This is a genomic window from Micromonospora violae, assembly GCF_004217135.1.
GTDB classification, from domain to species: Bacteria; Actinomycetota; Actinomycetes; order Mycobacteriales; family Micromonosporaceae; genus Micromonospora; species Micromonospora violae.
Genome location: NZ_SHKK01000001.1, coordinates 6576243 through 6633913, shown reverse-complemented (window position 1 = coordinate 6633913; position 57671 = coordinate 6576243). Strand labels below are relative to the sequence as shown.

Here is a 57671-nt window from a genome sequence, read left to right as displayed (position 1 = left end):
GTTCGACGAGGCGCAGTCCTGGCCCGCCGACGAGCGGTACGCCCTCGGGCTGGCCCCGCTCGCCGCCCCACTTCGGCAGGTGCCACCCGGGTTCGCCGACTTCGTCGTCGAGGTACGCGGCCACGGTGACCACTTCACCCCGCAACCCGGCCCGGGCCCGACCGATGCACACCTGCTGAGCCGCGCCGAGGCCCGCGCCACCGAGTTGGGCATCGAGCCCGGCGCACGGGTGCTGGTGGACGCCGCCCGCTACCCGGACCCGGTCGACTGGCTCCTGGCCCCCCTGACCCGAGCCGCCACCGTGGTCCTCTGCGCCAATCTCGACTCAACGAAGGCGGCCAGCCGCCAAGCCACCGAAAAGGTCACCCAAACCCTCCAGTAACCCCACCGCCCGCCCCCGCCCTCCCGCACCCCGCCCCGCCCCGCCCTCCCGCGCCGATCATGGAGTTGTGGTGGGCAACTGATGCGCCTATGCCCCTTTTGCGAGGCACCACAAGTCCTTGATCGACGCGGGAGGGCGGGCGGGGAGGGCAGGGCGGGAGGGCAGGGCGGGAGGGCGGCGCGGGTGGGCGGGCGGGAGCGCGGGGTGGGGTGGGTTAGGCGGGGGTTTTGGTTGGGGGGCGGCGTTGGGCCAGGGCGGCGAAGGCGGTCAGGGACTCGGGGTTGGCCAGGGCCCCCTTCGCCGCGGCCTGGTCGACCGGAGTGCCGGTGAGGATTTTCTTGACCGGCACCTCCAGCTTCTTCGCCGAGAGGGTTCGCGGCACCGACCGCACCTGATGGATCTCGTCGGGCACGTGCCGGGGTGAGAGCGCCGTCCGCAGCTCACGGCAGATCTTCGTGCGCATCGGGTCGTCCAACTCCAGACCGTCGGCCAGCACCACGAAGAGCAGCAGCTCACCGGCGCCGCCCTCGTCGTCCTCCAGGTGGACGACGACCGAGTCGAGCACCTCGTCGAGCCCCTCGACCACGGAGTAGAACTCGGCGGTGCCGAGCCGTACCCCACCGCGGTTGAGCGTGGCGTCGGAGCGCCCGGTGATCACGCAGCCACCCCGCTCGTTGATGGTGATCCAGTCGCCGTGCCGCCAGACGCCCGGGTAGACGCCGAAGTACGCCTCGGAGTAGCGGATGCCGTCCGGGTCGTTCCAGAAGCCCACCGGCATGCTCGGCATCGGTTCGGTGATCACCAGTTCGCCGAGTTCACCGATGACCGGTGTGCCGTCGGCGGAACGGGCCTCCACCTTGGCGCCCAACGCCCGGCAGGCGATCTCACCGGCGTACACCGGTAGCAACGGCACCCCGCCGACGAAACCGGTGCACACGTCGGTGCCACCGGAGAGCGACTGGAGTTGAAGGTGGTCGCCGACGGTCTCGTACACCCAGCGGAACCCCTCGGCGGGCAGCGGCGCGCCGGTGGAACCCACGCCGCGCAGCGCGGACAGGTCGGCGACGTCCCGGGGGACCAACCCGGCCTTGCGGCAGGCCAACAGGTACGGCGCGGAGGTGCCGAAGTACGTGGTGCCGGTCTGCGCCGCCAGCCGCCACAGCCCGCCGAGGTCGGGCTCCGCCGGCCGGCCGGGCTCCGCCCGGACCCCGGGGTTGCCGTCGAAGAGCACGATGGCCGCGCCCACCGCCGGGCCGGAGACCAGGAAGTTCCACATCATCCAACCGGTGGTGGTGAACCAGAAGAACCGGTCGGTCGGGCCCAGGTCGTGGTGCAGGGCGAGCATCTTCAGGTGCTCCAGCAGGATGCCGCCGTGGCCGTGCACGATCGGCTTCGGCAGCCCGGTGGTGCCCGAGGAGTAGAGCACGTAGAGCGGGTGGTCGAACGGCACCGGCGTGAACGTCAACGGCTCGTCGGTGGGCGCGGCCAGTTCGGCCCAGCTCAGCGCACCCTCGGGCGCGGGGCCGGTCGGGTCGAGGTAGCCGATGCTGACGGTGTGGCGCAGCGACGGCAGGGCGGCCCGGATCGCGGCGACCTCGGCCCGCCGATCCACCAGCTTGTCGCCGTACCGGTAGCCGTCCACGGCGACCAGCACCGTCGGCTCGATCTGCTGCCAACGGTCGGTGACGCTGCGGGTGCCGAACTCGGGCGCGCAGGACGAGAAGATCGCGCCCAGGCTGGCGGTGGCCAGGAGCAGGACGTACGTCTCCGCGATGTTCGGGGCGTACGCCGCCACCCGGTCACCGGCGGTGACGCCGAGCCGGCGCAGCCCGGCCGACACCCGGCGGACCTGCTCGCGCAACTCCGCAGCGGTCAGCGTGACCGGGGCACGCGTCTGCCCGTGGGCGATCACCACCGGGTCGTCGTCGGCCCGCCCCGGCATCCGCAGCACGTTCTCGGCGTAGTTGAGCGTGGCGCCGGGGAACCACCGGGCACCGGGCATTGCCCGCTCGGCCAGGGTGGCGGTCGGCGGGGTGTGCGCGATCACCTCGAAGTGATCCCAGATCGAGCGCCAGAACCCGTCCAGGTCGGTGGTGGACCAGCGCCACAGCGCGTCGTAGTCGACGAAGTCCAACCCGCGGTGCTCCCGCAGCCAGCGCAGGTAGGCGCCGATCCGGGACCGCTCCCGTACGTCCGCCGGCGGCGCCCACAGCATGTCACCCACTGCTCCACCCTCCCCCTGGCCCGACACGACACTGTGACTGGGCCGTGGCGCCATCTTGCCCTACCTCGAAGCGCCATTCTGCGCACCGGGTAGGCCAACCGACGCGTGCCCGTCCCACACTCCACCCCGCCATCTCATGTGGGTCAACCAGCGCGGTGGGCCTGGATGGCGCGGCGGCGGGCGAGGCGGTGCGCACGGCGGATCTCCGCCTCCTTGTACCGGCGCTCGTCCTCCGCCGTCTCCGGCAGCACCGGGCGGACCGCCCGCGGCGCCCCGCCCACGTCCACGCCGACGAACACCAGGTACGCGGTGGCCACCCGGACCGGCGCGTCCTCGGCCGAGTCCCACCGCTCGGCGACCACCCGCACGCCCACCTCCATCGAGGTCTGGCCGGTCCAGTTCACCTGGGCGTGCGCGTGCACCAGGTCACCGACCCGGACCGCCTCGGAGAAGACGATCTCGTCGATCGCCGCGGTCACCGCGGTTCCGCCGCTGTGTCGGGCGGCAGCGGCCCCGGCCACGTCGTCGACGAACTTCATCAGAACTCCGCCGTGCACGGTGCCGTAGAGGTTCACGTCCACCGCGGTCATGATCTTGCTGAGAGTGACGCGCGAATACGACGTCGGCTTGCCGGTCGGAGCGGCGGAGAGGTGCTCAGTCATGACGAAAACGGTACGGTGCGCGGATGCGACATCTCTGGAGCTTCCTCGCCGGGCTGGTGGTGGCGCCCATCACCTGGGTGCTGGTCACACTGGGGCAGGACGGGTCGAGCCGGACGGTCGGCCGCTGGGTGGAGATCGGCACGTTCAACACCGCCAACCTGATCGAGCCGGCCGTGTACCTCGGTGTCGGCGGTGTCCTGCTGGGCCTGCTCGGCACGCTGCGCTTCTCGCCGCTGGGCCCGTTGGTGGCCGGGGCGCTGCTGGTCATCCCGTACATCGGCATGTTCGTGGCGCCTTTCTCGGTGCGCGACGCCATCCCGCACGAGTGGAAGGTGTTCGGCGACCCGCTGCCGCTGCGGCTGCCCGTGGAGAACGGCACGCTCTTCCTGATCGGCCTGCTGCTGCTGATGGCCACTTTCAGCCAACAGCGTTGGCGGCAGTGGCCGAGCCCGGCGACCGGTCCGGTCGCCGCACCCACCCCCGCGGCGGACGGAGGCCCCCGCACCGACGACGTCACGATGACCGACTGGCCGCCCCCCGCGCCGGCCGAGCGCGACACCGCGCCCCTCACTCTGGGTTACCCGACCGAATCGACGCCGACCGAGCCGCTGCCCCGTCGGGTGGGTGGCGAGTCACCGTGGTCCGCTCCGCCGCGCGGTCAGCCGCGCCCGGAGGACACCACCGAGATCCGCTGATTGTCGGGGCGGGCCGGTCCACCGGCCCGCCCCTCTGTCTCGGCGGCTAGTGCAGGGCGACCGCCAGGTCCGGGTCGACGGTGCCGAGGCTGGCGCGGGGAACGACACAGAGCATGACGATCAGCGCGGCGGCCATGCCGCCCGCGATGACGATCGCCATCGGCACGCTCCCGGTGCCGAACAGGCCGGCCAGTGGCGCCGACACCGCGCCGATGCCGAACTGCACCGCGCCGAGCAGCGCCGCGGCGGTGCCAGCGGCCTCGCTGTGCCGGGTCATGGCCAGCGCCGGCGCGTTCGGCAGGGCGAGACCCGCGGCGGCCAGGACCAGCCACAGTGACGCCAGCAGGGTGCCCAGGCCACCGATGCCGGTCGCGGCGAACATGACCAGCAGCAGGCCCGCCGCCGATCCGGCGATCAGCGCGCTGACCAGGATCTGCTGCGGGGTGTAGCGGCGCAGCAGCCGCACGTTGAACTGGGTGCCCCCGATCAGGCCCACCGCGCCGGCACCGAAGGCGATGCCGAACTGCTGCTCGTCGAGGCCGTACTCCTGCTGGAGCACGAACGACGAACCCGAGACGTACGCGAACAGGGCCGCCATCGCCAGGCCGGCGACCAGCACCAGGCCGACGAACGCCCGGTCGTTGAGCAAACCCCGATAGTCGCGCAGGGTGGCGCTCACCCCGCCGTGCCGCCGACGCGCCACCGGGAGGGTCTCCGGGAGCCGGAGCGCGGCCACGACGATCAGCAGCGCGCCCAGCACCGCCAGCGCCGCGAAGACGCCCCGCCAGTCGGTCCAGCTCAGCAGGGCGCTGCCCAGCGTCGGCGCGAGGATGGGCGCCAGGCCCATGACGAGCATCAGCCGGGAGAAGATCCGGGCGAAGGCGGCGCCGCTGAACAGGTCGCGGACCACGGCCGTCGCGACCACGGTGGCGGCCGCGACGCCGAGCCCCTGGAGTACGCGCAGTCCACCGAGCACTGCGATGTTGGGCGCGAAGACGCACAGCACGGATGCCACGATGTGCGCGGCCAGACCGGCCAGCAGCGGCACCCGCCGCCCGACCACGTCGGAGAGCGGCCCGATCAGCAACTGACCCAGCGCGAGGCCGACCAGCGTGCCGGTCAGCGTCAACTGCACCGCCGTCTCGGTGGTCTGCAGACCGGACGTGATGGCGGGCAGCGCGGGCAGGTACATGTCGATCGTCAACGGCCCGATCGCGATCAACGCGCCCAGCACGAGGACGAGCTGCACCCGCTGTCGGGTGGTCATCAGGTCGCCGGGCAGGACCTCGTCGATCGCGGTGTCGGGGGAGGCCTTGTCCACAGGTTGCTTCATCATCTCGATCTCTGTGCGGGTGCGGACGCGCCGTCAACGAGAGAGTGACGAGGCGGTGCGGGCAGGGATGATCCTCTCGTCCTGCAACGTCGGCGGGGCCGAGCAGGATTCCCCGGGTGTGCGGGGAGTCACCACGGTCGCCGACGTCATCGGCACGGAGCGATCGCAATTCACGCGCCGCGCAATTCCCATTCAGGGGCGTACACCATCAGCCGCAGGTCAATTACGGAGCGCGATATTCGCGTTTTTACCACGACCTGACCGAACGAACGATCTATTGTGGCCGAACAGTGGAAAGGGGGCAGCTCACAGCCGGTCCGATGATCATGAATGCAGATTTGACCATCATCGCCACCTACATTCGGGCCCTCCACAGAGAGTCATATACGGAAAGGTCACTACGGATGCGTGAGGCGAGGATGAACGATCATTTGCAAGGGCTTCTTCCCGACAGCTCGACCGCAATGGTGTTGGGGCTGGCGGCCGGGGTGGTGCTCGGGCTGGTCCGTGCCTACCTCCGGCACCGCGCCCGGATCCACGCGGAGCGGGAACTGTCCACACGGACCGCAGCCCGCACCGCCGGCCTGATCACCCTGGTCAGCGGTCGCCACGAGAACATCAAGGTCGACGAACGGGACCGTGACGGGCACCGCCTCGTGGAGCTGCGGGGGCCGCAGCGGACCAGCGACGAGGAGGCGGCGTGATCCGGAACAGCTCCGCCGTAGCCCGCGCCGCGACCCACTCGCCCGAGCCGACGCCGGCCGAGCTCGAAGCGACCTTCGCCGCCTTCTGCGACGAGAACTTCCTGCGGGTCGAGCGGCACCTGCGCGCCCGCTGCGCCGACCGGAATCTCGTGGACGAGGCCGTCCAGGAGACGTTCATCACCGCCCGGGCAAAGTGGGCGCAGATCCGCGGCTTCGACCAGCCACTGGCCTGGGTGCTCAAGACGGCGCGGTACAAGCTCCAGGGGCAGCAGAGCCGGCGAAACCGGACCAACACCACAATGACGGACCTGGACACGGTGCCACCCGAGTTCATCACCCAACCGACCGATCCCCGGGAGGCGGACGAGTTGCTCGTCGCGTGGCTCCAGCAACTGCCGCCCCGGCAGGCAGAGGTCTTCGTCCTCTTCCTCGACGGCTGGCGCGACCTCGACATCGCCAAGATGCTGGGTCTCGCCCACACCACCGTCCGCGCCTACAAACAGCAGGCGCGTCAGCATCTGCAACGCCTCGCGGAGCAGGCCGGATTCAACAAGCCGACGACGGGGAGGTCATCGTGAACCTCGACGAGGTCTTGGCACTCGCGGCCGAACGTGATTACACCCCCCTCGAACGTGCCCGCGCCCGGCGCGCACGCCGGCAGATCCAGCAGGCCTACGCCCACGCCGTGACGGCCGGGCGGGATCTCGTCGTGGACGTCGACCCGCATGACCCGCTGAACACCGACGCCGACGAGGCCGCCCGGATCGCCCGCGCGGCCCAGCTGGCGAAGTTGGGCACCATCACCTGGATCTCCGCCACCGGAGAAATCTCCTGGTCCGACGAGATGTCGCTCATCCTCGGATGCGCCCCCGGCACGATCCGACCCTCCACCGACCTGCTCTTCGATCTGGTCCACCCCGAGGACGCGCCCGGCGTCCGCCGGACCATCCACTCTGCGTGGCGGGAGCAGACGGTCAAGGAGACGACGTACCGGGTGGTCCGACCGGACGGCACCACCAGGTACGTGCACTGCTACATCGAAGTTCTGATCGACCGGTTCGACCAGCCGCACGGCATCATCGGCACCGGCCAGGACGTCACCGACCTGGAGCTGGCCCGCCAGGAACGCGACCGCCTCGCCCGCCGGTGCGAGACCGCGCGGACCGAACTGATCAGCCGTGACCCGGCCACCGGCCTGCTGACCCGCCCCCGTTTCGCCGACGAGGTCGGCCGAACCCAACGCGGCGGGTCGGGAGCCCTGCTCGTGGTGGCCGCCGAGCCGCTGAACCTACCGACCTCGGGGCTCGACCACGCGGCCCAGGATCGGCTCGCCGCCGCGATAGCCGGTGTGGTGAAGAACGTGGCCCGCCGGACCGCCGTGTGCGGGCTCGTCGGCCCCGGCGAATTCGGCGTACTCCTACAGAACACCACGATGGCGTCGGCCACGACCATCGCGGAGAGCATCATCGACAGCCTGCGCGGTCACTCGTTCGTCATCGGACAGGACCGCGAGCGGGTACGCCTCGACGCCTGGGGTGGCCTCGTCCGGTACCACGACGGCGACGACACCAGCAGCTTCGACCTGCTCGTGGACGCCGAGAGCGCATGGCGACAGGCCAAACGACAGCGCGTGGCGCTGACCGTGCTGCGGCAGCCGGCCCGTCCGGAGGACCGGCAGGAAACCTGCCGCAGTCGCATTCAGGCCGCGATCGCGGGCAACAGTTTCACGCTCTACGCCCAGCCGATTCTCGACCTGAGCCTCAACCAGATCACCCGCCAGGAGATCCTGCTCCGCGTACTCGACGGCACCGGCCAGCCGGTCCCGCCGTCGGCGTTCCTGGACGTCGCCGAACGGGTCGACGAGATCTGGCCGATAGACCGCTGGGTCATCGACCACACCATGGAGCTGATCGCCCACGGACCGCGGACGTCGCACTACCAGGTGAACGTCTCAGGCCGTTCGCTCGGCGATCCGCACCTGCTGGAACATGTACACGATGTGGTGAAGCGGCACACCATCGACCCGTCCCAGGTCACCTTCGAGATCACCGAAACGGCGCTGATCGGCAACCTGACCCAGGCGATGGACTTCGCCTGCGGGATCCGGGACATCGGTTGCCGGCTGGCCCTGGACGACTTCGGCTCCGGATACGGCACGTTCACCTACCTGAAGTACTTCCCGATCGACCTGGTGAAGATCGACGGCGACTTCATCAACAAGATCGAGGAGTCCCGTCCCGATCAGGTGATCGTCCGGTCGTTCGTCGACATGTGCCGGGGGTTGGGCATCCAGACCGCTGCCGAGTTCGTGGAGAGCGAGGCCACCCTCCGCCTCCTGCGTGACTACGGCGTGGACTTTGCGCAGGGCTACGCCGTCGGCAAGCCGACCCCGGTGGGCAACCCACACCGTGCCCTGCTGGGTTCCGCCGAGATCGAGACGGCCGGACTGGGCGGCACCCTGCGTACGGCGATCGGATGACCAACCGCACGGGCGACCGCTCTTGGTTAAGGCTTACTGACCGTTCGGAAGCTCCACCATCCTGACCTCGACGACGGTGCAGTGTCACGGAATCCTGTCCGAGCCGGCAGCCATATCTCCTGATGAGCCTGATGCCTGTGAGTCATCACGATGACCCACAGGCATCAGGCTCACGAACGACATGGCCTGTCTTGGGGAGGGCCGACGCAGGCCGACGCCGGGCCAAGCCAAGCCGACCCTCCGGCGGGCCGGCCAGGCTCTGGACAGCAGCCAACTCCGGGAACTTCGCGTCGAACGGTCTTGTACGACTTCCAGAAGAATTTCATACCGGTCGGCGAACCTCCGCGACCTCCATCAGTCCTTCAGCAACTGCCGCGCCATGACGATGCGCTGCACCTGGTTGGTGCCCTCGTAGATCTGCGTGATCTTGGCGTCCCGCATCATCCGCTCGACCGGGTAGTCCCGCGTGTAGCCGTAGCCGCCGAGCAGCTGCACCGCGTCCGTGGTGATCTCCATGGCGGCGTCGGAGGCGAAGCACTTCGCGGCCGCGCCGAAGTAGGTGAGATCCGCGTCGCCCCGCTCCGACTTGCCGGCGGCCGCGTACGTGAGCTGCCGGGCCGCCTCCAGCTTCATGCCCATGTCGGCGAGCATGAACTGGATCCCCTGGAACTCGGCGATCGCCTTGCCGAACTGACGACGCTCGGCAACGTACCCCTTGGCGTAGTCGAGCGCGCCCTGCGCGATCCCGACGGCCTGCGCGGCGATGGTGACCCGGGTGTGGTCCAGGGTCTTCATCGCGGTCGCGAAGCCGGTGCCCTCCGCGCCGATCATCCGGTCGGCCGGGATCCGCACGTTGTCGAGGTAGACCTCCCGGGTGGGCGAGCCCTTGATACCGAGCTTCTTCTCCGGCGCGCCGAAGCTCACCCCCACGTCGGACTTCTCGACCACGAAGGCCGAGATGCCCCGGGACCGGGCGGACGGGTCGGTGACGGCGAAGACGGTGTAGAACTCGGACACGCCGGCGTTCGTGATCCACCGCTTCACACCGTTGAGCACCCAGTGATCCCCGTCACGTACCGCCCGGGTGGTCATCGACGCCGCGTCGCTGCCCGCCTCCGGCTCGGAGAGGCAGTACGAGAACATCGCGTCACCGGCCGCGACCGGCGTCAGGTAACGGCGCTTGAGGTCGGCGGAACCGGACAACAACAGCGGCATGGTGCCGAGCTTGTTCACCGCCGGGATCAGCGAGGACGACGCGCAGGCCCGGGCCACCTCCTCGATCACGATGGCGGTGGCCAGCGCGTCCGCGCCCGCGCCGCCGTACTCCTCGGGGATGTGCGGGGCATGGAAGTCGGCCGCCCGCAGCGCGTCGTAGGACGCCTTGGGGAACTCCCCGGTCTCGTCGGCCTCCGCGGCGTGCGGAGCCACCTTCGCGGTACAGACCTCACGCACCGCTTCCCGGATCGCCTGGTGCTCCTCGGGCAACCGGTAGACGTCGAACGACTCCCCTGCGGCCATCTCGGCCCTCCCCTTCACCACTATCATGCGCAGTCTGTGACGACTCCTGACCGCCGACCGCGCAGACTGAAGACTAGCGACTGCAGTTCAGGTGATGTTACCGGCGCGTAGGTATGGGCAAGATGGTGCACCTAACGCGCTGGGCGATGATGGAGTGCGAGACAGTGAGCCACCCCTCCGGTGCCCCGCCCAGGCGCCGCAGCAGAATGCGACGCGACGACGCGACGCCAGTGCGAGCGGAGAAGACAGGCGTGACGATCCCCTACCCCACCATCCAGCCGACCCCCGCCATCGCCGCGGTGACACCGCCCTCAGGCGCACCCCGACCGCGGGTGACGTTCCTGGGGACTGGTTACCTCGGTGCGACGTACGCCATCTGCTACGCGGAGCTGGGGTACGAGGTACTCGGGTTCGACGTCGACGCCGACAAGATCGCGATGCTGAACGCCGGTCAGGTGCCGATCCACGAGCCCGGCCTGGACGAGCTGCTCCGGCGCAACCTCGCCGCCGGCCGCCTCCGGTTCAGCACCGACATCGCCGAGACCGCCGACTTCGGTGACGTGCACTTCATCTGCGTCGGCACCCCCCAGCGGGCCGACGGCATGGGCGCCGACCTGTCGTACGTCGAGGCGTCGGTCACCAGCCTCGCGCAGCACCTGACCCGCAAGGCGTTGATCGTCGGCAAGTCCACCGTCCCGGTCGGCACCGCCGAGTGGGTGGAGCAACTCGTCGGCAAGCACACCCCCGACGGCCTGGACGTCGAGGTGGCGTGGAGCCCTGAGTTCCTCCAGGAGGGCTTCGCCGTCGACGACGTCCTGCGGCCCAACCGGATCGTGGTCGGCGTCAAGAGCGAGTGGGCCAACGGCATGCTCTACGCCGCGCACAAGGGCGTGTTCGACCTGGCCGCCACCGAGGACCGCGAGGTGCCCCTGGTGGTCACCGACTTCTCCACCGCCGAGCTGGTCAAGGTCGCCGCGAACGCATTCCTCGCCACCAAGATCTCTTTCATCAACGCGATGGCCGAGGTGTGCGAGGCCTCCGGTGGCGACGTCACCCAGCTGGCCCGCGCTATCGGCTACGACCCGCGGATCGGCAACCGGTTCCTCCAGGCCGGCCTCGGCTTCGGCGGCGCCTGCCTGCCCAAGGACATCCGGGCCTTCCAGGCCCGCGCCCAGGAGCTGGGCGCCGGCGAGGCGCTGCGCTTCCTGCACGAGGTCGACCTGATCAACCTGCGCCGCCGTACCCGGGTTCTCCAGCTCGCCGCAGACCTGCTCGGCCGCCGCTCCGGCCCGGCCGGCCCGGACTTCTCCGGGACCCGGATCGCCGTGCTCGGCGCCACCTTCAAGCCCAACACCGACGACGTCCGCGACGCCCCGGCGCTCGCCGTCGCCGCGTTGCTGCAGAAGGCCGGCGCCGACGTGCACGTGTACGACCCGCAGGGCACCGAGAACGCCCGCCGCGCGGTCCCCGAGCTGACCTACGAGAGCAGCATCAACGAGGCGGTCAGCGACGCCGACCTGGTCTGCGTCCTCACCGAGTGGGCCGATTTCCGCAACGCCGATCCGGTTGCCCTCGGCGAGTTGGTCAGCGGCCGCAAGGTCGTCGACGGCCGCAACTGCCTCGACCCGGCACTGTGGACCCAGGCTGGCTGGGAGTACCGGGGCATGGGTCGCCCCTGACGAAAACGACGCCCACCGGCCGGTCATCGAACACCTCGATGGCCGGCCGGTGTCGTTGTTTGCCCCGGACCCGCCGACAAGAGTCGAAATCCGCGCCAGCTTTGGGCATGCTGCGACAGTGGGAGTCCACAGTGCGGGTGGAGGGGTGTCGTGGCGACCTTTCAATGCTCCTCGTGCGGCCGGGAGATCAAGCCGGCCGTTCGCTGCCCGCACTGTGGGGCAGATCAACCACAGTGGGTCGAGCACCTGGCCGACATTGAGCGTTCGATCGCGGAGATGAAGGCGCGCGACGCCGCCATCGCGCGCGAGCAGCGGCAGATCGCCGCCAAGATGCAGGCGGCGCTCTTCCAGCGGGACATCCTCGCCCACGCCGGCGAGGAGCGGCTCAAGCAGGCCACCCGGCCACGCCGGGTGCTCCGCCGCCGTCCCGGCCGGCGTCCACCGACAGCCACCACCGGAGCGCCGCCCCGGGTGCCCCGCCAGGGCACTCCACCCTCCCCGGACGATCCGCCGCCGCCCCCGCCCCGGGCCACCTGGCTGGACGTGGACGACCCGGAGCACCCGCCGGAGGCGTCCTCCCGCGAGGTGCAGAACATCCCTCTCGGGCTGGGCGCGCTGCTGCTCGCAGTGGCCGCGGTGGTCTTCGCCGCGGTGGCCACCAGTTCGATGGACGCGCTCGCCCGGCTCGGCATCCTGCTCCTGGCCACCGTCCTGATGCTGCTCGCCCCACCGGCGCTGGCCCGGCGCGGGCTCACCTCGACCGCCGAGACCATCGCCGCGGTCGGCCTGCTGCTGGTGCCGCTCGCCGGCAACGCCCTCTGGGCGGTGGACCGCATCGGCACCGACGGCGCCTCCGCCACCGTCTTCGCCGGGGTGATCTTCGCGGTCACCGCCGCCGTCTCGATCGGGTACGCCGGTTGGACGGATCTGCGCGCGCCCCGCTTCGCCACCGTGCTCGCCGCCCAGCCGGTGCTGCCGCTGCTGGCGTACGACCAGATCACCGGCCCGGGTGGCTGGGCGCTGGTGCTGGCCCTGGTCGCCCTCGTCAACCTCGGCCTGGCCCGCTCCGGCGTGACCGTGGAACGCCCCGTCCGGCAGGACCTGCCCGTGCCGCGCACGCCGTCGGCACCCCGCCAACGCGACGCCGAGAGCCGGCCGGAGGGTGACCCGGAGGAGGCCGCCGAGCTGGTCGACGCCACTGTGGGCTCGGCCGACCCGCGGCCGACCCGCCCGGTGCCCGGCCTGGGTGAGCTGACCTGGTTGCTGCACGCGCTGGCGGTCGCCGTCGCACTGGCGTACGCGGTCACCGCCCTGCTGCGGGCCCAGACCGTGCCGAACGCGACCGGCGCCGGGGTGGTGCTCCTGCTGGCCGCCATGATCGGGCTGGGCGGCGCGCTGGTGCTGCGTCGCCCGCCGCTGCCCGACGTGGCGGCCGGCATCGTCACCCTGGCCGTGATCGGCGCGCTCAGCCGAATCGCGTCGGTGGCGTTCCCCGGCCGGGCGCTGCTGCTGATCGCGGCGGTCATCACGCTGACCGGGCTGGCGGTGCGCGCGGTTCCGGAGGCGGCCCGACGTGGCCCACAGATCGCCTCCGCGGTGGCGCTGACCGTCAGCGGTCTGCTGGTCGCCGGCGGCGCGCTGCGCGCCGGGGTGGCAGCCGTCCGTGCGGCCCTGCCCGCCTGGAACCCCGACCTCAGCCGGTACCCGGGCGAGTTGGCCGCCGCGGTCGGGCCGACCACCTGGCAGCTCGCGGCTGCCGCGTTCCTGCTCACCATCGCGGCGGTGCTGGCCCTGCCCACCGAGATCCGCCGGGAGTTCGCGGTCGCCGGCGCGGCGCTGACCGCGCTCGCCGTGCCCGCCTCGTTCGGTCTCGGCTGGGCGATGGCACCCTGGCCGATGGTGGCCACCGCGATCGGCATCGGGGTCATCGGGCTCTCCGCCCGCACCGACCGGGCCGCGGTGGCGCACTCCATCGGGGCGGCCGTGGTCGGCCTGTTCGGCGCGGGTGCCAGCCTGTCCAGCCCCACCCTCACGGCCGCGGTCCTGATCACCCTGTTCGTGGCCGGCACGATGGTCGCGCTGGCGTCCCGGGTCCGGATCGCCTCGGCGGCCTCCGACACGGTGACCGCCTGGGCCGCCGGTGGTGCCGCGTTCGCGCTGCCCGGGGCGGTGGCCGCGTTCGTGGCCGCGACCATGCCGAGCGACCCGACCCCCACCCCGGCGAGCCTCCGAGAGGCGGCCGTCCCGGTCCTGGCGGCCAGCTTCCTGGCCGTCTGCGTGACCCTCGGCTACGCCGCCGTCGTGCAGGTCTCCCAGCGGCACATCCCCGCTCCGCTGTCGGTCGGCACCGGACTGGGCGCGCTGATGGTCACCGCCGCCGCGTTCGGCGCGCCCGGCGCGACCGTCGCCGACGCCTGGGTCGGCGCGCTCCTGCTGGTCGCGGCCGTGCTGCTCTTCCTGGCGCCGTCCATCGACGCGGGCCGCCGAGCCGACCTCACCCTCGACGGCTCGGACCTGGCCGCCGCGGCGGTCACCACCGCGCTGATCGCCACGCTGGTACGGATCGGGGCGGTCCTCGCCCCGGGTGGGCAGCTGGCGGTCGCGTCCGCGCTGCTCCTGGTGGTCGCGGTGGGTGCCCGCAGCATGCCGGAGGAGTGGCGACGCGGGCCGGTCCTCGGTCTCGCCGTCGGTGGTGCCCTGATCGGCGTACTCGCCGGCTGGTCGGCGGTGCGCGGTGGAGTCGGCGTGCTGGCCACCCCCGGTCCGATCTGGGGCGGCGACCTGAGCGGCTGGCCGGCGGCCCCCGTCGGCGGTGCCACCTGGCAGGCCCCGGTCGCGTTGGCGCTGCTGGCCCTCGCCGCCGGCATCCTGCTCCCGCCGCCCTGGCGCTGGGACGTGTCCGGTGTGGCGGTGGTGCTCGCCACGATCGGCGCGCCGGCCGCCTTCGATCTGGCCTGGTGGTCGCCGGTCCTGGTCGGCGGAATGGTCGCCACCGTGTTCGGCATGGCCGCGGTGGCCACCGAAGAGGCGCGCGCCGGGCTGTCCCGGGCCACCGTGGCCGGGGTGGTGGCGCTGCACGCCGCCGGAGCCGGGCTGGTACGCCCGTGGACCACCGCCCTGGCGCTGGGCAGCATCGCCCTGATCGGCGTAGTGGTCGCCACGCTGGCCCGCGTCCTCGCCGGCCCACAGGTCACCGACATCGACACCGAGGGGATGCCGCCGCACCTGGCGCAGATCGGTGGCGCGGCGATCGGTGCGGCCCTGCTGGCCCTCCCCGGTGCGGTGGCGGCACTGGCCGCCGAGTTCGAACACTCGGCGCAGGTGGTGCTGACCGCCGCGCTGGCCGCGACCAGCCTCGGCCTGGCCGCCGTGGCCGCGGTCCGCCGGCAGGTGCCGCAATACCTGCCCTGGGTCAGCGTGGCGGTGGTCGGCGGGGCCACCATCAGCGCCCTCGCCGCCATCCCCACCGGCCTCGCCGCAGGCGTCTACGCGGCCGCCGCCGCCCTGCTCGGCGTGCTGGCCGAGCTGATCCGCGCGGCCACCGTGCCGCCCACCGGGGCCGCCCAACCGGTCCGGCGCTGGGCGGTACGACTCGACGGCGCGCTACGGCGACTGCCGGACGACCCGGAGCGACGGCGGTGGCGAGTCAGCCCGGCCGCGGGCGCGCTGGCCGCTGCGGCGCTGCCGACCGCGCTGGCCCTCGCCTCGATCGCGCCCGCGCTGGTCACCGCCCTGGTCGAGCCGCACCGCACCCTGACCCGGATCTGGCAGGGCCCGCCGCCGCAGTTGCTCACTCCACCGCCGGACGTGGTCAATCCGACCCACGTGCTGACGGCGCTGCTGCTCACCGCGACCGCCGCGCTGGCCGCCACCGGGTTCAGCGGCGGGCGGCGCTCCCGGGCCGTACCGGTGGTGCTGCCCGGGGCGGCCGTCACACTGCTGATTTCACCCCTCGCGCTGGGCCAGGGCTGGCCCGCCAGCACCGTCGCCGCGCTCGCCGTCTTCACCATCGCGATGCTCGGTCTCGCGCTGACCCCACCGCCGCCGCTGGTCGAACCGGCCCGTTCGCTGCGGCTGGCCCGGGTGCTGGTGTTCGCCATCGGCCTGGCTGGTGGCAGCGCCGGGCTCGCCGGCAGCCTCGCTGACCGGCAGATGACCGTGTTCACCCTGGGCAGCGCGGTCGGGGTGGGCGCGGTGGCGGCGCTGTTCGGGACCACCCAGCGGGCCCGCATCCTCGGCTGGCTCTTCGCGTCGCTCATGGCGCAGCTCTTCGTGCTCACCGCCGGCCTGGTCGCCGGGCTGGCGGCGGTCTGGTCCGCGTTCGGGGTGCTGGCCGTCGGCGCGGTCCTCCAGGTGCTCGCCGCGACCCTGCCCCGGCTACGCCGTCCGGAGGCGCAGCGGGAGGCCTCGACGGTGGAATGGAGCGGTTACGCGGCGGCGCTGATCGCGCTGGCCCTCGCCTTCGACTCGCCCCGTCACATCGCCGCCCTGCTGGCCGCCTGGGGCGCTGTCCTCGGGGTGGCGGCTACCCGACCCGGCCGCCGACCGGTGGAACGCCACATCCTGTTCTGGTCGGTGGTGGTCTGTGAGATCACCGCATGGTGGATCCTGATGCGAGTCGCCCACGTGGCGCTGCCCGAGGCGTACACGCTGCCCTTCGCTGCGTTGGCCCTCCTCGTCGGCGTCCTGGAGCTGCGCCACCGGCCGGACATGAGCAGTTGGGTGGCGTACGGACCGGCGTTGGTCGCGGCGTTCGTGCCGACGCTGGCCATCGTGCTGGCCACCGAGTCCAGCACGATGCGGCAGATGCTGCTGCTGCTCGGCGCGGTCGCGGTGCTGATCTTCGGCTCGTCCAGTCGGCAGCAGGCCCCGGTGATCGTCGGCGCGTCGGTAACCGCGATCACGGCGATCCACGCCCTGTTCAGCCTGGGTCCATGGCTGGCGCTGATCCCGGTCGGCATCCTGCTGTTGGTGCTCGGCGCAAGCAACGAACGCCGCCGCCGAGCCCAAGAACGCCTCCAGACCGCCCTCCGCGGCATGAGGTGAATCAAAGGCCCCCGTGCCTTCGGCCCGTGCCTTCGCCCCCGCGCCCTCGGCCCCGCGCCCTCGGCCCCGCGCCTCCGGCCCCCTCCGCGTCGATCATGGAGTTGTGGTGGGGGACAAAAGCCACAAAAGCGCCCTTATCGGGCACCACAACTCCATGATCGACGGGGGTCGACGGGGTCGCGACGGGGCCGACGGGGTCGCGGCGGGGCCGACGGGGTCGCGGCGGGGCCGACGGGGTCGGGTTCGTGAGGATGCGCGGCTGGGGCAGCGGGGTGGGGCAGGTTACGACAGGGTGGCGCGGAGGGCGGCTTCCTTGGTCGCTACCAGCTCTTCCAGATCCTGCTGGTAGGTCGTCATCTTGGCGCGCAGGACCTCGTCACTGGCGCCGAGGATCCGTACGGCGAGCAGGCCGGCATTGCGGGCGTTGCCGATCGACACGGTCGCGACCGGGATCCCGGCCGGCATCTGCACGATCGACAGCAGTGAGTCCATGCCGTCGAGGTGCTTCAGCGGCACCGGCACACCGATCACCGGCAGCGGCGTCACCGAGGCGACCATGCCGGGCAGCGCGGCGGCACCCCCAGCCCCCGCGATGATCACCTTGAGGCCCCGGGCGGCGGCGTCGCGTCCGTACTCGATCATGGCGACGGGAGTCCGGTGCGCCGAGATCACCCGCACCTCGTACGCCACACCGAACTCGTCCAGCACCTCGGCGGCGGCCCGCATGGTCGGCCAGTCCGAGTCACTGCCCATGATCAAGCCAACCGTGCTCATTGCGGCCCTCTCCTCGTGCCCGAAACCGTGGCTCACTCGTGCCCCTCGCGCAGCCAGCGCGCCGCCCTGGCGGCCCGGGCCCGCAGGTCGTCCAGGTCGTCACCGAGCACGGTGACGTGCCCGATCTTGCGGCCGGGTCGCACCTGCTTGCCGTACAGGTGCACCTTGGCGCCCGGCTCGGCGGCGAAGAGGTGGTGCAACCGCTCGTCGATCGACATTCCGCCCGGCTCACCACCGAGCACGTTCGCCGACACCACCACCGGGGCGGTCAGCGCGGTGTCACCCATCGGGTAGTCCAGTACGGCCCGCAGGTGCTGCTCGAACTGCGACGTCCGAGCGCCCTCGATGGTCCAGTGCCCGGAGTTGTGCGGACGCATCGCCAGCTCGTTGACCACGATCGCGGGCCGGCCGGCGTCGTCGCGCACCTCGAACAGCTCCACCGCCAGCAGGCCGACCACCCCGAGCGCGGTGGCCAGGTCGATGGCGAGCTGCTGCGCGGAGACCGCCAGCTCCGCGTCCAGGCCGGGTGCCGGGGCCAGCACCTCCACGTTGATGCCGTCGCGCTGCACCGTCTCTACCACCGGGTACGCGGCCACCTGACCGAACGGCGAACGGGCCACCTGCACGGCCAACTCCCGCCGCAGCGGCACCCGCTCCTCGACGATCAGCCGGGTGCCGCCAGCGAGCAGCGTTGTCGCCAGCTCGGTGGCCTGAGCGGCGTCGTCGACCATCCAGACGCCCCGGCCGTCGTACCCACCCTGGGCCGCCTTGAGCACCACCGGCCAGCCGACCTGTTCGCCGAAGCCGACGAGGTCCGCCGGCTCCCCGACCGGACGCCAGGCCGGGTTGGGCGCACCCAGCTCGGTCAGGCGTTCCCGCATGACCTGCTTGTCCTGGGCGTGCAGCAGCGCGTCCGCCGGCGGGTACAGGGACACCCCTTCCGCCGCCAGCGTGCGGATGTGCTCGGAGGGCACATGCTCGTGGTCGAAGGTGACGACGTCGCAGCCCTTGGCGAAGGTGCGCAGGGCGGCCAGGTCGGTGTGGTCGCCGTACTGGACGTCGGCGGCGACCAGCGCCGCGCCGTCGTCGGGGGCGGTCGCGAGCACACGCAGTGACTGGCCGAGGGCGATCGCGGCTTGGTGGGTCATCCGGGCCAACTGGCCGCCACCCACCATGCCGACAACTGGCAGACCGGTACGGGAATCCATAGCGCGGCCAGCCTATCCGGGCCGCCGACGTGCCCACCCGGAGGGCTGGCGATCCACCTCGGGACGCGCTGGGGAGACCACCCGGCGGGCGGCGTGGACGATTACCGGGCGTGGCCGTGCGTTCAGCCCAACTCGGCGATCAGCTCCTCGACTGAGGTGACCGGCCGCTGGCAGACGAAACCCCGGCAGACGTACGCGGCGGACCGCCCGTCGACCAGCGGACGGCCGGCGAGCAGCGGCACACCCGGCTGGTCCGGAGGCCCGGCGACGACCACCGCTCCGGGTGGGGCGTGCCGGCGGGCGGCGGCCACCAGCGGGTCGCCGGTCGGGTCGTCGGTGGCCACGGCGATCTCGTACGGCCCGGAGAGCAACGCCTCGCCGACCATGGCCGCGTACCCGGTGAACCGAGGGTGCTGCCCGACGATCGGCGCGACCGTGCCGAGGGCCGCTTCGGCGGCCTCCCGGTAGCGTGTCTCCCCGGTCAGCGCCGTGTACGCCACCAGCGCGGCGATCAACGCCGACCGGCCCGACGGGGTGGCGTTGTCGGTCGGGTCGGCCGGCCGGGCGACGAGCCGCTCCGCGTCGTCGGCGGTGTCGTAGAAGGCCCCACCGGGCGCGGCGAAGTGCGCCAGGGCGGTGTCCAGCAATTCGCCGGCCAGGGTGAGCCAACGGCCCTCGCCGGTGAGCTGGTGCAGCGCGCAGAACGCCTCGGCCACACAGCCGTAGTCCTCCAGCACACCGGCCGGTTCGCCGACCTTGCCATTGCGGGAGACCCGGCGCAGCCGGCCGTCCACCAGGTGCACGGTGGCCAGGTGTTCGGCGGCCTGGTGCATCGCCCCGTCGGTGACGATGGTGACGCCGTCCATCAGGTTGGCATCCTCGTCCTGCGGGGACGCGTACACGGCGGCGACCTGCTGGAACTCGGCGATCGCGGTGATCGCCAGGCCGTTCCAGGCGGCCACCACCTTGTCGTCGAGGGCCGGCTGCGGGCGGGTGTCCCGGGCTGCGAGCAGTCGCCCGACCACCTGCTGCCAGCGGGCCCGCACCTCGGGCGCGGCATCGTCCACGTCCCGGGCGAGCCGCAGCACGCTCATGCCGTGTTCAAAGGTCCCCTCGTCGGTGACGGTGAACAGGTCGGCGGCGAACCGGCCGTCCTCCTCACCCAACGCCTCGACGAGTTGGGTGGGCGTCCAGGCGTAGGTGAGCCCTTCGACGCCCTCGGTGTCGGCGTCCAGTGCGGACGCGAACCCCTGCCCCGGCCGGTGCAGCTCGTCGGCGAGGAACCGGGCGGTGTCCCGGGCCACCCGGCGGGCCAGCGGGTCACCGGTGAGTCGCCACAGCTGGGTGTAGACCCGCAGCAGCAGCGCGTTGTCGTAGAGCATCTTCTCGAAGTGCGGCACCGTCCAGTGCGCGTCCACCGAGTACCGGGCGAAGCCACCCGCGAGCTGGTCGTAGATGCCGCCCCGGGCCATCGCCTCGGCGGTGTGCCGGGTGATCTCCAGGCTGCGCGGGTCGCCGGTGCGTTGGTGGTGGCGCAGCAGGAAGAGCAGGTTCATGTGCGGCGGAAACTTCGGGGCGCCACCGAACCCGCCGTTCGTGGCGTCGTACTCGCTGGCGAGTTTGGTGGCCGCCGCGTCGAGCAGCGGGGCGTCCAGCGGCGCGGTGGGGCCGCCCACGGCCTGCGCGCCGCCGATCGCCTCGACCACCGCGGCGCCCTGGCCCAGCACCGCCTCGCGCTGCTCCCGCCAGGCGGTGGCGACCGACTGGAGCAACTGGACGAAGTTGGGTCGCGGGAAGTAGGTGCCGCAGAAGAACGGGGTGCCGTCCGGGGTGGCGAAGACGGTCATCGGCCAACCGCCCTGGCCGGTCATCGCCTGGGTGGCGGTCATGTAGACCGCGTCCACGTCCGGGCGCTCCTCACGATCCACCTTGATCGACACGAAGTTGTCGTTCAGCAGGGCGCCGACCTGCTCGTTCTCGAACGATTCGTGCGCCATGACATGACACCAGTGGCAGGCCGCGTAGCCCACCGAGATGAGCATCGGAACGTCTCGCCGCTTCGCCTCGGCGAACGCCTCGTCCGACCAGGGCCACCAGTCGACCGGGTTGTCCTTGTGCTGGAGCAGGTACGGGCTGGTGGCGTCGGCGAGTCGGTTCACCTGACGACCATAGCCACCCCCGGCGCGGACCGCGCGGGCTCCACCCGGACGGTCAGGAAGCGCCGTCGGCGCGGAGCCGGAACACGTTCGACTCCGCCGAGTCGCGCAGCGACCCCAACACCGCGCCGATCTTGTCCGCCGGCATCGGCTTGAAGAAGTGGTACCCCTGGGCGGAGGTACAACCCAGCTCGGCCAGGGCCATCCGCTGCTCGGCGGTCTCGACCCCTTCGGCGACCACCCGCAGCCCCAACTCGTGCGCGAGGCCCACGGTCGTCCGGACGATCGCGGCGGCCTCCGGCGAGTCGGTCATTCGGATGACGAAGGAGCGGTCCACCTTCAACTCGTCCACCGCGATCCGGGTGAGGAAGGTCAGCGACGAGAAGCCGGTGCCGAAGTCGTCGACAGCGAGTTGCACGCCCATCGACCGCAGCGTCGCCAACACCTCGTCGATGACCTCCAGCTCGCTCATCACCACCGTCTCGGTGATCTCAAGAACGAGCCGGTGCGGCGGCACCTGGTGGCGGCGCAGCGCGTCGGCGATCTCCGTCGGCAGCCGGGGGTCGAGCAGGCTACGCGCCGAGAGGTTGACCGAGATCGGAACGTCCAACCCCTCCCGAGCCCAACCGGCGGCCACGCTGAGCGCCTTGTCCAGCACGTACCGGGTGAAGGTGCCCAGCTGCTCGCTGTTCTCCACCGGCCGGATGAAGTCGGCCGGGTTCAGCCACCCACGCCGGGGGTGCTGCCAGCGGATCAGCGCCTCCACCCCGGTGGGCGCACCCGTGGCGAGGTCGACCGCCGGCTGTAGTGCCAGCACCAACTGGTCATCGACCGTCAACGCCTCACGTAGCTCGGCCAGCAGGGCGAGCTGGTCAGTGCTGGCCGCGTCGCGGGTGCCGTCGTACGCGGCGACGTTGCCGCCGCCCTCCTTGGCCTGGTACATCGCGATGTCGGCCCGCCGCAGCAGTTCGGTCAGGTCCGCGGTACCAGCGGCGGCCACCACCACCCCGACCGAGACCTCGATGGACATCCGTACGCCGGCGACCTCGGTCGGCGCGGCCAACCTCTCGGCGATCTCGCGGGCCTGACGCAACGCGTGGGCCATCGGGGCGGCCCGGTCGCCGAGCACCGGCACCGCAGTGAGCAGCAGGGCGAACTCGTCGCCGCCGAGTCGGCCGAGCAGGTCACCGGTGCGGACCAGCGCGTTGAGTCGGCTCGCGGTGAGCCGGAGCAGCTGATCACCGGCCGCGTGGCCGAGGGTGTCGTTGACTTCCTTGAACTGGTTGATGTCCAGCAGCAGCAGCGCCACCGGGTGATCGTGGCTGAGCTGACGCAGCGACTGGTCGCCCTTGCTCAGCATCGCCGCCCGGTTGGCGAGCCCGGTGAGCGGGTCGTGCACCGCCTCGTACGACGAACGGGCGGTCACCACCCGCAGCTCGTGGTGGGTCGCGGCGTCGTGCAGCGCCGCGGCGAGCGCGTCGCCGAAGGCGGCCACCGCGTCGCGTTCCCGGGCCGTCGGCGGGGCTGAGCGGGGGAACCGCACCCGCAGCCGACCGACCGGCGCGGCGCCGACCGACAGCGCTCGGCTCAGCTCGTGCTCGTCCGGCTCCGACTGGTCCGGTGGGCTCGTCTCCCGGTCGACCAGCTGGCCGCTGGCGTCGCCCCGGTAGCGGTGCCACCGGCCATCGGCCCGGGCCACGTCGACGTCCACCAGTTCGGCGTTGAACAGCGTCAGCGCCCCGGTGACGGCAGCGCTCGCCACGCCCCGCTCGTCGAGCTGGTTGAGGGCCGCGGTGGCCTCGGCGAAGGCACGCCAGGTGCGGCGCTCCTGATCGGAGCGCAGCCGGTAACGGTAGGTCTGCTGGAGCAGCCACAGCAGCGGCGGTAGCAACAGCAACCAGCGCGGGTCGAGCTCCAGCAGCGCGACCACCACCAGGCCGACCGCCACGTTGCCAACGAACATCAGCAGCTTGCCGCGCAGCGCGGCGAGCAGCGGTGGCCCGATCGGCAGCCCGTGCCGCAGACCCAGGGTCACCCCGCTCAGCCAGGCGGTCACCAGGAGGTACGTCACCGAACCGGCGATCACGGCCAGCGCCAGCATCGGGGTGGGAGGAGAGAGCAGTGGCCGCCCGAGCGCGGTGGTCACGGAGACGGCCAGCGCCGACGCGGCGGCCAGCGACGCGGCGATCCGGACGATCTCCAGGGCCGGACGGCGGTCGTTGCGCAGGGACAGCATCGTCCAGGCCAGCCCGGTGCCGAGCAGCGTGGCGGACGGGACCCAGCCGGCCGGAGTGAGGTAGAGGCAGACGATCAGGGCCGCCTCGCCCCAGGTGATGCTGACCATGCCGGCGGCCGAGCGGAACCGTAGCCGGGCGAGCTGGGCGAGGGCCAGGACGGCGACGGCGATGCCGAAGCGGGCCGGACCGCCGAGCGGGTCGTCGGCCGGCAACCGGACCGGGAGGGTCAACCCGACCCCGGCGGCGGCCAGGGCGGTCAGCGTGACGGCGGCGGTGAGCACGAGCAGCCGGCCCGGTGTGCCACGCACCCCGAGCCGATCGAACGGGTCGCCGGCCGGACCGGAGGTCATCGACCTCCCCCGTCAGCCGGCCGACCGACGTCGCGGCGGGCGCCCGGTGCTGTGCTGATCATCGGCGCCCCCTCCCGCACACGGCTCGGAGACTTTTGGTCCCCCCGGCGGAAGGCTAAGCCAAACCGGGTGGTCGCAACAGGGGGCGACCACCCGGTTCGGCGTGATTCATGCGCGGACTACCCGTTCAGGTGCTGCTGGTGCCCGTTGGGAGCAGGCGTGGATGAATCACGTCCGCCGGTCCCGTCTGTCGGATCGACGACTGCCGCATCGGCCCTGGTCGGATCGATCGCCCCGGATTGCTGGGGGAAACGGTCCGGTAGGCGGCGCAGCCGAGCGTTCATGTTGCGGATCAGCAGGATGGTCGCGGTGGCCAGCAGCAGGATGAGGAAGAGGCCCATCGGCCCGGCCAGACCACCCGTGCGGGTGTCCCCGAAGTTGTTCTCCGCGAGCACCTGGGCAGCGGTCAGCATGGCGTTCCTCCGATGTGCGGTTGGTAACCAGGGTAGCCCCGCCGGGAATCAGCGCGCGTGCGCCGTCTCCCGCACACCCGCGAAGAGATCAGACTCGGGCAGCGGGCTGTCGACCATTGAGCGGGCCAGCTCGTAATCCTCCGTCGGCCAGGCGCGCTGCTGGAGCTCCATCGGCACGTGGAACCAGAAGCCGTCCGGGTCGACCTGGGTCGCGTGGGCGCGCAGCGCGTCGTCGCGGACCGGGAAGTATTCGGCGCACTCCACCCGGGTGGTGATTCGGGGGCCCTTGTCGGGCCGGTCCTCCCACCGCTTGAGCCACTCCTCGTAGGGCGACTCCAGACCGGCGGCGAGCATGCCCTCGTGCAGGGCCATGATCTTGCCCTTGGAGAAACCGATGTCGTAGTAGAGCTTCAGCGGCTGCCAGGGCGCGCCCAGCTCCGGGTAGCGCTCCGGGTCGCCGGCCGCTTCGAACGCGGCCACGCTCACCTTGTGGCACATGATGTGGTCCGGGTGCGGGTAGCCACCCTCTTCGTCGTACGTGGTCACCACGTGCGGACGGAACTCGCGCATCAGCCGCACCAGCGGCCGCGCGGCGACCTCGACGTCCTGGAGGGCGAAGCAGCCCTCGGGCAGCGGCGGCAGCGGGTCGCCCTCGGGCAGGCCCGAGTCGACGAAGCCCAGCCAGGCCTGGTCGATGCCGAGGATGGCCCGGGCGGCGTCCATCTCGGCACGCCGGATCTCGCCGATGTTGGCCCATACGTCGGGCCGGTCGAGCTTGGGGTTGAGCACGCTCCCGCGCTCACCGCCCGTGCACGTCACGACCAGGACGTTCACCCCCTGGGCGACATATTTCGCCGTCGTCGCCGCGCCCTTGCTCGATTCGTCGTCCGGGTGCGCGTGCACGGCCATGAGACGCAGTTGCTCTGCCAACTTCGGCGCTCCTCGTCTGTGCCGGACGGTTGACCCGACCGGACTCGACCGGCTGACCTGCCGGGATCTCTCCTCACCACACCCTGCCGCCGGCCACCAGCGTCGGGCATGACCTGCCATTCCTGCCGCTGCACCGGGTGGGAAGATGGGGCTCTGCCATTCTTGCCGATGCCGCCGACAACAACGCCAGGAGATACCCGCCGGTGACCGAGACGCACGCCACAATTTCACCAGGCGCGCCGGTATTCCCGGCCGGGCGCTACGGCCGCCGTCGGGCGCCGGGCGGTAAGCGCCGCCGTACGCTGCTGGCCGCGCTGGCGCTGCTGGCGCTCGTGGCGACGCTGACCGTGATCTCCGTCCGGCTCTACCGCCAGTACGGCGACCCGGCCTACGACGCCCAAGTGATCACGTACACCGACATCACGGACAACCAGGTGCTCGTCGACTTTCGGGTGACCGTCCCGCCGGGCGGATCGGCCGTGTGCGTGCTGCGTGCCCGGGACCGGTCCGGTGCCGAAGTGGCCCGCGAAGAGGTCACCGTGACCGCCGATCCCGGCGACCGTCACGTCACGGCCCGGCACCGACTGGCCACCACCGCGCGGCCGTTCATCGGTGAGGTCCTGCGCTGCCGACCACCCTCCTGAGCTGCCCGAACAGCACCGACGAACGGGGCTGACCAAGCGCCCGCCGGGGGTCCCGGGTACGGACAACGGCGGTGATGGCCGACACGGTGTGTCGTACCGCACTGGTAACTTGGTAGTTCACCTGTCAGCCAGCCACGCACAACTGAGGAGAACGCCTGTGTCCACTGGCAACGAGGCGCCCGCCACCTGGCTGTCGCAGGACGCGTACGACCGCCTCCAGGCCGAGCTCGACGAGCACATCGCCAACCGTCCGGCGATCGCCGCCGAGATCAACGCCCGGCGCGAGGAGGGCGACCTGCGTGAGAACGGTGGCTACCACGCCGCCCGCGAGGAGCAGGGCAAGGCCGAGGGTCGCATCCGCTACCTGCAGGAGCTGCTGCGCACCGCGAAGGTCGGCGCGGCTCCGACCGCCGACGCGGTGTCGCCGGGCATGGTCGTGACGATCTACTTCGACGACGACACCACCGACACCGAGACGTTCCTGCTCGGGTCCCGGGAGATCGCCGCCACGACCGACATGACCGTCTACAGCCCCGAGTCCGCGCTCGGCAAGGCGATCCTGGGCGGCCGAGCCGGGCAGACCTGCACCTACACGGCCCCCAGTGGCGCCGACATCAAGGTGACCGTGGTCAGCTTCGAGCCGTTCGCCGGCTGACCATCGCTGGCCGGGCCAACCGACGACGGCACCTGCTCCGCAACACCGCGCACCCGAGGCGTGGCACCCACCGGTGTCACGCCTCGGCCGCGAAGACCACCTGGTAGCCGCTGGCGCGCAGGGCACTGATCAGGGTGTCCGAGTGCTCGACGCCCCGGGTCTCCACCGACAGCGCGACCTCCACCTCGCCGAGACCGAGGTGCGGGTTGGCCCGCTGGTGCTCCACGTCCACCACATTGGCCCGGTGCTCGGCGATCTGACTGAGCAGTGACGCCAGTTGCCCCGGCCGGTCCGAACAGCGGACGGTCACCCGCAGATAGCGACCCGCCGCGGCCAACCCGTGCTCGATCACCCGCAGCATCAGCAACGGGTCGATGTTGCCGCCGGAGAGCACCGCGACCGCCGGCGTCTCCACCTCCACCACGCCCGCCAGCAGCGCGGCGACGCCGACTGCCCCGGCCGGCTCGACCACCTGCTTGCCGCGCTCCAGCAGCATCAGCAGGGCCCGGGAGATGTCCTCCTCGGAGACGGTGACGATCTCGTCGACCAGCTTGCGTACGTGGGTGAAGGTGATCTCCCCCGGCCGCCCGACCGCGATGCCGTCGGCGATGGTGGAGAAGACGGGCAGCCGGACCGGTTCACCGGCCACGAGTGAGGGTGGGAACGCCGCCGCGCCGGCCGCCTGCACGCCAATGATCCGTACGTCCGGGCGCAACGCCTTCGCGGCCACCGCCATGCCCGAGATCAGACCGCCGCCGCCCACCCCGGTGATGATCGTCTTCACGTCCGGGCACTGTTCGAGGATCTCCAGCGCCACCGTGCCCTGCCCGGCGATCACATCGCGGTGGTCGAACGGGTGGATCAGCACCGCGCCGGTGCGCTCGGCGTACGTGTGCGCCGCGACCAGCGACTCGTCGACGGTGTTCCCGGCCAACTCGACCTGCGCGCCGTACCCCTTGGTGGCGGCGACCTTCGGCAGCGGCGCGTTGACCGGCATGAAGACGGTGGCGTGCGTGCCGACCAGGCCGGCAGCGAGGGCCACGCCCTGCGCGTGGTTGCCCGCGCTCGCCGCGACCACACCGCGCTCCCGCTCCGCCGCCGACAGCCGGGAGATCCGCACGTACGCGCCCCGCACCTTGTACGAGCCGGCGCGCTGCACGTTCTCGCACTTGAGCCACGTCGGCCCGCCCAGTGCCGCGCTGAGCGGGCGGGAGGGCTCCAGCGGGGTGGTGCGGGTGACGCCAGCGAGCAACTCCCGTGCGGCCCGCACGTCGTCGAGACCGACCAGTTCCGTCATGCCCCGATCGTGCCACCCGCGCTCCCCGACCAAGCCACGGGCCAGGCCAACCGGGCGCGCGCCGACCGAGGCGCGGGCGACCGGGACGCGGGCCGACCGGGGCGCGGGCCGACCGGGGTGCGGGGGACCGGACCGGGTTGATCCACTCGGGATCCTGAAAAACGCGGTGTCCGCGCCGCCCGGACACCGCGACTTCAAGAATCCCGAGTGGATCACGACGTTGGTGCGAGCCCCGGCACCTCCGGAGCAGGCTGGGCCGCCGGAGCAGGCTGGGCCGCCGGAGCAGGCTGGGCCGCCGGAGCAGGCTGGGCCGCCGGAGCGGGCTGGGCCGCCGGAGCGGTGGGCCAGGTCTGGGCCGGCCAGACCGGGCCGGTCGGCCACTGCGGAGTGGCGCTGGCGATCCGGGCCTCCTGGGCAGTGGAGATCCGTTGGATCAGCAGGATCAGCGTCACCGCCGCGATCACACAGCCCAGCGCGGGCAGCGTGCTGCGCAGCAGGGAGTCCTGGTACAGGTCGGCGTACGCCTGGTAGCTGGCATCGTCGAACAAGGTCTCCGGCAGCTTCTCGTACGCCCGGTCGTCGGCGCGGCTGGCGAGCCGCTCACCGACGCTGAACACCAGCCAGGAGCACCACCAGACGACCACGAGCGCTGGGGTGGCCCGCCGCCAGAGGCTGTCCCGGGCCACTGCCGCCACGACCCGGGCCGGCACCACGAAGTTCGCGAAGGGCACCAGCCAGCCGGCGATCGCCCAGCCGGGCCCGAAGGCCGGCTCGGCTCCGGGGAAGGCGTCGGTGTTCTTGCGGGCCCGCCAGGTCCAAATGATCACCAGTACGGCGGCGGTGAGGTGTACCACCGTCATGATCAGCGCCATTACCGCGACGATGATCGCCGCGAGGCTGATCAGATCCGGGTCCTCGTTGGCCATGGCCCGCTGGGCCAGCACCATGCCGACCAGCGAGGACAGCACCACCGCCAGGTAGAGCACGGCGGTGGCGCCGACGGCGACGATCGCCGCCAGGCCGATCCCGCGTACCCGGTAGGTCGGCAGCCCTGGCGTGACGGCGGGTTGGCCGAGCGGCGTGAAGCACCGCGGGCAGTACTGGTTTTCGGGGGACATGGCGTCCCCGCAGGTCTGGCAGCGCATTGGTGTCCCCCGGTCCGCGCGACGGTGCGCGCACACCGTAAAGGATCATGCGGCGGCCGGCGACCCCGTTCCGATCCGGGGATAGCCGGGGGCGTGCCGCGTCCACGGTGCGGCCATCTCAAACTGGCCGGCCACACCGAGCAGCAGCAGCTCCGAGCCGGGCGGACCGACCAGTTGGACGGCGACCGGCAGGCCGTCCGGGCGACGGCCGACCGGCACGACGACCGCCGGCAGGCCGGCGATGTTCCAGGGGGCGGCGTACGGGGCGTACCGGATATTGGCTGTCATGTTCGCCCGCCAGGACCGCTCCGACCAGCGGGCCGCCTCCGGTGGCGCGCTGGCCAGCGCCGGGGTGAGCAGCAGGTCGACCGAGTGGTCGGTGAAGAAGTCGACCGACCGTTGCCGCCAGGCGGTCCGGTCCGCCTCCCGCACGTAGCCGCGACGCTGCGCCCACTCGCCCAGCGCGACGTGCCGGCGGGTACGCCGTTGCAGCCCACGCCGGTCCAGACCGGAGGCCCGGACGTCGGTGGCGGCGGCGGCGAACCAGGTGGCGATGCCCTGGAGGCCGAGCGCGGTGGGGTAGACCGGATCGGCGGGCACCGTGTCGTGCCCGGTGGCGGCGAGGAGCCGACCGGCGGCGGCGACCGCGTCCCGGTTGGGCTCGTCCGGTGCGACACCGCGCACCGGGGAGCGCAGGGAGACGCCCACCCGCAGTCGCTGCGGGGGGACCAACTTCTCGGGACGCCGGCCGGCGAGGACCGAGAAGCTGACCGCCGCGTCGGCGACCGTGCTGGTCAGCATGCCGTGCTCGGTGAGGCCGAACCAGTCGTCCGCCCCGAGCTGGCAGGGGACCACACCCCGGCCGGGCTTGAGCCCGACGAGTCCGCAGCAGGCCGCGGGAATCCGGATCGAGCCGAGACCGTCGTTGGCGTGCGCGATCGGCACCAACCCGGCGGCGACCGCGGCGGCCGAACCACCCGAGGACCCACCGGGCGTACGCGTGCTGTCCCACGGGTTGCGGGTCACCGCGCTGTCGTCGTCGGTGAGTGCCCACAGCCCCAGCTCCGGCATCCGGGTCACGCCGAGGATCACCGCACCGGCGCCGCGCAGCCGACGCACCACCTCGTGGTCGGCCTCCGCGACGTCGGTGCGGGCGGCGGCCGACCCGTTCCAGGTGGGCAGGCCGGCGACCGGGGTGTTCTCCTTGACCGCCACCGGGACCCCGGCCAGCGGCAGGTTGGCCAGGTCCTCCTGCTCGTCGACCTTCTCCGCCTCGGTGATCGCCTCGCCGCCGCGCACGGCGCGGAACGCGGCCAGCTCACGGTCGGTTCGGGAGATGTACTCGAGGTGGTCGGCGACGACCTGGGTCGCCGAGACGTCGCCTCGGCGTACGCCTCGGGCGATCTGCTTGGCGGTCGCTCCGACCCAGGTCGCCATGATGTCCTGCACGGCCATCCTTCCCCAGCGGTCAGCCCAGCGCCTGCTCCAGATCGGCGAGTAGGTCGTCGACCGTCTCGATGCCGACAGACAGTCGCACGAGATCGCCGGGAACTTCAAGCGGCGAGCCGGCAGCACTTGCGTGTGTCATCCGACCCGGGTGCTCGATCAGGGATTCCACGCCGCCCAGCGACTCGGCGAGCACGAAGAGCTTGGTCCGGTTGCAGATGTCCACGGCGTGCTCCTCGCCACCGGTGGCGCGGAACGAGATCATGCCGCCGAACCGGCGCATCTGCTTGGCGGCCACCTCGTGACCGGGGTGCGAGGGCAGCCCCGGATAGATCACCTGGGCGACCTTGGCGTGCCCGTCGAGGTACGCCGCGAGCCGCTCGGCGTTGTCGCAGTGCCGGTCCATGCGTACCCCGAGGGTCTTGATGCCGCGCAGGGTGAGCCAGGCGTCGAACGGGCCGTTGATCGCGCCCATGGCGTTCTGGTGGTAGCGCAGTTCCTCGCCGAGCGCGGCGTCGGCGACCACGAGCGCGCCACCGACCACGTCGGAGTGTCCACCGATGTACTTGGTGGTGGAGTGCACCACCACGTCCGCGCCGTGCGCGATCGGCTGCTGGAGGTACGGCGAGGCGAAGGTGTTGTCCACCACCAGCAGGGCGCCCGCCTCGTGTGCCACGGCGGCCAGGGCGGCGATGTCGGCGATGCCGAGCAGCGGGTTGGTCGGCGTCTCCAACCAGATGATCTTCGTACGGCCGGGCTGGACGGCCGCCCGGATCGCGGCCGGGTCGGAGACCTTCGCCGGGGTGAACTCCAGACCCCAGCGCTGGGCGACGCGGGCGAAGAGCCGGTACGTGCCGCCGTACGCGTCGTCCGGGATCACCACGTGGTCACCGGGCTGGCAGACGGCCCGCAGCAGGGTGTCCTCCGCCGCCAGACCGCTGGCGAAGGCGAGCCCCACCGACCCACCCTCCAGCGCCGCCAGGCACTCCTGGAGCGCGTCCCGGGTCGGGTTGCCCGAGCGGCTGTACTCGTAGCCGAGGCGAGGCGCGCCGACGGCGTCCTGGGCGTACGTGCTGGTCTGGTAGATCGGTGGGATCACCGCGCCGGTGCGGGCCTCAGGATCCTGACCGGCGTGGATGGCGAGCGTCTCGAAGCCGTGACTCATTCTGGTGAGGCTAGTGCCCCGCCGAGGCGGGCTGGAACGGAACCCGCGCTCCAGGGTGGGGGCCGGACCGTCCGGGGCCGGCGGCATAGCCTGGCCGGATGAGCGGCTGCGTGTTCTGCGGGATCGTGCGGGGCGAGGTGCCGGCGTTCCGGGTGGCTGACACCCCGGACGGGGTGGCGTTCCTGGACACCCGGCCGGTGTTCAAGGGGCACGTGCTGGTGGTGCCCCGGGTGCACCTGGTGACCCTGGCCGAGTTGCCGGCCGATCTGCTGCCCGGCTACTTCGCCATGGTGCAGCGGCTGGCGGGGGCGGTGGAGACCGCTCTCGGTGCCGGTGGGACGTTCGTGGCGATGAACAACAAGGTGTCCCAATCCGTGCCGCACCTGCACACCCATGTGGTCCCACGGACCAGGGGCGACGGGTTGCGTGGCTTCTTCTGGCCGCGCACCCGCTACGCCGACGACACCGAGGCGCGGACGTACGCGGACCGGGTCGCGACGGCGCTTGCGGGCGGGGCCTGACTCCCGGTCGCGCGGGTAAGGAAGCAGGACCCTCCGGTGTTACACGCTGGGAGAGGTACGAGAGGAGATCCCCACCGTGTTTTTGCGCCGTATGAACGCCGAGATGGTCTCGCCCGACCAGGCCCTGCCGGGCCGTCCGATCGCCATGCCGGTCGCCGACCGCCACGAGGTGCTGGGCACCCCGCTGAAGGGCCCGTTCCCCGAGGGCCTTCAGGTCGCGGTCTTCGGCATGGGCTGTTTCTGGGGCGCTGAGCGGCTGTTCTGGACGCTGCCGGGCGTCTACACCACCTCCGCCGGCTACGCGGGTGGCTTCACCAAGAACCCGACGTACGAGGAGACGTGCTCCGGCCGCACCGGGCACGCCGAGGTCGTCCAGGTGGTGTACGACCCCAGCAAGATCAACTATGAGGATCTGCTGAAGGTCTTCTGGGAGAACCACGACCCGACCCAGGGCATGCGCCAGGGCAACGACGTGGGCACCCAGTACCGCTCGGCGATCTACACGACCACCGACGAGCAGCGGACCATCGCGGAGTCGTCCCGGGACGCGTTCCAGCCGATCGTGGCGCGGGCCGGCAAGGGCGAGATCACCACCGAGATCGCCCCGCTCGGCAGCTACTACTTCGCCGAGGACTACCACCAGCAGTACCTCGCGCCGACGAAGAACCCGAACGGCTACTGCAACCACGGCCCGAACGGGCTGAGCTGCCCGGTCGGCGTCGCCCGCGTCGGCGGCTGACCACCATTGCGTCAACTGGCAAGGCCACTGGGTTTCGCACCCGGTGGCCTTGTTCTCATCTCGGTGGCATCGTCGCCAGCAAGAGCACTGCTCCCACCGACGGCTGTCCCTGCTCGCCCCGGAACGGCTATCAGCGTGGTGCGTCTGGGCCGGTCTCGTACGCGCACGGAGACGAGCACCTGCCACCGGTCGCGTCTTCCACGATGAGCGCCGAGGTGTCCGCGTCAAGCCAGTAGCGCTGCCCCGGCTGGACAAGCACGGGCCGCCGCAAAACCAGCGGTGCACCGCCGCCCGGGCGCACCTCGGAAATGAGTGTCAACCGCTCTGCGCGCGTCTCGCCTGCCATCCGCCAACGATAGTCCGGGCGGCGTTCTCTACGTCTCAGCGACGTACACGCCCGACCCCCGGACGCCGACCACGATCCCCCGCGCTTTCAACCCCTCAACGGCGCGCGCCACAGTGCGCCGGGCCGAGCCGTATTCATCGGCCAGCGCGTCGTACGTCGGGAGGCGCTGCCCGCGCCGAAACTCGCCAGCGCCGATGCGCCGCAGCAGATCAGCCTCGATCTCATGCGCAGTGTGGGGTATCGGCACGCACACAGGCTGCGCCTACCCACAGTGGGGACTACTTACACCCATTGCCTTACTGGCACTACTGGCATTAATCTCGGTATGCGCGGTGGGTAGTGGATCTGGGATCGGTGCCCGTCGCTGCGCCCAAGGGGCGTCCGCCGGTCTCGGCGATCATGCGGGCGCCCCTCATATGGCAAGGAGTAGCGATGTTCAGTGCGCGGGCCGAGGGCGATCAGCCGGCACGGGTGCCAATTGAGCTGGAAGTGTCGAGATGGACCATCGTCGTCACCGGCCGAGTTACGTGCGGCAAATGCTGGCGGGCGCTACGGATAGACACAGCCACGACACCCGGCGAGATTGCCGAGGTCGTCGGTGACCACCAGGAACGCTGCCCTCGGACGCAGCTACGGCCGGCACCCTAGCCCGGGCGGGGGCCGCTCTCGCGGCGTTTGCCCTGCCATGCGACGCCGCTGAGCTGGCCGAACATTCCCCTCTGACCCTGTGATCGAAATCCGTTGCAGAGCCCCCCGGGAACTCGATAGCGTGGCCGTACACGTGAAAGGAGGTGGTCCAGACTTGTATAGCAATCGGACTCGTGAGGTGGCTGTCAGCTAGCCGCTGTCCTCGACAGTGATCGGTCCGCCAACAGGCGGACACCAGCACCATCGTCGAGACCGTGTGGCAGCGGTGCGGCGAATCCACGACAGCCACCCGACCCCCGGGGTGCCGGCCAAGTCCAGCCGGCCCGCGCGCGAGCGCGGAGCGCCCCGGGGGTCGCTCCATATCCGCAGGAGTGGCGATGTCCATGCGCGAACTGGTGGTGCTGGGGACGGCCAGCCAGGCGCCGACCCGTCAGCGCAACCACAACGGGTACGTGCTGCGCTGGGACGACGAGGTGATCCTCTTCGACCCGGGCGAGGGCAGCCAGCGTCAACTCCTGCACACCACGGTCACCGCCACCGACCTGACCCGGATCTGCGTCACCCACTTCCACGGCGACCACTGCCTCGGCCTGCCCGGCACCATCCAGCGACTGTCCCTGGACCGGGTGCCGCACCCGGTCGCCGTGCACTTCCCGGCCGGCGGCGCCGAATACTTCGCCCGGTTGCGGCACGCCACCTCCTTCTACGAGACCGCGGAGCTGCTGGTCGAGCCCATCGAGGCCGACGGGCAACAGGTCGCCCTGCGCTGCGGCACGCTGGAGGCACGCCGGCTCCGGCACCCCATCGAGACGTACGGCTACCGGCTGGTCGAGCCGGACGGGCACCGGATGCTGCCGGAGAAGCTGGCCGCGTACGGCATCACCGGGCCAGCCGTCGGCGAGCTGATCCGCGTCGGGCACTTGGACGTCGACGGACGCCGCGTCACCCGGGCCGAGGTGAGCGTGCCCCGACCGGGGCAGCGGTTCGCGTTCGTGATGGACACCGGCCTCTGCGACGGGGTGTACGCCCTCGCCGAGCACGCCGACCTGCTGGTCATCGAGTCGACCTTCCTGGAGTCGGAGGCCGCGCTCGCCGCCGAGGTCGGCCACCTGACCGCGGCGCAGGCCGCCCGGGTGGCGACCGAGTCCGGGGTACGCCGACTCGTGCTCACCCACTTTTCCCAGCGCTACCCCGACCCGCGCCTGTTCCACGACGAGGCGCGCACCCACTTCGACGGTGAACTGATCATCGCCGAGGACCTCAGCACCGTGCAGCTCCCACCGCGCCGAGTAGCCTCGAACGAGTGACGATCACGCTCCGCTCCGCAACCGAACATGACCTGATGGCGGTGGGCGCCCTGCACCAGCGCTCCCGGGTCGCCGCGTACTCCGGCTTCCTGCCCGCCGACGCGTTGGCCGACCCGACACCGGAGGCGATGGGGCGGTACTGGGTCGAACGGTGGGTCTGGGAACGGGACACCCACCGGATGACCGTGGCCGAGCGCGGCGGGAGGTTGGCCGGCTTCAGCCACCTGGGGCCGGACGACGAGGACGACCCGGCCACCGGGCTGCTCAACGCGATTCACCTCGACCCGGCCGAGCAGGGCCGCGGTGTCGGCCGGACCCTGATGGTGGACGCGCTGGACGCCATGCGGGCACGGGGCTGGCGGCGCGCCGCGCTCTGGGTGCTGCGCGGCAATGCCCACGCCCGCTCGTTCTACGAACGCGGCGGCTGGACCCCGACCGGCGCCGAGCGAGAAGAGGCGATCGGATCAGCCCAAACCCCCCAACTCCGCTACACCCGCCCCCTCTAATCGCCCCCCCGGCCCCCGCCCGCGCCTGCCCCCGTCCGCGCCGATCCCCGCCCGCCCCCGGCCCGACCGCGCCCCGCCCGCGCCCCGCCCGCCCTCGTCGATCATGGAGTTGTGGTGGGCGCTTTCGGCACGGGTGTCCGTATTGCACACCACCACAACTCCTTGATCGACCAGGCGAGGTCGGGCGGGGTGGGGCCGAGCGAGGCCGGGCAGGCGGAACGGCGGCGGGTGGGGCGGGGGTGGGAGCTTTCAGTGGGCGCCGAGGTGGGATAGGAGGTCCTGGCGGGTGAGGACGCCCTTGGGCTTGCCGTCGACCAGGACCAGCGCGGCGTCGGACTTCTCCAGCAGGCCGACAGCCTCGCTCACCGGCTGACCGCCACCGATCATCGGCAGTGGGTCGCCCATGTGCCGCTCGATCGTGTCGTGCAGGTGGGCCTGGCCGGTGAACAGCGCGTCGAGCAGGTCCCGCTCGGCGATCGAGCCGGCTACCTCGCCGGTCACCACGGGCGGCTCGGCCTTGAGCACCGGCAGCTGCGAGACGCCGTACTCGCGCATGTAGTCGATCGCGTCGCGGACCGTCTCGGTCGGGTGCACGTGCACCAGTTCGGGCAGCCCGCCCGGTTTGCTGGCCAGCGCGTCGGCCACCGTCGGCTCGGCACCGGAGTTGTCGAGGAAGCCGTACCGTGCCATCCACGAGTCGTTGAAGATCTTCGAGAGGTAGCCTCGGCCGCCGTCGGGCAGCAGCACCACCACCACGTCGTCCGGGCCGGCCCGACGGGCGACCTCCAGGGCGGCGACCACCGCCATGCCGCAGGAACCGCCGACCAGCAGCCCCTCCTCGCGGGCCAGTCGCCGGGTCATCTCGAAGGACGCCTTGTCGGAGACCTCCACGATCTCGTCGGCGACACCCCGGTCGTAGGTCTCCGGCCAGAAGTCCTCGCCGACGCCCTCCACCAGGTACGGCCGGCCGGTGCCGCCGGAGTAGACCGAGCCTTCCGGGTCCGCCCCGACGACCCGAACCCGACCCTCGGAGGCCTCCTTGAGGTACCGGCCGATGCCGGAGATGGTGCCGCCGGTGCCGACGCCGGCCACGAAGTGGGTGAGCCCGCCGTCGGTCTGCTTCCACAGCTCCGGGCCGGTCGTCTCGTAGTGCGAGCGCGGGTTCGCCGGGTTGCTGTACTGGTTGGGCTTCCAGGCACCGGGGATCTCCCGGGTCAGCCGGTCGGAGACGTTGTAGTACGAGCGCGGGTCCTCCGGCGCGACGGCGGTCGGGCAGACCACCACCTCGGCGCCGTACGCCCGGAGCACGTCCTGCTTGTCCTGGCTGACCTTGTCCGGGCAGACGAAGACACACCGGTAGCCCTTGAGCTGAGCCACCAGGGCCAGCCCCACGCCGGTGTTGCCGCTGGTCGGCTCGACGATGGTGCCGCCGGGCTTCAGCAGGCCGGCGGCCTCGGCGTCCTCCACCATCCGCAGCGCGATCCGGTCCTTCACCGAGCCACCCGGATTGACGTACTCCACCTTGGCCAGCACGGTGGCCTGGATGCCCTCGGTGACGTTACGCAGACGCACCAGCGGGGTGTTTCCGATCATGTCGACGACGTTGTCGTAGTACTGCACGGTGTGCCCTTCGTTGCGGCGCCGACGGTGGCGGCCGGGAAGACGGTTCCTCGTCGCCCAGCGTACGTGCCGTCAGGGCACCAGCCCCCCGGGGATGACGGAGCTGCGGCGGGCCTCCCACTCCAGGAAGCGATCGGTCTCGGCGAGCACGCTGCCGGCCAACCAGGTGACCATGACCGCGTCGTCGGCCAGCCCGAAGATCGCCAGTGGGATCTCCGGGAGCAGGTCGATCGGCGAGACGATGTACGCCGTCGCCGCGGTCATCAGGGCCAGCCGAAGGCCGCCGTCGTACTCCCCCTTGGTGGTGGCTCGGATCATCCGGGGCAGCGCGGCCAACCGCGTGCCGATCGACGGCCCGTTGCGCGCCCCGGCCGTCAGGGCCCGGGCCAGGGCCGCGAACGCCGCGCTGCGCTTCAGTGTCTTACCCATCGTCGTGCTCCTCTCCGCCGGATCAGCGTGGCGGGTCGGCGCAAGTCGGCCGGCCTCGGGAACCCAGGTACCCCGTCGCGTCGGTTTCCAGGCACCCGGGTGCCGTCACGACGACAGCGGTGTGTCGGGCCCGCGCGATAATGTCGCGGTATGGGGATGGCAGATTCCGTCGTACCCGGTGAGCGCTGGCGGCAGGCCCGGCGGTTCGTCCGGCTGGCAGCCATCGGGACGGGTGCCACCGCGGCGGCCGCGGTGGCGACCGGCGGGGTGCTGCTCGGCCAGGCCCGCCAGGCGCGACGGACCATCCCGATGGCCGAGGCGCCGCCGCCGCGCTGCGATGGGATGTACGGCGCGAAGTTCCCCGGTCCGGCGCTCACCATGGTCGTGCTCGGCGACTCGTCGGCGGCGGGCTACGGGGTGCACCGCCGTCGGGAGACGCCCGGGGCGCTGCTCGCCACCGGCCTGTCCCGTCGCCTGCACCGGCCGGTGCAGCTGCACCGCTTCGCGGTGGTCGGTGCCATCTCGGCGGCCCTGCGCCACCAGGTGGAGGCGGCGTTGGAGTGCCGACCCGACATCGCGGTGATCCTCATCGGTGGCAACGACATCACCAACCGCACCCCGCGCGGCCTGGCGGTCCGCTACCTGGTCGAGGCGGTGCACACCCTGCGTGACGCGGGGTGTGAGGTGGTCGTCGGGACGTGCCCCGACCTGGGCGCGATCCGCCCCATCCAGCCACCGCTGCGCTGGCTGGCGCACCGGTGGAGCCGGCAGCTCGCGGCGGCCCAGACGGTGGCCGTGGTCGAGGCGGGCGGCTGGACGGTCTCCCTCGGTGACCTGCTCGGGCCCCGGTTCGCGGCCGAGCCGACCCGGATGTTCGCCTGGGACCGGTTCCACCCCTCCGCCGAGGGGTACGCGATGGCCGCCGCCGCGCTCCTGCCGACGATGCTCTCCGCCCTCGGCGCGACCCCGGAACGACGGGCCACACGGGTCGGCGGCGACGGCGTACGGTCGCTGCCGGAGGCCGCGCAGGAAGCGGCTCGACACGCTGGCACGGAGGTGAGCGGCGTCCAGGTCCGGGGCCGCGACCGAGGGCCCGCCGGCCGGTGGGCGCAGCTGCGCCGACGGGCGTTCTTCGGTGTCGGCGCGGTGCCGCAGGACGGGCCCGCGTCGGACACCTCGACAGTGGAGGAACTGGCATGAACGAGCGCAGCGCACGGAGCGTGGCCTCCGGCCTCGCCGGCCGGTTGGGTCGGGCAGCGGCGTTCTCGCTGCTCGCCGGCACTGTCGGGGGTGCCGCCGTCCTCGCCGGTGAGGCGTTCGTCGCCCGGCACCGACGCTACGCCCAACCGGAGCTGGGCCTGGCGCTGCGCGCCACGATCGGCCGGGCGGGCGCTCCTCCGCTGCGGCTGGTGCTGCTCGGCGACTCGTCGGCGCTGGGCGTCGGTGTCGACCGTCTGGAAGACACGATCGGCGGGCAGTTGGCCCACCTGCTCGCCGAGGGCCCGGCCGGCCGCCGGGTGCAGCTGTCCAGCGTCGGCGTCTCCGGGTCCCGCTCGACGGACCTCGCCACGCAGGTTGCCCGGGCCCTGCTCGGGGAGCGGCCCGACGTGGCGTTGATCCTGATCGGCGCGAACGACGCCACCGGGCTGCGCCGACCCTCCGACGCGGCGGCCTACCTGGGCGCGGCGGTGCACCGGCTGCGGGAGGCGCGCGTCGAGGTGGTGGTGGGCACCTGCCCCGACCTCGGCGCGGTGCGTGCCATCGCGCCTCCGCTGCGCCAGGTGGTCGGGTGGTCCGGGCGTCGGGTGGCCCGCGCGCAGACCACGGCCGTGCTGGAGGCGGGCGGCTCGGTGGTCGATTTGGCCACCGAGACCGGGCCGGTGTTCCGGGCCGACGCCGGCACGCTCTGCCAGGACGGCTTCCACCCCTCCGCCGACGGCTACCGGGTGTGGGCGCACGCGTTGCTGCCCGCCATCGCCGCGGCGGCGGCGGCCACGACCCGGCGCTAGATCGTCCCCGGTCAGGGGTGACATTTCCCGCCGGGCACGCTTCTTCCGCGCGAAGTTACCGGCGGGTTAACGTTGGTCCATGCCGATTGAGTCGTCCCGCGACGCCGTCATCGTCGCCACCGCCCGCTCCCCCATCGGCCGGGCGCACAAGGGGTCCCTGCGCGATGTCCGCCCCGACGACCTCGCCGCGACCATCGTCCAGGCCGCACTGGACAAGATCCCCGCGCTCGATCCGACCACCATCGACGACCTCTACCTCGGGTGCGGCCTGCCCGGCGGTGAGCAGGGCTTCAACATGGCCCGGGTGGTCTCCACCCTCCTCGGTCTGGACACTGTCCCCGGTGCCACGCTGACCCGCTACTGCGCCTCCTCGTTGCAGACCACCCGGATGGCGATGCACGCGATCCGGGCCGGTGAGGGCGACGTGTTCGTCTCCGCCGGGGTGGAGATGGTCTCCCGCTACGCCCGAGGCAGCTCCGACGGGCTGCCACCCGAGGCGCAGGCCCTGGTCGGCGGCGGCTGGGAGAACCCGCGCTTCGCGTCGGCCAGCGAGCGTTCGACGCGCCGCGCGCAGGGCGGCGCCGAGGTGTGGACCGACCCGCGCGAGGTCGGTGAGCTGCCCGACATCTACCTGAGCATGGGGCAGACCGCGGAGAACCTGGCCCAGGTGTACGACATCACCCGCGCCGACATGGACGAGTTCGGCGTACGCAGCCAGAACCTCGCCGAGAAGGCCATCGCCGACGGTTTCTGGGCCCGGGAGATCACCCCGGTCACCACGCCGGACGGCACCGTGGTGAGCACCGACGACGGGCCCCGGGCCGGCGTCACCCTCGACGCGGTCGCCGGTCTGAAGCCGGTGTTCCGCCCGGACGGTCGGATCACCGCCGGCAACTGCTGCCCGCTCAACGACGGCGCGGCCGCCGTGGTGGTGATGAGCGCCCAGCGGGCCGAGGAGCTCGGGCTCACCCCGCTGGCCCGGATCGTGTCGACCGGTGTGACCGGTCTGTCGCCGGAGATCATGGGTCTCGGGCCGGTCGAGGCGTCCCGGCAGGCACTGCGCCGAGCCGGTATGACCATCGACGACGTCGACCTCGTCGAGATCAACGAGGCGTTCGCCGCGCAGGTCATCCCCTCCTACCGCCAACTGGGCATCCCGGAGGAGAAGCTGAACGTGATGGGCGGGGCCATCGCCGTCGGCCACCCGTTCGGCATGACCGGCGCCCGGATCACCGGCACCCTGCTCAACGCCCTGGAGTGGCACGACAAGACCATCGGCCTGGAGACCATGTGCGTGGGCGGCGGCCAGGGCATGGCCATGGTGCTCGAACGGCTCAGCTGAGCCGGGCCGCCCTCAGAGCGCGCTGCGGGTCGCCGCCACCTCGGCGGCGGCCCGGGTCAGCGCCTCGGCCCCCGGGTCGGCGGCCAGCAGGTCCGCCGTCACCACCCGCAGTTGGTCGGGCAGGGCCAGGTCGTTGTCGAGCCGGGGCACGACCCGGCGGGGCTCCCCCTCGGTGTCGGCGGCCAGGTTGGCGATCTCCTGCACCAGCCGGTGCACCAGGTCGGCGCGGGACACGTTGCCCGTGGTCGCGGCCGCCGCCCACCGGGGCTGCTGCCAGTGCGCGATCTGACGGACCAGCAACTGCACGGCCTTGTCCAACTCCGCTGCGCTCATCGCCGCCGAGTCTACGGCCGGCACCGACCGCGCCGGGCCGGGCCGGTCAGCGGCGCAGATAGCTGAGCAGCCGCAACAGCTGCCAGTAGAGGAACACCAACCCGGTGAGCAGGCCGAACGCGCTCAGCCACGCGTACCGACGGGCACGACCGTCGCGCACCGAACGCTCAACGAGGTCGAAGTCGAGGATGAAGCTGAACGCGCCCGCGATGATGGCCACCACCGAGAAGGCGTACGGCAGCCAGCCGACCTCCCCGCTGACGCTGTAGACCGCCAGGCCCGGTCGCCCGGTGATCAGGTACGACACCAGGTTGACCACACTGAGCACGGCGATGCCGAGCAGGGTGCCGATCACCAGGCGGGCCAGCCGGGGCGTCGCCCGGATCACCCGGGCCCGGTAGAGCGCCGCCATGCCGAGGAAGACGCCGAAGGTGCCGGCCACCGCCTGCACCACGATGCCCGGATAGACCTGCTCGAAGGTGCGGCTCGCCACCCCCAGCAGCAGGCCCTGAAGGATGGCGTAGCCGACGATCGGCACCGGATTGGTGATCCCCCGCAGCGAGATGACCAGGATCAGCGCGATCGACGCGAGCGCGCTGCCGGCCAGCGCGCCACCCAGCCACACGGCGTCGGGGATCACCGCCCAGGACACCGCCGCGGTCGCGCCGGTCACGAGCAGCAACCCGACGGTACGGACCACCACGTCGTCGACTGTCATCGGTTCGACGTCCCGGGCGCCGAGCACCCGGGACTCCACCCGGCTGCTCTCGTCCAGCCGGTTGAGCACCGGGTTGTTGCTGCGCACCGCCGCCTCCTTCGCCCGCGTACCCCTCGCAGTCACTCTGCCCCGGGCGGAGCAGCGGCGGCGGCCAAACGGCGCGGACGACGACGCCCGCCCCCACCTGGGTGGGGACGGGCGTCGGTCGGCAGTGCGGACGAGGGTCAGTCGTCGCCCTGGAAGTAGCTCAGCAGGCGCAGGATCTCGATGTAGAGCCAGACCAGGCTCACCAGGATGCCGAACGCGGCCACCCAGGAGTAGCGCTGCGGCAGGCCCATCCGGACGCCGTCCTCGATCTCCTTGAAGCTGAGCACGAAGCTCAGCGAGGCGACCACGATGCAGACCAGGCTGAAGCCGATGGCCAGTGGGCTGCCGTCACGCAGGCCGGTGTTCACGCCGAACAGCGCCAGCACCAGGTTGATCATCATGACCGCGAAGAGGCCGGTCATCACCGCGATCATGCCCTTGACGAAGGCCGGGGTGGCCCGGATGACCTTCGCCTTGTAGAGCATCGCCATCAGGAAGAAGATGCCGAAGCTGGCTGCGGCGGCCTGGAGCACGATGCCGTCGTACGCCGTCTCGAACGCCTTGCTGACCATGCCGACGAAGACACCCTCGACGACCGCGTACGCGATCACGAGCGCCGGGTTGGCCATCCGGGAGAACGAGATGATCAAGCCGAGGACCAGGCCGACCACCGCCGCGCCGATCCAGGCGGTACCGACCAGCGCGTCGGGCACGAGCACCCAGGCAGCCGCGGCGGTGATGCCGAGGATGCCGAGCAGAGCCACCGTCTTGACGACCACGTCGTCGACGGTCATGGGCGCCACGGTCGGCGGCGCGGCCGGGTAACCGGCCTGGGACGGGTACTGCTGGGGAATGCCGGGCTGTCCGTACGGCCCGGCCGGGGCGTACCCGGCGGAGCGCTCCCGCTCGGCCGCCTGGCCGAGCCGGGCGAGCACCGGGTTCGAGGTCTTCACTGTCTGGCCTCCCTCAGGGGGTCGTTTGCACGTGAACGTGCCCTCCAAGAGTAGACGGAACAGCCAAGTCTCGGAGATCACGAATGAGAATGTCTGACTCGACCGGTGCCCGGGGCGGGGGTCGAACCCGCACGCCTTTCGGCAGCCGCTTTTAAGGCGGCCGTGTCTGCCGTTCCACCACCCGGGCGAGTGGCACCGGCGCGTCGACACGCCTGGTGCAGTGTCACCGTAGCCGGTCTGCGGCGACCCGGCGTACCCCGCCGGCCTGGCCACATTAGGGTCGATGCCGTGAGCAGCGCAGCCCCAACGGCCTCCGACGCCGCCCCTGAGCAGGCATTCCGCCTCGCCGATCAGGTCAACCGCCGCCCCTGGGCCACCCGGCTGCTGACCGCTGTGCGCCGCCACCGGGCAGATCTGCTGGCTGCTTTGATCTTCGCGGTGCTGGCCGGCTGGCTCACCCACGGGCTGTGGCCCGACCCGGGGGCCCGCACGCTGGCGCTCAACCCGGAGGACCAGACCCTCTACGAGTGGTTCCTGGCGGTGGACGCCCGCGCGCTGCTCGGCGACTTCGACCTGCTCACCGACCGGCTCAACGCTCCCGACGGCGTCAACCTGATGGCCAACACCACGGTGATCGCGCTCGGCGTCCTCTTCTCGCCGGTCACCCTGCTGCTCGGCGCACCGGTCACCTTCGCGCTGCTCGCCGCCGCCAACCTCGCCGGCACCGCCGTCGCCTGGTACCTGCTCTTCCACCGGACGCTGCGGGCCCGCCGGTTGGCCGCCGCCATCGGCGGCGGGCTGTGCGGATTCGGCCCCGGCATGGTGTCGCAGACCAACAGCCACCTGCACATGACCGCCCAGTGGCTGGTGCCGGTGATCGTCTGGCTGGTGGTCCGGCTGCTGCGGGCGTCCGACCCGGGGCCAGCGACACCCGACGAGGCCGGTCGTACCCGCACCAGCGGGCCGGACCGTCGGCGACTGTTCAGCTCGGCGGCGGGACTGGCCGCCGCGGTCACCGCGCAGGTCTTCATCGGCGAGGAGGTGCTCTTCCTCGCCGCGATCACGCTGCTGGTCATGGCGGTCAGCTACGCCGTGGCGGACCGGGACCTGGCCCGCCGGGCGCTGCCCGGGTTCGCCGGCGGGTTGGCCATCGCCGCCGGGCTGGCCCTGCTGGTGCTCGGCTATCCGCTGTGGTTCCAGTTCGCCGGGCCGCAGGGCGTCGCCGACGGGATGTTCACCCCGGCGTACTTCTCCGCCGACCTGAGCAGTTGGTGGACGCTCTCCCCACTGTCGGTGGCCGGCCGCGACGAATCCGCCCGGCTGACCACCGGCCCCGCCGAGTACAACACCTTCCTCGGCTGGCCACTGCTGCTGGTCACCGCGGTCTGCGCGATCTGGGCCGGGCGACGCCGACTGGTCTTCGCCTGCGTCGTGGCCGGTCTGGTGATGGGGGCGCTCTCGCTCGGCCCGGAGGTGGTCCTCGGCGGCACCAGGACGGCGATCCCCGGCCCGTACGCCCTGATCGGAGGGCTGCCGGTGGTGGACGGCGCGCTGCCGATGCGGTTCGCGCTGGCGTTGCTGCCGATCGTCGCGACGCTGCTGGTGCTCGCCCTCGACCGGGCGCTGCGCAGCTCCGGTCGGGCCCGACGGCTGGTGCCACTGGCCGTCGGCGTGGCGCTGCTGCCGGTCTTCCCGAGCCCGCTGCCGACCGCCGGACGACCGGCCGTGCCGGAGTTCATCACCGGCGGCCACTGGCGGAAGTGCGTACCCCCGGGCGGGGTCCTGGTCCCGGTGCCACTGCCCACCCCGAAGGAGCCCGGGCCGATGCGCTGGGCGACCGCCGCCGACGCCGGTTTCGGGCTGCCGGAAGGCTTCTTCATCGGCCCGTACGGAAGGGGTGGCACCGCGGCGATGGGTACCTTCAAGCAGCCCACCTCCGCGCTCCTGGCGGATGTCGCCCGGCGCGGCGACCAGCCGGCCATCGGCGACGAGCAGCGCCGCCAGGCCGCCCGCGACGCCGACTTCTGGGGTGCCTCCTGTGTGGCGCTGACCGATGACGCCCCCCACGCCGGGAGTCTGCGGGCCACTCTGGACCAGCTCTACGGCCCGTCCACCCGGATCGCCGACGCCTGGACCTGGGGGGTCTGACCACACCCCGACCCGGCGGGAGGGGTGCGCCGCCCCAGCATCGGATACGACGAGGGCCCCGGCCCTACCGAAGCGGTAGGACGGGGCCCTTTCGTGCCGTCAGTGCTCAGACGCGGGGCGCGCCGACCGGCTGAGAGGCCTCGACGAACTCCTCGCGCGGGTCGTGCAGCTGACCCAGGGCGACCACCTCACGCTTGAGGAAGAACGCCAGCGACCAGTCCACCACCACGCGGACCTTGCGGTTGAACGACGGGATCCGGCTCATGTGGTACGTCCGGTGCATCACCCAGGCCGGCCAGCCGGTCATCTTGATCCCGTACACCTGGGCCACGCCCTTGTGCAGACCGAGGCTCGCGACGCTGCCGGCGTGCTTGTGCTTGTAGTCCACCGGCTCGCGGCCCCGGATCACGGCCACGATGTTGTCGGCCATCCGGGCGGCCTGGCGCACCGCGTGCTGGGCGCTCGGCGAGCAGAAGTTGCCCGGCTCCTTGGTCAGGTCCGGAACGGCGGCGCAGTCACCGGCGCTCCAGGCACCCTCGACCACCTGGTCACCGTCGACCACCTGAAGCGTGGGCAGGCAGGTGATCCGGCGGCGGTCGTCGCGCGGGAAGTCAGTCGCGTCCAGCATCGGCGACGGCTTCACGCCGGCCGTCCAGACGATCGTGTCCGAGCGGAAGCTGTCACCGTCGGAGAGCTTGACCACCCCGTCGACGCAGGACTCGAGCCGGGTGTCCAGCCGGATGTCCATGTTCCGCTTCATCAGCTGCCGCACGGTGTAGGCACCCATGTCCCGATCAACCTCGGGCAGCACCCGCTGCGTGGCCTCGACCAGCACCCAGCGGACCTCGTCCTGCTTGAGCTCCGGGTAGTAGCGCAGGGCGTCGCGAGCCATGTCCTCCATCTCGGCGAGCGCCTCGATGCCGGCGTACCCACCGCCGACGAAGGTGAAGGTCAGCGCCGACCGGCGGACGTCCGGGTCCGGCGTGGCAGCCGCCACGTCGAGTCGGTCCAGCACGTGGTTGCGCAGGTAGATCGCCTCGCCGATGGTCTTGAACCCGATGCCCTGCTCGTGCAGGCCGGGGATCGGCAGGGTGCGGGAGACCGAACCCGGGGCCACGATCACGTGGTCATAGGTGATCTCCCGGGCCGGGCCGCTGATCGGCTGCACGGTGGCCACCTTGCGGTCGTGCTCGATCCGCGTGACCGTACCGGCCACCATCTTGCACCGGCGCAACTCCCGCCGCAGCGGCACCACGGAGTGCCGCGGGGAGATGTTGCCCGCCGCCGCCTCGGGCAGGAACGGCTGATAGGTCATGTGTGGTTGGGGATCCACCACCATGACCTCAGCCTCACGGGAGCTGAGCTTCTTCGACAGGCGCAGGGCGGCGTACAGACCGACGTGCCCGGCACCAACCACAAGGATCCGCTTCGGATTCACGCCTACTATCTTTCCCCGGCCGGCTCAGGTAATCCCGCTCGCGCCCCCCATCTGTGACGGAGCACAACCCGTGTGACCTGCGTAACCCTCACGTCGCAGCCGTCACCGACGCCGCAGCAGCCAGCCCAGCAACGCCGCCGTCCCCACGGCCACCAGCAGCCCCAGCACAGTGACCCACTGGTAACCGGCCCCACCGCGTGTCTCCGCCGCCTGCAACAACAGCACGCCGAGCACGGCGGCACCCAACAGCACAGCGGCCGACCGCAGCAACCAACGGGTGATCAACTCGGGGTCCACCACCGCGTCGTACGGCAACAGCGCGGCCAACGCGCAGAGGGTGTGCGCCAGGTAGAGAAGGGCCGCCACGGCGAGCAACCGCCAGAGGGCGACCGGACGGCCGTACCCGTCGGTGGCGAGCAACCAGCCGCCCACCGTGACCAACGCCGTGAAGGTCGCCCAGAGCCGACGCGGCCCGAACGCGGGCAACAGGGCGGCCACCGCCAGGAAGAGGACCGGTCGGCCGGAAAGCACCTCGGCGGGAAAGGCCAGGGCGAACCCGGCAGACACCAGAACGAAGATCCCGGCCCGAACCAGCAGCGGGGCCATGCTGATGCGGGCGACGGCATTCTGCGCCGCCCGAACCCGCCCGGCAACGGCGTCAATCATCTGTTTCCCACCCTTGGGGCCGTCGCCAACCGGGCCACATCCCGCAGCACCAGGTCCAGGCTGCCGGCGCCGGCCCAGCGCACCACCGGTACGCCGTGCTCCCGGAGCTGCCCGATCATGATCTCCCGATCCAGCCGCCACAGCCGGTACGCCACCTCGGCCCAACCATGGTCCTTCGGCGGCGTCAGGTCGGTCGGCAACGTGTCGACCGCCACCACGAACCGTCCGCCCCGGGCCAACCGGGCGAGCATCTGCGCCGACCGTTCGTCCAGCAGCGGGGTGAGCACCACCACCAACGCGTCCGAGGAGAGCAACTGCGGGCCGAAGACCTGGTCGTACGGTTCGTGCGCGGACGCGTGGACCCGGACGTCGAGCAGCCACTCCAGAACCGTCAGGTACTGCCGTCGCCCGGCGGCCGGCCGCAGCCGGCGGGCGGTCGGCCCGTACTCCAGCAGGGAGACCCGGTCGCCACGGTGCAGGTAGTGCTCGGCGATCGCGGCGGTGGCCCGGACGGTGGTGTCCAGCACCGAGGCCGCGCCGTCCACCCCACCGGAACGGCCCGCCTCGGCGAGCACGTCGAGCAGCACCACCACCTCCGCGTCCCGGTCGGAGAGGGTGGCGGCCACGTGCAGTTGCCGGGCCCGCAACGAGACCCGCCAGTCGATCCGGCGTAGCCGGTCCCCGGGCGCGAAGACGCGTACGCCGGCCAGCTCGCCGCCCTCTCCGGGCCGGCGGGAGTGGTGCGCCCCGACCAGGCCGGCGGCGCGGGGCATCGCCTCGACCGCCTCGAACGGCTCGGTACGCGGGTACACCCGCACCCGGACCGGCTCGGTGATCACCGCCCGGGACACCAGCAGGCCACCGGCCGTGGCGACCCGCGCGCCGGCCGGGCCGATCGGGTGTCGACCCCAGCGCAGGGCCTTGCCGGCCAGCCCCAGGTCCACCGCGGCGCCGATCGGCACCGAGGTCACGAACGGCCGGTCCGCGACAGAACGGCGTCCGCCGTTGCCCGCAACCGCCGCACCGGTCGACCGGGCGGCACCCGGTTCCCCGCCGCCAACGGTGTCGTCGAGGGCGAAGCCGGCCCGGTCGATCCGCAGCCACGGCGACACGCGGGAACGCATCACCACCAGGTCGTAGTCGACCGTGTCCGGGTTGCCGACGCTCACCGCCGCCAGCACGTCGCCGCCCTCGACCAGCGGCCCGCCGTCACCCTGGCTGATCCACACCTGTGGCAGCGCCGTGGGCCGTCGACGCAGCGCGTACGCGGTGCCCAGCGCGAACGGGGCGGCGAGCACGATCAGGTCCACCCGGCCCAGCAACACACCGGCCACCAGCAGCAGGCCGGCGAGCAGCACCGCGCGGCCGAGCGCCGGAGTGGGCGCCCAGCCGGCGGACGGTTCCGCTTCGGTGGCCCTCGGCACGGTCGGTCCGGTCATCAGTGCCGGGGCCCGCCGGCGGCGTAGCTGGGCAGCGCGCCACTGGCCGGGGCGGGAGTGGCCTCCAGCACCTCGCCCACCACGAAGGCCGGGTCGACCCGGCGCAACCACATCTCCGGCCGCAGCGTGATGCGGTGGGCCAGGGCGGGCGCGGCCACCGACTTGACGTCCTCCGGCACCACGTAGTCCCGTCCGCCGAACACCGCGCGGACCCGGGCCAGCAGCAACAACGCCAGCGAACCGCGAGGTGAGGCGCCGACCAGCACCGACGGGTGCTCTCTGGTGGCCGCGGTGAGCGCCACGATGTAACGGCCGATGGAGTCCTCCACCACCACGTCCTCCAGGGCGGCCTGCATGGCCCGCAACGTCGCCGCGTCGACCACCGCCTTGATGTCCGCCTCCTCCCGGCGACGGCCCATCCGGCGACGCAGCACCTCCCACTCCTCTTCGTGCTGCGGGTAACCGAACGAGACCCGCAGCAGGAACCGGTCCAGCTGCGCCTCGGGCAGCGGGTAGGTGCCCTCGTACTCGATGGGGTTGGCGGTGGCCAGCACGTGGAACGGCTCGTCCAGCTTGTAGGTCACCCCCTCGACCGACACCTGCTTCTCCTGCATCGCCTCCAGCAGCGCCGACTGGGTCTTCGGCGGAGTCCGGTTGATCTCGTCGGCGAGGAGCAGGTTGGTGAAGACCGGGCCGGCCCGGAAGCTGAAGTCGCCGTTGCGCTGGTCGTACAGGAACGAGCCGGTGACGTCGGCGGGGAGCAGGTCGGGGGTGAACTGCAACCGACGGAAGTCCAACCCGAGGGCCTGGGCGAACGAGCGGGCGGTGAGCGTCTTACCGAGCCCCGGCAGGTCCTCCAGGAGCACGTGCCCGCCCGCGAGGATGCCGGCGAGGACCAGCTCCAACGCGTCCCGTTTGCCGACCACGACGGTGCCGACCGCGTCCAGGACCGCCCGGGCCAGGTGCCCGACCTCGGCGGGGGCAATGCTCCGGTCCACGTCGTTCATCAGATGCTCTCCAGTTCGGCGACGATCACCGCGAGGTCGCGCGGCGACGGGGTGCGGCGAGGCGGGGTCTCCAGGAACGTCCACAGGCGGTCACCCAGCAGGGCACGAGCGCGGGCGGGATCCGACTCACGGGTCACGCCGTGTTTCAGCCGCATCCGCTCGTCGGCCAGTTCACCGAGCCGGGGCAGGACCGTGCCGGTGAACCGTTCGGGTCGGGTCGAGGACCAGTCCAGGGGCCATTCCCACCTGTTGATCGCGCTACGCAGCGCATCCCGGGCACCCCAGTTGTAGCTGCCGTCCTCCTCGCCCGCACCGACCCGACCGGCGGGCGGCGGGGGCGGAGGTGCGAGCAGGGCGGTGACCCGGCGCACCGCCAGCACGGCGAGCACCCCGGCGATCAGCACGGGTAGCGAGACCTGGAGGCCCACCGCGCGCAAGCCGACGAGCAGGACCGCGACCAGCGCGGCAGCCCACGCGAGCGAACGCAGCACCGGACGCCACCGGGAGTCGCGCGCTTCCGGACCGGTCGGCGCGGCTTCCTCCTCGAACGCGAGCAGGTCGTCGATGCTGGTGCTGCTCATGAGGTCACCGCCGCAGTGAGTTCTCCGCGCAGCCGGCCGAGCGCGGCACGGGCCTGGTCCCGGGTGCGTTCGCCGACCGGGTGGGTGGCGTACCGGGCCTCCCGGTAGACGTGCGCGAACTCGGCCAGCACGTCGGTGCTGGCGATCGCCGGCACGCCCGCTGCCGGGTCACCCTGCAACAACCGGCTGACCAGGTCGGTGGGGGTGTCCCCGGCGAGCCGTGGCACACCGGCCGCGGCGGCGGTCTCCTCCAGCCGCACCCAGCAGGCGATCACCGCCACCCGGGGATCGGTGTCCCGGTCGTCGAGCTCCACCAGGCCGGCGTCGAGGGCGGCGACCACCTCACGCGCGGTGCCCTCGGCGGTGCGCCGGGCCCGCTGCGCCGGCAACGCCCGGGTGGTACGGCGCAGCGCGCCCCGGATCAGGATCCAACTGAGGTAGGCGAGCGCGGCGAGGATGGCCAACCCGAGCAGGGCCATCGCCACCGTGGAAATCCACTGCGGGATGTGCGCCTGGGTGGCCTCGCCGGCGTCGCGTGGTTCGATCGGGATGGACGGTGACGGCTCGACGGTCGGGTACTCGGGAACCCAGGGAACGTTTTCCGCCGCTGGCGGGATCCGACTGGCCCCGATCGACGAGTGAGCCGACGCCAGCGCGGCACCGGCGAGCAGGACGGCGACCGCGCCGACCGGCCACCACCGGCGCAGCAGGCCGAGCACCGGACGCAGCACACCCGCTTCGGTGGGTGGTACTGGCGTGGGCGGGCGTGTTCCGTCTGTCATCGCCACCACCCCACGCGTCGTCTCAGTCCACTCCGGCCAGCTGTTTAGCCTGGCCGAAGACGTCGTCCAACATCCCTGGTGTCAAGCGCCCGGTGAAGGTGTTCTGCTGACTGACGTGGTAGCAGCCCAGCAAGTCCGGGGCGTCCGTGCCGGACCAGTGTGCCCCATGGCCGAACGCCGGTCGCGGGCTGGGCGGGCGCTGCTCGTACACGGCGCGGAGCACCGGCCACCACGCGGCCCAGGCGAACGCGCCCAGCGCGACCACGACCCGCAGCGTGGGCCGGATCAGTGCGACCTCGCGGTGCAGCCAGGGTGCGCAGGTGTCCCGTTCCGCCGGGGTCGGCTTGTTGTCCGGGGGCGCGCACCGGACGGCCGAGAAGATCCGCAGGTCCCGCAGGGTGAGCCCGTCGTCGGCGGCGACGCTGGTCGGCTGGTTGGCCAGCCCGGCCCGGTGCAGCGCGGCGAACAGCACGTCACCCGACCGGTCGCCGGTGAAGATCCGACCGGTGCGGTTGCCACCGTGCGCGGCGGGCGCCAGCCCGAGGATGGCGATCCGTGCGTCACCGGTGCCGAGGCCGGGCACCGGCCGACCCCAGTACTCCTGGTCGCGGAAGGCGGCCCGGCGGGTGCGGGCCACCTCCTCCCGCCAGCGGACCAGGCGCGGGCAGGCGAAACAGTCACTCACCGCCGCGTCGAGGTCGGCCAGGTCGGCCGCCCGCGCTGCGCGGGCGACCACCTGTTCGGGGGTACGCGTCTCAGCCAAGCTTGGCCCGGAAGAGTTCCAGGGTGCGGGCCCAGGCGCTGGCGGCGGCGCGCTGGTCGAACGCCTCCGGCCGGTCGTCGTTGAAGAAGGCGTGCGAGGTGCCCGGGTAGTCGTAGAGGTGGCAGTCGCCGCCGGCCTCCTCGATGGCCGCACGGGCGGTCTGTACGCCGTCGGCGGCCGAGGTGCCGTCCTCTTCGGAGCAGTGGATGACCGCCGCCTTGCCGGCGTAGTCGGCCCAGTCGGGGCGCATCGACTCCCAGGGCAGCACGGGATAGAAGCCGGCGGTGGCGACGATCCGCTCGGAGATGGTGGCCGACCAGAGCGCCAGGCTGCCACCGGCGCAGAAACCCACGGCACCGACCTTACCGGTGACCTCGGGTCGCCCGGCGAGATAGTCGGCAGCGCCGGCGATGTCCTTCGCCGCCTCGTCCATCCGCATGGCCAGCAGGAGCCGCTGCGCCTCGTCCGGCTCGCTGGTCGTCTCACCGTGGTAGAAGTCCGGGGCGAGGGCCACGAAACCGGCCTCGGCGAACCGGTCCGCCACCGACCGGATGTGCGGGACCAGACCCCACCATTCCTGAATGACGATGACGGCGGGGCTGGCCGTGCCGCTGGCGGGTATCGCGAGATACCCCTCGCTCGTGCCCCCGTTGCTGCGGTAGCTCACCATCTCGCCCATGGGCCGTCCTCCTAGCGGTCAGTCATCGTTGGCTGGTCGCCCAGTGGTCCTACGTGCCGGTAGCCTGCCACGCCGCGAGGCCGTCGGGAAGACGCCGGAACAGTGGCATTCACCTCCCGTTCGCCCCCTGCCAACTCCGGGTACGCCGACGGCGGCGGGGTCTGCCCCCGCCGCCGTCGATTCCGATCTACCGCTCCGGTCAGACCTTCTTGGTCAGGCAGAGCACATAGCCGGTCTTGCCCGGCTCGATGCTGGAGAAGATGTACCCCTCCTCGTCCTCCTTGAAGAACTGGGTGCAGGTGGTGTCGGCCTTGGCCTGGGCCTCGCTCTGGCCGTCCACCCGACCGACCACGTTGAACGCCGCCTCGGTGGAGGTGCACTCGACGACCTTGGCGCCGTCGACCTCCTCCTGCTCGGCCCCGCTGACCTCGGGCAGTTCGGCGATGCAGTCGCCGGCCTTGGCGTCGGCGGTCTCGTCCTTGTTGAAGTAGTTGCCGATCGCCGAGGCGACGCCGAACTTCAGGCCGGCGATGACGACGACGGCGAGGATCGCACCGACGACGCCGAGAGCCTTCCTCCCGCCGGACTTCTCCGCCTTCGGCTCCGCCGACGACGATTCGACGGTCGGCTGTGGTCCGGCCGCCTGCGGCGTCTCGACGGCCGACTCAGGGGTTGCGGCGTCGGGCGCGGGGGACGATGCGACCTGCTCTGACACGGGGGTTCCTTCCGAGGGGTTGATGAGCAGACGACACCGTAACGATCATTGATTTCCGGTGCCGTCCCGCCCGCCTCGTCCGTTCAGCTATTTCCCAGCTTCGCGAGCATGATCCAGTTCACACCGTGGTTCAGCGCGTCGGGGTCGGGGTTGGCGTGCCGCTCGGCGTCGCGGTCGGATCCGCCGAGGACCCGCCGGTGCTCGCGCTCGGCGTCGGCGTGCTGGTCGGATCAGGTGTGCTGGTCGGATCCGGCGTGCTGGTCGCTGGGGCTGGCGGGAGGGGCGCGCCCGGTGCGCGGGGCACGAAGGGCGCCTGCTCCGGGCAGTACGGGTACGCCCGCAGCGTCTGGTTCACATAGGCGCCTTCCAGGCAGTCCGGATAGCCGAGCCGGATCGGGTTGCCGTTCTGGTCGAAGAGCCGGGCGTTCTCCACCAGGCGGCCCTCGCTGTCGTAGACGAAGACGTCCCGGATCCGGTCGTACGGGCTGTCGACCGAGGTCTGGTCGTAGCCGTAGTCGCCGTACCGCATCCGGTCCTCAGCCTGGATCAGCGCGGAGAACGCGAAGACCACCAGCACCGCGCTGGCGACCTGCACCGCCGAGCGCGGCCAGCGGGTCAACCGCCCGGAGCGGCGGCCGATCCAGATGGAGGCGAGCACGAGGCCGACCAGCATGATCATGCCGGCGAGCAGTTCGCCACCGAACCTCGGCAGCAGACCGAAGCTGCCGCCGGTGGTGACCACCGTGACCAGCATCGCCGCCAGGTAGCCCCGGAGCACCCACCAGCCGGGGCGCAGCAACCGGAGGAAGTCGCTGGCCGTCGCGTACCCCAGGGGTGGGCCGAGCCGCGTGTCCACGGCGCGCAGCCGGCTGCGGACACCGACCATCGCGCTCGCCACCCGCTGGTCGAGGTTGCGCCCGCTGCCCGGAGCGGCGCCGGCCGCGGCGCGCAGTTCGGCGGCGTACGTCTCGGGCTCGCCCAACCGCTCGACCAGGGTGCCCTCGGACTCGGCGGCGACCTCGGCAAGGTGGTCGGCCAGGTCCTCGGTCAGCTCGTCGCGCTGCCCGGCGGGCAGGTCGGCCAGAGCGGCCCGGACCCGCGCCACGTAGTCGGTGATCTCCTGCTCCGTGACGGTCATGCCGCCATCCCCCGATCGTCGAGCAGACTGTCCATGGTGGTGGCGAACGAGCGCCAGAGCTTGCCGGAGCGGGTCAACTGGTCACGCCCCGCGGCGTTGAGTGAGTAGTACTTGCGGTGCGGCCCGGATTCGCTCGGCACGACATACGTGGTGAGCAGGCCGGCGGCGAAGAGGCGGCGCAGCGTCCCGTAGACCGAGGCGTCGCCGACCTCCTCCAGGCCGGCTTCGCGCAGCCGGCGCAGGATGTCGTAACCGTAGCCGTCCTCCTCTCGCAGCACGGCCAGGACGGCCATGTCGAGCACGCCCTTCAGCAACTGTGTGGTGTCCACGCATTGCACACTACTGTGCAATGCGAAATAGCGTCAACGGACCCGCCACAACGCGCCGAGCCGGGCGGGCGGGCGGGCGGCGAGATCGACTCGGCTTTCAGGAAGTCGGGGCATCCGAGACGCCCGGACACCGCGACTTCCTGAAGCGCGAGTTGATCTAGCCCGCTGGCCTGCTGGCCCGCTGGCCTGCTGGCCCGCTAGCGCGCGGTGGCTGGCTGGAGGCTCCAGGCGATGCCGTCAAGAATGTCGTGCTCCGAGGCGACCACCGACGGCATCCCGGCCCGCTCCATGATCACGCGGAGCACCAGCGCTCCCGCGCCGATCACGTCGGCCCGGCCCGGGTGCATCACCGGGGTCGCCAACCGCTGCTCGCGGGTCTGGCCCAGCAGCTCAGCGGTCACCCCGGCGACCTCCTCGTAGGACACCCGGGCGTGGTGGATGCGCTCCGGGTCGTACTCCCGCAGGCCCTGCGCCAGCGCGACCACGGTGGTGACCGACCCGGCGAGGCCGACCAGGGTGGCCGCCTCACGACCGGGCACCACGGCGAGCGCCCGGTCCACCACCGCCGCGATGTCGGCCTGCGCATCCGCGACCTGCTCAGGTGTCGGCGGGTCACCGGGCAGGTGCCGCTCGGTCATCCGAACACAGCCGATGTCCACCGAGATCGCCGAGCGCACCCCGGCGACCCGATCGCCGACGACGAACTCGGTGGAACCGCCACCGATGTCGACGACCAGGACCGGCTCCTTCGCGTCGGCGGGCAACCCGCGCACCGCGCCGGTGAACGACAGCCGGGCCTCCTCGTCACCGCTGACCACCTCGGGCGCGACACCGAGGGTGGCCTGCACCATCTCGGTGAAGTCGGCGGCATTGGCGGCATCACGGGAGGCCGACGTGGCACACATCCGCACCCGCTGGGCACCCAGCTTCTCGATGTCGGCGGCGTACGACGCCAACGCCACCCGGGTCCGTTCGATCGCCTCCGGCACCAGTCGGCCGGTGCGGTCCACGCCCTGCCCCAACCGGACGATCTCCATCCGCCGGGTCAGGTCGACCAGCGGCGCCTGCGGCCCGGCCGAGGCGTCGGGCAGGTCGGCGACCAGCAGTCGGATCGAGTTGGTTCCGCAGTCGATGGCCGCCACACGCGTTGTCACGCAGCAACCTTACGGCAGGCCTGGCGGCCATCCGGCGGCTTGGCCAGGCGTGGGCCACGACGCGCACGGATCACCCGACGGGCCGCGCAACAACCCCGCCCCGAGCGCGGTCAGGTGATGTCGGACGGCCCCGCCCTCCCGCTCGCTGACCACCAGACCGGCGGTCCGCAGCGCGCGGGCGTGCTCGGAGGCCGAGGAGAGACTGATCCCCACGGCCCGGGACAGCACTGTGGTGGTCAACCCGCCCTCGGCGTCCAGCCGGCGCAGCACCAGCGCCCGGGTGACGCCGAGCAGCCGACCGAGGGAGTCGTCGTCTCTGGCCGCGCGCGCGGGCATCACCACCGGGTAGACGAGCAGGATCGGGTGACCCGGCTCGACCAGCACACGGGGGCGCGGCCCGGCCAACGGGGAGGGCAGCAGGATGAGCCCGTGCCCGGTGCCGGGGAGGTTGGCGTCCCACCACGTGCTCACCTCCAGCACCGGCTCGCGCCACCGGATCCCCGGGTGCAGGCCTGCGAAGAGGCTGGCCAGGCCGTGCTGTGCCAACCGCTGGCTGGCAGCCGACACCTGCTGACGGTACGCGGACGCCAACTCGGCCCAGTGCGGTGCGAGCACCGCGTCGAACCAGGTCCGCACGGCCCCGCCGAACAGGTCCAGCGCCTCCGGGTCGGCCGCCGCGAAGCGTCGCCGCAGTGGGCTGACGGTCGTGTCCGCGTACGCCATGGTGACCTCGTCGCGGACCCGCCGGGCCGGAGTGGCCCGGATCGCCTCCAGCCCGGCCTCCACCGACTCCAGCCCGGAGAGGGGGGTGACGAAATCCGGCAGGCGCCCCCGGTCGGGCAGCAGGTGCCGCAGGATAGCGGTGGCAGCCTGGGCGGCAGCCGTGCCCTCGACCGCCGCCGATGCCCGCTCGGCCAGGGTGGGTGCCATCGCCGCGACCGTGGGATCACGCAGCCACTGACCGGCCAGCAGCGCGATCCCGACCGGATGGAGCCGATCGGCGAAGCGCACCCGGCACAGGTCGGCCGACCCGAGGCGGAGGCGAAGCATGACGACAGCCTGCCCGCCTTCGGCCAGGACCGAAAGGGTTGCCCCGCGCTCGGCTGGAATCCAGTGTGGACGGCGGGGTCGACGGGGGGTGGCCGGCGTGCGGCGAACGGTGGCAGTGTTGACGGGGCTCTGCCTCATCGTCGCCGCCGCGGCTTGTGGTGAGCGGGGGCAGCCCTCGTCGACCCCGTCCGCCGCGCCGGCCACGCCGAGCGAACGACCGGCGGCCGGCGACCACCAGCTCACCCTGAAACACAACGGGCTCGACCGCACCTACCTGCTGCACGCGCCCCCGGGGTACGACCCGGGCAGACCCTCCGCGCTGATCATCGCGCTGCACTTCTATCCCGGCACCGGATCCTCGATGCGGGAGTTGGCGGGCCTGGACGCCAAGGCCGACAAGGACAACGTGCTGGTCGCCTACCCCGACGGACAGGGCGGCGGGTTCAACGCGCTGATCTGCTGCGGCAGCGCTGACGACGTCGGCTTCCTCGACGCCCTCACCGATCATCTGGTGCGAACCTGGAACGCGGACCCGCGCCGGGTGTTCCTCACCGGCATCTCGAACGGCGGCGACCTGAGCTTCCGGGCGGCGGTGGAGAGCACGGGCAGGTTCGCGGCGATCGGGGTGGTCAGCGGTGGTTACATCGGGGAGTTGACCAAGGCGGACAGTTACGTGCCGAAGAGCCCGGTCTCCGTGATCACCTTCATCGGTGACCAGGACCGGTACGCCTCGACCTTCCAGACCGGGATGCGCACCTGGCAGCAGCGACTCGGCTGCCGGCCGATCCCGAAGGCGTCCACGGTGCCGGGAGTGACGCACACGGTGGCGGGCTGCGCCGACGGCAGCGAGGTCAGCGTCTACACGATCGCCACCATGGGGCACAGTTGGCCGGGCGCGACAACCGGTGAACTCGCCGCGTCCACCGCCGGGCTGTCCGCCACGGACCTGATGTGGGACTTCTTCGCCGCCCACCCCCGCAAGGGCTGATCACAGGCGCAGCAGCATCCGGGTGTTGCCCAAC

The 57671-nt window shown here is 72.0% G+C and carries 51 protein-coding genes, 1 tRNA gene and 1 pseudogene (2 of these 53 cut by a window edge); 18 read left to right on the top strand and 35 right to left on the bottom strand.

Annotation, left to right across the window (positions count from 1 at the left end; translation table 11 throughout):
- Positions 1 to 382, top strand: partial view of a TIGR03089 family protein gene (locus tag EV382_RS30105; RefSeq protein ID WP_130407456.1) — the 3' portion only. It extends 308 nt beyond the left edge of the window; only the last 382 of its 690 coding nucleotides appear in the window; its start codon lies beyond the left edge, outside the window; its stop codon occupies positions 380 to 382.
- 214 nt (positions 383 to 596) lie between these two features.
- Here EV382_RS30105 and EV382_RS30100 read toward each other — a convergent pair whose 3' ends face one another.
- Together EV382_RS30100 and EV382_RS30095 are read right to left on the bottom strand one after the other, a co-directional pair.
- A complete protein-coding gene (locus EV382_RS30100; protein ID WP_130407454.1) occupies positions 597 to 2606 on the bottom strand; it encodes an acetoacetate--CoA ligase in 2010 nt (669 codons plus the stop codon).
- 143 nt (positions 2607 to 2749) lie between these two features.
- Entirely contained in the window at positions 2750 to 3268 is a 519-nt protein-coding gene (locus EV382_RS30095; protein WP_091394150.1) for an acyl-CoA thioesterase, read from the bottom strand.
- Positions 3269 to 3291: 23 nt separating this feature from the next.
- Between EV382_RS30095 and EV382_RS30090 the strand changes: the two genes are divergently transcribed.
- Positions 3292 to 3963, top strand: a complete 672-nt coding sequence (locus EV382_RS30090; protein ID WP_130407452.1) for a hypothetical protein — start codon at positions 3292 to 3294, stop codon at positions 3961 to 3963.
- A 46-nt stretch (positions 3964 to 4009) separates the two neighbouring features.
- Here EV382_RS30090 and EV382_RS30085 read toward each other — a convergent pair whose 3' ends face one another.
- The gene (locus tag EV382_RS30085; protein ID WP_244236854.1) at positions 4010 to 5299 is read right to left on the bottom strand and encodes a multidrug effflux MFS transporter; all 1290 of its coding nucleotides are present in this window, start codon (positions 5297 to 5299) and stop codon (positions 4010 to 4012) included.
- Positions 5300 to 5700: 401 nt separating this feature from the next.
- On the opposite strand from EV382_RS30085, the gene EV382_RS30080 reads away from it, so the two are divergent.
- Genes EV382_RS30080 through EV382_RS30070 form a run of 3 tightly spaced genes read left to right on the top strand, consistent with a single transcriptional unit; the run spans position 5701 to position 8479 of the window.
- Positions 5701 to 6000 (top strand): hypothetical protein, encoded by a 300-nt coding sequence (locus EV382_RS30080; RefSeq protein WP_244236853.1) that lies wholly within the window; start codon positions 5701 to 5703, stop codon positions 5998 to 6000.
- Positions 5997 to 6578, top strand: a complete 582-nt coding sequence (locus EV382_RS30075) for an RNA polymerase sigma factor (protein ID WP_130407450.1) — start codon at positions 5997 to 5999, stop codon at positions 6576 to 6578. The genes EV382_RS30080 and EV382_RS30075 overlap by 4 nt, the downstream gene beginning before the upstream one ends.
- Positions 6575 to 8479 carry an EAL domain-containing protein gene (locus EV382_RS30070; RefSeq protein ID WP_130407448.1) on the top strand — a complete coding sequence of 635 codons (1905 nt, stop codon included), beginning with the start codon at positions 6575 to 6577 and terminating at the stop codon, positions 8477 to 8479. Before EV382_RS30075 ends, EV382_RS30070 begins: the two co-directional genes overlap by 4 nt.
- A 354-nt stretch (positions 8480 to 8833) precedes the next feature.
- Here EV382_RS30070 and EV382_RS30065 read toward each other — a convergent pair whose 3' ends face one another.
- On the bottom strand, positions 8834 to 9997 hold the full coding sequence (locus tag EV382_RS30065) for an acyl-CoA dehydrogenase family protein (protein WP_130407446.1): 1164 nt from the start codon (positions 9995 to 9997) through the stop codon (positions 8834 to 8836).
- 251 nt (positions 9998 to 10248) lie between these two features.
- Between EV382_RS30065 and EV382_RS30060 the strand changes: the two genes are divergently transcribed.
- Positions 10249 to 11676: a UDP-glucose dehydrogenase family protein gene (locus EV382_RS30060; RefSeq protein ID WP_130407444.1), complete on the top strand. Its 1428-nt coding sequence runs from the start codon at positions 10249 to 10251 to the stop codon at positions 11674 to 11676.
- 150 nt (positions 11677 to 11826) lie between these two features.
- Positions 11827 to 16722, top strand: a complete 4896-nt coding sequence (locus tag EV382_RS30055; RefSeq protein WP_130407442.1) for an SCO7613 C-terminal domain-containing membrane protein — start codon at positions 11827 to 11829, stop codon at positions 16720 to 16722.
- 282 nt (positions 16723 to 17004) lie between these two features.
- Here the strand turns inward: EV382_RS30055 and purE are convergent, their stop codons facing one another.
- The 6 genes from purE to mca all read right to left on the bottom strand — a co-directional run bounded on the left by purE (position 17005) and on the right by mca (position 24850).
- A complete protein-coding gene (gene purE, locus EV382_RS30050) occupies positions 17005 to 17496 on the bottom strand; it encodes a 5-(carboxyamino)imidazole ribonucleotide mutase (RefSeq protein ID WP_130407440.1) in 492 nt (163 codons plus the stop codon).
- A gap of 32 nt (positions 17497 to 17528) precedes the next feature.
- A complete protein-coding gene (locus tag EV382_RS30045; RefSeq protein ID WP_130407438.1) occupies positions 17529 to 18704 on the bottom strand; it encodes a 5-(carboxyamino)imidazole ribonucleotide synthase in 1176 nt (391 codons plus the stop codon).
- A 122-nt stretch (positions 18705 to 18826) separates the two neighbouring features.
- Positions 18827 to 20863, bottom strand: a complete 2037-nt coding sequence (locus EV382_RS30040; protein WP_130407436.1) for a thioredoxin domain-containing protein — start codon at positions 20861 to 20863, stop codon at positions 18827 to 18829.
- Positions 20864 to 20915: 52 nt separating this feature from the next.
- Complete coding sequence (locus EV382_RS30035) at positions 20916 to 23447, bottom strand: putative bifunctional diguanylate cyclase/phosphodiesterase (RefSeq protein WP_130407434.1); 2532 nt, start codon at positions 23445 to 23447, stop codon at positions 20916 to 20918.
- A gap of 179 nt (positions 23448 to 23626) precedes the next feature.
- The gene (locus tag EV382_RS30030; protein WP_130407432.1) at positions 23627 to 23920 is read right to left on the bottom strand and encodes a hypothetical protein; all 294 of its coding nucleotides are present in this window, start codon (positions 23918 to 23920) and stop codon (positions 23627 to 23629) included.
- A 48-nt stretch (positions 23921 to 23968) separates the two neighbouring features.
- Entirely contained in the window at positions 23969 to 24850 is an 882-nt protein-coding gene (mca, locus tag EV382_RS30025) for a mycothiol conjugate amidase Mca (protein WP_130407430.1), read from the bottom strand.
- A 203-nt stretch (positions 24851 to 25053) separates the two neighbouring features.
- Here mca and EV382_RS30020 point away from each other — a divergent pair, with 203 nt between their 5' ends.
- Together EV382_RS30020 and greA are read left to right on the top strand one after the other, a co-directional pair.
- The gene (locus EV382_RS30020) at positions 25054 to 25494 is read left to right on the top strand and encodes a DUF4307 domain-containing protein (RefSeq protein ID WP_130407428.1); all 441 of its coding nucleotides are present in this window, start codon (positions 25054 to 25056) and stop codon (positions 25492 to 25494) included.
- A 157-nt stretch (positions 25495 to 25651) separates the two neighbouring features.
- Positions 25652 to 26149 carry a transcription elongation factor GreA gene (gene greA / locus EV382_RS30015; protein WP_130407426.1) on the top strand — a complete coding sequence of 166 codons (498 nt, stop codon included), beginning with the start codon at positions 25652 to 25654 and terminating at the stop codon, positions 26147 to 26149.
- Positions 26150 to 26225: 76 nt separating this feature from the next.
- On the opposite strand, the gene ilvA is transcribed toward greA, so the two are convergent.
- From ilvA to EV382_RS29995, 4 genes are all read right to left on the bottom strand, one after another.
- Positions 26226 to 27446 (bottom strand): threonine ammonia-lyase, encoded by a 1221-nt coding sequence (gene ilvA / locus EV382_RS30010; protein ID WP_130407424.1) that lies wholly within the window; start codon positions 27444 to 27446, stop codon positions 26226 to 26228.
- 212 nt (positions 27447 to 27658) lie between these two features.
- A complete protein-coding gene (locus tag EV382_RS30005; RefSeq protein WP_244236852.1) occupies positions 27659 to 28564 on the bottom strand; it encodes a DUF4328 domain-containing protein in 906 nt (301 codons plus the stop codon).
- A 72-nt stretch (positions 28565 to 28636) separates the two neighbouring features.
- Complete coding sequence (locus tag EV382_RS30000; RefSeq protein ID WP_130407420.1) at positions 28637 to 30046, bottom strand: amidase; 1410 nt, start codon at positions 30044 to 30046, stop codon at positions 28637 to 28639.
- 13 nt (positions 30047 to 30059) lie between these two features.
- Positions 30060 to 31202, bottom strand: coding sequence for a cystathionine gamma-synthase (locus EV382_RS29995; protein ID WP_130407418.1), 1143 nt, complete (start codon positions 31200 to 31202; stop codon positions 30060 to 30062).
- A 98-nt stretch (positions 31203 to 31300) separates the two neighbouring features.
- Between EV382_RS29995 and EV382_RS29990 the strand changes: the two genes are divergently transcribed.
- A complete protein-coding gene (locus tag EV382_RS29990; protein ID WP_130407416.1) occupies positions 31301 to 31723 on the top strand; it encodes an HIT family protein in 423 nt (140 codons plus the stop codon).
- Positions 31724 to 31799: 76 nt separating this feature from the next.
- On the top strand, positions 31800 to 32462 hold the full coding sequence (gene msrA / locus EV382_RS29985; RefSeq protein WP_130407414.1) for a peptide-methionine (S)-S-oxide reductase MsrA: 663 nt from the start codon (positions 31800 to 31802) through the stop codon (positions 32460 to 32462).
- A 374-nt stretch (positions 32463 to 32836) separates the two neighbouring features.
- Here msrA and EV382_RS29980 read toward each other — a convergent pair whose 3' ends face one another.
- Complete coding sequence (locus EV382_RS29980) at positions 32837 to 33055, bottom strand: GntR family transcriptional regulator (RefSeq protein WP_244236851.1); 219 nt, start codon at positions 33053 to 33055, stop codon at positions 32837 to 32839.
- A gap of 778 nt (positions 33056 to 33833) precedes the next feature.
- On the opposite strand from EV382_RS29980, the gene EV382_RS29975 reads away from it, so the two are divergent.
- Together EV382_RS29975 and EV382_RS29970 are read left to right on the top strand one after the other, a co-directional pair.
- A complete protein-coding gene (locus tag EV382_RS29975; RefSeq protein ID WP_130407410.1) occupies positions 33834 to 34763 on the top strand; it encodes a ribonuclease Z in 930 nt (309 codons plus the stop codon).
- Positions 34760 to 35269, top strand: a complete 510-nt coding sequence (locus tag EV382_RS29970) for a GNAT family N-acetyltransferase (RefSeq protein ID WP_130407408.1) — start codon at positions 34760 to 34762, stop codon at positions 35267 to 35269. The genes EV382_RS29975 and EV382_RS29970 overlap by 4 nt, the downstream gene beginning before the upstream one ends.
- Positions 35270 to 35518: 249 nt before the next feature.
- On the opposite strand, the gene EV382_RS29965 is transcribed toward EV382_RS29970, so the two are convergent.
- Together EV382_RS29965 and EV382_RS29960 are read right to left on the bottom strand one after the other, a co-directional pair.
- On the bottom strand, positions 35519 to 36889 hold the full coding sequence (locus EV382_RS29965; protein ID WP_130407406.1) for a cystathionine beta-synthase: 1371 nt from the start codon (positions 36887 to 36889) through the stop codon (positions 35519 to 35521).
- A gap of 72 nt (positions 36890 to 36961) precedes the next feature.
- Positions 36962 to 37318 (bottom strand): YkvA family protein, encoded by a 357-nt coding sequence (locus EV382_RS29960; protein WP_130407404.1) that lies wholly within the window; start codon positions 37316 to 37318, stop codon positions 36962 to 36964.
- Between the two features lie 150 nt (positions 37319 to 37468).
- Between EV382_RS29960 and EV382_RS29955 the strand changes: the two are divergent.
- The 3 genes and pseudogenes from EV382_RS29955 to EV382_RS29945 all read left to right on the top strand — a co-directional run.
- Positions 37469 to 38529: pseudogene (locus EV382_RS29955) on the top strand (SGNH/GDSL hydrolase family protein); the annotation flags it as partial.
- Positions 38515 to 39327, top strand: coding sequence for an SGNH/GDSL hydrolase family protein (locus EV382_RS29950; protein ID WP_130407400.1), 813 nt, complete (start codon positions 38515 to 38517; stop codon positions 39325 to 39327). The pseudogene EV382_RS29955 and the gene EV382_RS29950, both read left to right, overlap by 15 nt.
- Positions 39328 to 39406: 79 nt before the next feature.
- Complete coding sequence (locus EV382_RS29945) at positions 39407 to 40669, top strand: acetyl-CoA C-acetyltransferase (RefSeq protein WP_130407398.1); 1263 nt, start codon at positions 39407 to 39409, stop codon at positions 40667 to 40669.
- A 12-nt stretch (positions 40670 to 40681) separates the two neighbouring features.
- Here EV382_RS29945 and EV382_RS29940 read toward each other — a convergent pair whose 3' ends face one another.
- From EV382_RS29940 to EV382_RS29925, 4 genes are all read right to left on the bottom strand, one after another.
- Positions 40682 to 41002, bottom strand: coding sequence for a hypothetical protein (locus tag EV382_RS29940; RefSeq protein WP_130407396.1), 321 nt, complete (start codon positions 41000 to 41002; stop codon positions 40682 to 40684).
- Positions 41003 to 41048: 46 nt separating this feature from the next.
- Positions 41049 to 41807: a Bax inhibitor-1/YccA family protein gene (locus EV382_RS29935; RefSeq protein WP_130407394.1), complete on the bottom strand. Its 759-nt coding sequence runs from the start codon at positions 41805 to 41807 to the stop codon at positions 41049 to 41051.
- A gap of 137 nt (positions 41808 to 41944) precedes the next feature.
- The gene (locus EV382_RS29930; RefSeq protein WP_130407392.1) at positions 41945 to 42760 is read right to left on the bottom strand and encodes a Bax inhibitor-1/YccA family protein; all 816 of its coding nucleotides are present in this window, start codon (positions 42758 to 42760) and stop codon (positions 41945 to 41947) included.
- Positions 42761 to 42866: 106 nt separating this feature from the next.
- Positions 42867 to 42947, bottom strand: a tRNA-Leu gene (locus tag EV382_RS29925).
- Between the two features lie 101 nt (positions 42948 to 43048).
- Here EV382_RS29925 and EV382_RS29920 point away from each other — a divergent pair.
- Entirely contained in the window at positions 43049 to 44908 is a 1860-nt protein-coding gene (locus tag EV382_RS29920; RefSeq protein ID WP_208758517.1) for a hypothetical protein, read from the top strand.
- A gap of 106 nt (positions 44909 to 45014) precedes the next feature.
- Here the strand turns inward: EV382_RS29920 and EV382_RS29915 are convergent, their stop codons facing one another.
- The 13 genes from EV382_RS29915 to EV382_RS29855 all read right to left on the bottom strand — a co-directional run bounded on the left by EV382_RS29915 (position 45015) and on the right by EV382_RS29855 (position 56649).
- Positions 45015 to 46346: an NAD(P)/FAD-dependent oxidoreductase gene (locus tag EV382_RS29915; RefSeq protein WP_130407390.1), complete on the bottom strand. Its 1332-nt coding sequence runs from the start codon at positions 46344 to 46346 to the stop codon at positions 45015 to 45017.
- A gap of 102 nt (positions 46347 to 46448) precedes the next feature.
- Positions 46449 to 47009, bottom strand: coding sequence for a hypothetical protein (locus EV382_RS29910; RefSeq protein WP_425272012.1), 561 nt, complete (start codon positions 47007 to 47009; stop codon positions 46449 to 46451).
- Positions 47009 to 48451 carry a DUF58 domain-containing protein gene (locus EV382_RS29905; protein WP_130407386.1) on the bottom strand — a complete coding sequence of 481 codons (1443 nt, stop codon included), beginning with the start codon at positions 48449 to 48451 and terminating at the stop codon, positions 47009 to 47011. Before EV382_RS29905 ends, EV382_RS29910 begins: the two co-directional genes overlap by 1 nt.
- The gene (locus EV382_RS29900; protein WP_130407384.1) at positions 48451 to 49458 is read right to left on the bottom strand and encodes an AAA family ATPase; all 1008 of its coding nucleotides are present in this window, start codon (positions 49456 to 49458) and stop codon (positions 48451 to 48453) included. Before EV382_RS29900 ends, EV382_RS29905 begins: the two co-directional genes overlap by 1 nt.
- Complete coding sequence (locus EV382_RS29895; protein WP_130407382.1) at positions 49458 to 50039, bottom strand: hypothetical protein; 582 nt, start codon at positions 50037 to 50039, stop codon at positions 49458 to 49460. Before EV382_RS29895 ends, EV382_RS29900 begins: the two co-directional genes overlap by 1 nt.
- Entirely contained in the window at positions 50036 to 50821 is a 786-nt protein-coding gene (locus tag EV382_RS29890; protein WP_130407380.1) for a DUF4129 domain-containing protein, read from the bottom strand. The genes EV382_RS29895 and EV382_RS29890 overlap by 4 nt, the downstream gene beginning before the upstream one ends.
- A gap of 22 nt (positions 50822 to 50843) precedes the next feature.
- Entirely contained in the window at positions 50844 to 51557 is a 714-nt protein-coding gene (locus tag EV382_RS29885) for a uracil-DNA glycosylase (protein WP_130407378.1), read from the bottom strand.
- A gap of 19 nt (positions 51558 to 51576) precedes the next feature.
- Positions 51577 to 52263, bottom strand: a complete 687-nt coding sequence (locus EV382_RS29880; RefSeq protein WP_130407376.1) for a dienelactone hydrolase family protein — start codon at positions 52261 to 52263, stop codon at positions 51577 to 51579.
- 199 nt (positions 52264 to 52462) lie between these two features.
- The gene (locus EV382_RS29875; RefSeq protein WP_130407374.1) at positions 52463 to 52978 is read right to left on the bottom strand and encodes an LppU/SCO3897 family protein; all 516 of its coding nucleotides are present in this window, start codon (positions 52976 to 52978) and stop codon (positions 52463 to 52465) included.
- 130 nt (positions 52979 to 53108) lie between these two features.
- Complete coding sequence (locus EV382_RS29870) at positions 53109 to 54116, bottom strand: HAAS signaling domain-containing protein (RefSeq protein ID WP_130407372.1); 1008 nt, start codon at positions 54114 to 54116, stop codon at positions 53109 to 53111.
- Complete coding sequence (locus tag EV382_RS29865) at positions 54113 to 54445, bottom strand: PadR family transcriptional regulator (protein WP_030328782.1); 333 nt, start codon at positions 54443 to 54445, stop codon at positions 54113 to 54115. The genes EV382_RS29870 and EV382_RS29865 overlap by 4 nt, the downstream gene beginning before the upstream one ends.
- A gap of 197 nt (positions 54446 to 54642) precedes the next feature.
- Positions 54643 to 55587: a Ppx/GppA phosphatase family protein gene (locus EV382_RS29860; RefSeq protein ID WP_130409322.1), complete on the bottom strand. Its 945-nt coding sequence runs from the start codon at positions 55585 to 55587 to the stop codon at positions 54643 to 54645.
- A 21-nt stretch (positions 55588 to 55608) separates the two neighbouring features.
- Positions 55609 to 56649: an ArsR/SmtB family transcription factor gene (locus EV382_RS29855; protein ID WP_165435884.1), complete on the bottom strand. Its 1041-nt coding sequence runs from the start codon at positions 56647 to 56649 to the stop codon at positions 55609 to 55611.
- Between the two features lie 97 nt (positions 56650 to 56746).
- Between EV382_RS29855 and EV382_RS29850 the strand changes: the two genes are divergently transcribed.
- Positions 56747 to 57637 (top strand): CE1 family esterase, encoded by an 891-nt coding sequence (locus EV382_RS29850; RefSeq protein ID WP_244236850.1) that lies wholly within the window; start codon positions 56747 to 56749, stop codon positions 57635 to 57637.
- Here EV382_RS29850 and EV382_RS29845 read toward each other — a convergent pair whose 3' ends face one another.
- A protein-coding gene (locus tag EV382_RS29845; RefSeq protein ID WP_130407366.1) for an amino-acid N-acetyltransferase crosses the window boundary here: on the bottom strand, positions 57638 to 57671 show its end. It continues 488 nt past the right edge of the window; only the last 34 of its 522 coding nucleotides appear in the window; its start codon lies beyond the right edge, outside the window — the gene reads right to left on this strand; the stop codon is at positions 57638 to 57640.

Excerpts from the sequence above, each read along its gene's own strand:
- EV382_RS29855 (WP_165435884.1), bottom strand. The coding sequence starts at position 56,649 with ATGCTTCGCCTCCGCCTCGGGTCGGCCGACCTGTGCCGGGTGCGCTTC.
- EV382_RS29950 (WP_130407400.1), top strand. The coding sequence starts at position 38,515 with ATGAACGAGCGCAGCGCACGGAGCGTGGCCTCCGGCCTCGCCGGCCGG.
- purE (WP_130407440.1), bottom strand. The coding sequence starts at position 17,496 with ATGAGCACGGTTGGCTTGATCATGGGCAGTGACTCGGACTGGCCGACC.
- EV382_RS29990 (WP_130407416.1), top strand. The coding sequence starts at position 31,301 with ATGAGCGGCTGCGTGTTCTGCGGGATCGTGCGGGGCGAGGTGCCGGCG.
- ilvA (WP_130407424.1), bottom strand. The coding sequence starts at position 27,446 with ATGACGGAACTGGTCGGTCTCGACGACGTGCGGGCCGCACGGGAGTTG.
- EV382_RS30080 (WP_244236853.1), top strand. The coding sequence starts at position 5,701 with ATGCGTGAGGCGAGGATGAACGATCATTTGCAAGGGCTTCTTCCCGAC.
- EV382_RS29995 (WP_130407418.1), bottom strand. The coding sequence starts at position 31,202 with ATGAGTCACGGCTTCGAGACGCTCGCCATCCACGCCGGTCAGGATCCT.
- EV382_RS29945 (WP_130407398.1), top strand. The coding sequence starts at position 39,407 with ATGCCGATTGAGTCGTCCCGCGACGCCGTCATCGTCGCCACCGCCCGC.
- EV382_RS29890 (WP_130407380.1), bottom strand. The coding sequence starts at position 50,821 with ATGACAGACGGAACACGCCCGCCCACGCCAGTACCACCCACCGAAGCG.
- EV382_RS29905 (WP_130407386.1), bottom strand. The coding sequence starts at position 48,451 with ATGACCGGACCGACCGTGCCGAGGGCCACCGAAGCGGAACCGTCCGCC.
- EV382_RS30085 (WP_244236854.1), bottom strand. The coding sequence starts at position 5,299 with ATGATGAAGCAACCTGTGGACAAGGCCTCCCCCGACACCGCGATCGAC.
- EV382_RS30045 (WP_130407438.1), bottom strand. The coding sequence starts at position 18,704 with ATGGATTCCCGTACCGGTCTGCCAGTTGTCGGCATGGTGGGTGGCGGC.
- EV382_RS29960 (WP_130407404.1), bottom strand. The coding sequence starts at position 37,318 with ATGGGTAAGACACTGAAGCGCAGCGCGGCGTTCGCGGCCCTGGCCCGG.
- EV382_RS30065 (WP_130407446.1), bottom strand. The coding sequence starts at position 9,997 with ATGGCCGCAGGGGAGTCGTTCGACGTCTACCGGTTGCCCGAGGAGCAC.
- EV382_RS29895 (WP_130407382.1), bottom strand. The coding sequence starts at position 50,039 with ATGAGCAGCACCAGCATCGACGACCTGCTCGCGTTCGAGGAGGAAGCC.
- EV382_RS29880 (WP_130407376.1), bottom strand. The coding sequence starts at position 52,263 with ATGGGCGAGATGGTGAGCTACCGCAGCAACGGGGGCACGAGCGAGGGG.
- EV382_RS29870 (WP_130407372.1), bottom strand. The coding sequence starts at position 54,116 with ATGACCGTCACGGAGCAGGAGATCACCGACTACGTGGCGCGGGTCCGG.
- EV382_RS30000 (WP_130407420.1), bottom strand. The coding sequence starts at position 30,046 with ATGGCCGTGCAGGACATCATGGCGACCTGGGTCGGAGCGACCGCCAAG.
- EV382_RS30095 (WP_091394150.1), bottom strand. The coding sequence starts at position 3,268 with ATGACTGAGCACCTCTCCGCCGCTCCGACCGGCAAGCCGACGTCGTAT.
- EV382_RS29975 (WP_130407410.1), top strand. The coding sequence starts at position 33,834 with ATGTCCATGCGCGAACTGGTGGTGCTGGGGACGGCCAGCCAGGCGCCG.
- EV382_RS30005 (WP_244236852.1), bottom strand. The coding sequence starts at position 28,564 with ATGTCCCCCGAAAACCAGTACTGCCCGCGGTGCTTCACGCCGCTCGGC.
- EV382_RS29900 (WP_130407384.1), bottom strand. The coding sequence starts at position 49,458 with ATGAACGACGTGGACCGGAGCATTGCCCCCGCCGAGGTCGGGCACCTG.
- EV382_RS30030 (WP_130407432.1), bottom strand. The coding sequence starts at position 23,920 with ATGCTGACCGCTGCCCAGGTGCTCGCGGAGAACAACTTCGGGGACACC.
- EV382_RS30035 (WP_130407434.1), bottom strand. The coding sequence starts at position 23,447 with ATGACCTCCGGTCCGGCCGGCGACCCGTTCGATCGGCTCGGGGTGCGT.
- EV382_RS29940 (WP_130407396.1), bottom strand. The coding sequence starts at position 41,002 with ATGAGCGCAGCGGAGTTGGACAAGGCCGTGCAGTTGCTGGTCCGTCAG.
- EV382_RS30090 (WP_130407452.1), top strand. The coding sequence starts at position 3,292 with ATGCGACATCTCTGGAGCTTCCTCGCCGGGCTGGTGGTGGCGCCCATC.